General features: G+C 71.5%; 51 protein-coding genes and 1 pseudogene (2 of these 52 cut by a window edge). 24 read left to right on the top strand and 28 right to left on the bottom strand.

Translation table 11 applies throughout. The features are described 5' to 3' along the window. On the bottom strand, positions 1–783 hold the 5' portion of the coding sequence (locus tag OG623_RS17790) for a VWA domain-containing protein (protein ID WP_406147623.1). The gene continues 594 nt to the left of window position 1, outside the view; the window shows 783 of its 1377 coding nt (coding positions 1–783); it begins with the start codon at positions 781–783; its stop codon lies beyond the left edge, outside the window. A 301-nt stretch (positions 784–1084) separates the two neighbouring features. Here OG623_RS17790 and OG623_RS17795 point away from each other — a divergent pair, with 301 nt between their 5' ends. Beyond that, the gene (locus OG623_RS17795) at positions 1085–3145 is read left to right on the top strand and encodes a PhoX family protein (RefSeq protein WP_406147624.1); all 2061 of its coding nucleotides are present in this window, start codon (positions 1085–1087) and stop codon (positions 3143–3145) included. A 115-nt stretch (positions 3146–3260) separates the two neighbouring features. Further along, entirely contained in the window at positions 3261–3659 is a 399-nt protein-coding gene (locus OG623_RS17800) for an RNA-binding S4 domain-containing protein (protein WP_406147625.1), read from the top strand. A gap of 18 nt (positions 3660–3677) precedes the next feature. On the opposite strand, the gene OG623_RS17805 is transcribed toward OG623_RS17800, so the two are convergent. Together OG623_RS17805 and OG623_RS17810 are read right to left on the bottom strand one after the other, a co-directional pair. After that, positions 3678–4616 carry an endonuclease/exonuclease/phosphatase family protein gene (locus OG623_RS17805; RefSeq protein ID WP_406147626.1) on the bottom strand — a complete coding sequence of 313 codons (939 nt, stop codon included), beginning with the start codon at positions 4614–4616 and terminating at the stop codon, positions 3678–3680. A gap of 75 nt (positions 4617–4691) precedes the next feature. After that, complete coding sequence (locus OG623_RS17810; protein ID WP_406147627.1) at positions 4692–5564, bottom strand: hypothetical protein; 873 nt, start codon at positions 5562–5564, stop codon at positions 4692–4694. A 126-nt stretch (positions 5565–5690) separates the two neighbouring features. Here OG623_RS17810 and OG623_RS17815 point away from each other — a divergent pair, with 126 nt between their 5' ends. Further along, complete coding sequence (locus OG623_RS17815; RefSeq protein ID WP_406147629.1) at positions 5691–6110, top strand: hypothetical protein; 420 nt, start codon at positions 5691–5693, stop codon at positions 6108–6110. A 143-nt stretch (positions 6111–6253) separates the two neighbouring features. Here OG623_RS17815 and OG623_RS17820 read toward each other — a convergent pair whose 3' ends face one another. The 3 genes from OG623_RS17820 to OG623_RS17830 all read right to left on the bottom strand — a co-directional run bounded on the left by OG623_RS17820 (position 6254) and on the right by OG623_RS17830 (position 8541). Further along, a complete protein-coding gene (locus OG623_RS17820; protein ID WP_406147631.1) occupies positions 6254–6676 on the bottom strand; it encodes a universal stress protein in 423 nt (140 codons plus the stop codon). A 114-nt stretch (positions 6677–6790) separates the two neighbouring features. After that, entirely contained in the window at positions 6791–7450 is a 660-nt protein-coding gene (locus OG623_RS17825) for an FMN reductase (protein ID WP_406151880.1), read from the bottom strand. Positions 7451–7452: 2 nt separating this feature from the next. Continuing rightward, positions 7453–8541 (bottom strand): LLM class flavin-dependent oxidoreductase, encoded by a 1089-nt coding sequence (locus OG623_RS17830; protein WP_406147633.1) that lies wholly within the window; start codon positions 8539–8541, stop codon positions 7453–7455. A gap of 210 nt (positions 8542–8751) precedes the next feature. Between OG623_RS17830 and OG623_RS17835 the strand changes: the two genes are divergently transcribed. The 3 genes from OG623_RS17835 (at position 8752) to OG623_RS17845 (ending at position 10567) form a co-directional block, all read left to right on the top strand. Next, positions 8752–8874 (top strand): DUF6126 family protein, encoded by a 123-nt coding sequence (locus OG623_RS17835; protein WP_362893846.1) that lies wholly within the window; start codon positions 8752–8754, stop codon positions 8872–8874. Between the two features lie 229 nt (positions 8875–9103). Continuing rightward, positions 9104–10162, top strand: coding sequence for a tryptophan--tRNA ligase (gene trpS / locus OG623_RS17840; protein WP_406147635.1), 1059 nt, complete (start codon positions 9104–9106; stop codon positions 10160–10162). Between the two features lie 33 nt (positions 10163–10195). Next, on the top strand, positions 10196–10567 hold the full coding sequence (locus tag OG623_RS17845; protein ID WP_362893844.1) for a VOC family protein: 372 nt from the start codon (positions 10196–10198) through the stop codon (positions 10565–10567). A 107-nt stretch (positions 10568–10674) separates the two neighbouring features. Here OG623_RS17845 and OG623_RS17850 read toward each other — a convergent pair whose 3' ends face one another. From OG623_RS17850 to OG623_RS17865, 4 genes are all read right to left on the bottom strand, one after another. Further along, positions 10675–12684, bottom strand: a complete 2010-nt coding sequence (locus tag OG623_RS17850) for an NAD-binding protein (RefSeq protein ID WP_406147637.1) — start codon at positions 12682–12684, stop codon at positions 10675–10677. Positions 12685–12701: 17 nt separating this feature from the next. After that, positions 12702–17588, bottom strand: coding sequence for a DNA repair ATPase (locus tag OG623_RS17855; RefSeq protein ID WP_406147639.1), 4887 nt, complete (start codon positions 17586–17588; stop codon positions 12702–12704). Between the two features lie 179 nt (positions 17589–17767). Continuing rightward, a complete protein-coding gene (locus tag OG623_RS17860; RefSeq protein ID WP_406147640.1) occupies positions 17768–19903 on the bottom strand; it encodes a flotillin family protein in 2136 nt (711 codons plus the stop codon). Positions 19904–20014: 111 nt separating this feature from the next. After that, a complete protein-coding gene (locus OG623_RS17865; RefSeq protein ID WP_406147642.1) occupies positions 20015–20644 on the bottom strand; it encodes a hypothetical protein in 630 nt (209 codons plus the stop codon). A 294-nt stretch (positions 20645–20938) separates the two neighbouring features. Here OG623_RS17865 and OG623_RS17870 point away from each other — a divergent pair, with 294 nt between their 5' ends. Beyond that, the gene (locus OG623_RS17870; protein ID WP_406147643.1) at positions 20939–22006 is read left to right on the top strand and encodes a PucR family transcriptional regulator; all 1068 of its coding nucleotides are present in this window, start codon (positions 20939–20941) and stop codon (positions 22004–22006) included. Positions 22007–22063: 57 nt separating this feature from the next. Here the strand turns inward: OG623_RS17870 and OG623_RS17875 are convergent, their stop codons facing one another. Further along, complete coding sequence (locus OG623_RS17875) at positions 22064–22519, bottom strand: tellurite resistance TerB family protein (protein WP_406147644.1); 456 nt, start codon at positions 22517–22519, stop codon at positions 22064–22066. Between the two features lie 140 nt (positions 22520–22659). On the opposite strand from OG623_RS17875, the gene OG623_RS17880 reads away from it, so the two are divergent. Further along, positions 22660–23169 (top strand): BlaI/MecI/CopY family transcriptional regulator, encoded by a 510-nt coding sequence (locus OG623_RS17880; RefSeq protein ID WP_406147645.1) that lies wholly within the window; start codon positions 22660–22662, stop codon positions 23167–23169. A 12-nt stretch (positions 23170–23181) separates the two neighbouring features. After that, positions 23182–24201 carry a M56 family metallopeptidase gene (locus OG623_RS17885; RefSeq protein WP_406147647.1) on the top strand — a complete coding sequence of 340 codons (1020 nt, stop codon included), beginning with the start codon at positions 23182–23184 and terminating at the stop codon, positions 24199–24201. Positions 24202–24229: 28 nt separating this feature from the next. Here the strand turns inward: OG623_RS17885 and OG623_RS17890 are convergent, their stop codons facing one another. The 3 genes from OG623_RS17890 to OG623_RS17900 form a co-directional block, all read right to left on the bottom strand. Next, entirely contained in the window at positions 24230–25483 is a 1254-nt protein-coding gene (locus OG623_RS17890) for a cation:proton antiporter (protein WP_406147649.1), read from the bottom strand. Between the two features lie 2 nt (positions 25484–25485). Then, a complete protein-coding gene (locus tag OG623_RS17895; protein ID WP_406147650.1) occupies positions 25486–25956 on the bottom strand; it encodes a cation:proton antiporter regulatory subunit in 471 nt (156 codons plus the stop codon). A 92-nt stretch (positions 25957–26048) separates the two neighbouring features. Further along, on the bottom strand, positions 26049–27572 hold the full coding sequence (locus OG623_RS17900) for an FAD-dependent monooxygenase (RefSeq protein ID WP_406147652.1): 1524 nt from the start codon (positions 27570–27572) through the stop codon (positions 26049–26051). 99 nt (positions 27573–27671) lie between these two features. Here OG623_RS17900 and OG623_RS17905 point away from each other — a divergent pair, with 99 nt between their 5' ends. Continuing rightward, entirely contained in the window at positions 27672–28322 is a 651-nt protein-coding gene (locus OG623_RS17905) for a TetR/AcrR family transcriptional regulator (RefSeq protein ID WP_406147653.1), read from the top strand. 89 nt (positions 28323–28411) lie between these two features. On the opposite strand, the gene OG623_RS17910 is transcribed toward OG623_RS17905, so the two are convergent. The 3 genes from OG623_RS17910 to OG623_RS17920 all read right to left on the bottom strand — a co-directional run bounded on the left by OG623_RS17910 (position 28412) and on the right by OG623_RS17920 (position 31132). Next, positions 28412–29866, bottom strand: coding sequence for a flotillin family protein (locus OG623_RS17910; RefSeq protein WP_406147654.1), 1455 nt, complete (start codon positions 29864–29866; stop codon positions 28412–28414). Positions 29867–29959: 93 nt separating this feature from the next. Beyond that, complete coding sequence (locus OG623_RS17915; protein WP_406147655.1) at positions 29960–30481, bottom strand: NfeD family protein; 522 nt, start codon at positions 30479–30481, stop codon at positions 29960–29962. 105 nt (positions 30482–30586) lie between these two features. Further along, on the bottom strand, positions 30587–31132 hold the full coding sequence (locus tag OG623_RS17920; protein ID WP_406147656.1) for a peroxiredoxin: 546 nt from the start codon (positions 31130–31132) through the stop codon (positions 30587–30589). A gap of 161 nt (positions 31133–31293) precedes the next feature. Between OG623_RS17920 and OG623_RS17925 the strand changes: the two genes are divergently transcribed. Together OG623_RS17925 and OG623_RS17930 are read left to right on the top strand one after the other, a co-directional pair. Then, on the top strand, positions 31294–32037 hold the full coding sequence (locus OG623_RS17925; protein WP_406147658.1) for an alpha/beta fold hydrolase: 744 nt from the start codon (positions 31294–31296) through the stop codon (positions 32035–32037). 100 nt (positions 32038–32137) lie between these two features. Continuing rightward, a complete protein-coding gene (locus OG623_RS17930) occupies positions 32138–33832 on the top strand; it encodes a SpoIIE family protein phosphatase (protein ID WP_406147659.1) in 1695 nt (564 codons plus the stop codon). A gap of 74 nt (positions 33833–33906) precedes the next feature. On the opposite strand, the gene OG623_RS17935 is transcribed toward OG623_RS17930, so the two are convergent. After that, positions 33907–34491 carry a hypothetical protein gene (locus OG623_RS17935; protein ID WP_406147661.1) on the bottom strand — a complete coding sequence of 195 codons (585 nt, stop codon included), beginning with the start codon at positions 34489–34491 and terminating at the stop codon, positions 33907–33909. Between the two features lie 375 nt (positions 34492–34866). On the opposite strand from OG623_RS17935, the gene OG623_RS17940 reads away from it, so the two are divergent. The 4 genes from OG623_RS17940 to OG623_RS17955 all read left to right on the top strand — a co-directional run bounded on the left by OG623_RS17940 (position 34867) and on the right by OG623_RS17955 (position 37973). After that, positions 34867–35211 (top strand): MerR family transcriptional regulator, encoded by a 345-nt coding sequence (locus OG623_RS17940; RefSeq protein WP_406147663.1) that lies wholly within the window; start codon positions 34867–34869, stop codon positions 35209–35211. A 305-nt stretch (positions 35212–35516) separates the two neighbouring features. Next, the gene (locus tag OG623_RS17945; protein ID WP_014155340.1) at positions 35517–35720 is read left to right on the top strand and encodes a cold-shock protein; all 204 of its coding nucleotides are present in this window, start codon (positions 35517–35519) and stop codon (positions 35718–35720) included. Positions 35721–36025: 305 nt separating this feature from the next. After that, positions 36026–37597 (top strand): DEAD/DEAH box helicase, encoded by a 1572-nt coding sequence (locus OG623_RS17950; RefSeq protein ID WP_406147664.1) that lies wholly within the window; start codon positions 36026–36028, stop codon positions 37595–37597. Between the two features lie 64 nt (positions 37598–37661). Next, positions 37662–37973 carry an SCO5918 family protein gene (locus OG623_RS17955; protein WP_406147666.1) on the top strand — a complete coding sequence of 104 codons (312 nt, stop codon included), beginning with the start codon at positions 37662–37664 and terminating at the stop codon, positions 37971–37973. Between the two features lie 40 nt (positions 37974–38013). Here the strand turns inward: OG623_RS17955 and OG623_RS17960 are convergent, their stop codons facing one another. Together OG623_RS17960 and OG623_RS17965 are read right to left on the bottom strand one after the other, a co-directional pair. After that, a complete protein-coding gene (locus OG623_RS17960) occupies positions 38014–39123 on the bottom strand; it encodes an acyltransferase family protein (protein ID WP_406147668.1) in 1110 nt (369 codons plus the stop codon). Between the two features lie 9 nt (positions 39124–39132). Next, positions 39133–40041, bottom strand: a complete 909-nt coding sequence (locus OG623_RS17965) for a zinc-binding alcohol dehydrogenase family protein (RefSeq protein ID WP_406147669.1) — start codon at positions 40039–40041, stop codon at positions 39133–39135. 152 nt (positions 40042–40193) lie between these two features. On the opposite strand from OG623_RS17965, the gene OG623_RS17970 reads away from it, so the two are divergent. Continuing rightward, complete coding sequence (locus OG623_RS17970) at positions 40194–40958, top strand: SDR family NAD(P)-dependent oxidoreductase (protein ID WP_406147671.1); 765 nt, start codon at positions 40194–40196, stop codon at positions 40956–40958. On the opposite strand, the gene OG623_RS17975 is transcribed toward OG623_RS17970, so the two are convergent. Continuing rightward, the gene (locus tag OG623_RS17975) at positions 40948–41898 is read right to left on the bottom strand and encodes a ScbA/BarX family gamma-butyrolactone biosynthesis protein (RefSeq protein ID WP_406147673.1); all 951 of its coding nucleotides are present in this window, start codon (positions 41896–41898) and stop codon (positions 40948–40950) included. The genes OG623_RS17970 and OG623_RS17975 overlap by 11 nt on opposite strands. Before the next feature lie 91 nt (positions 41899–41989). Here OG623_RS17975 and OG623_RS17980 point away from each other — a divergent pair, with 91 nt between their 5' ends. From OG623_RS17980 to OG623_RS18000, 5 genes are all read left to right on the top strand, one after another. Continuing rightward, a complete protein-coding gene (locus tag OG623_RS17980) occupies positions 41990–42634 on the top strand; it encodes a ScbR family autoregulator-binding transcription factor (RefSeq protein WP_406147675.1) in 645 nt (214 codons plus the stop codon). A gap of 94 nt (positions 42635–42728) precedes the next feature. Then, positions 42729–43463 (top strand): peptidoglycan recognition protein, encoded by a 735-nt coding sequence (locus OG623_RS17985; RefSeq protein WP_406147677.1) that lies wholly within the window; start codon positions 42729–42731, stop codon positions 43461–43463. Positions 43464–43681: 218 nt separating this feature from the next. Beyond that, positions 43682–44512, top strand: a complete 831-nt coding sequence (locus OG623_RS17990; protein ID WP_406147678.1) for a transglycosylase family protein — start codon at positions 43682–43684, stop codon at positions 44510–44512. Positions 44513–44630: 118 nt separating this feature from the next. Further along, positions 44631–45392: an HAD-IA family hydrolase gene (locus tag OG623_RS17995; RefSeq protein ID WP_406147680.1), complete on the top strand. Its 762-nt coding sequence runs from the start codon at positions 44631–44633 to the stop codon at positions 45390–45392. Continuing rightward, complete coding sequence (locus OG623_RS18000) at positions 45392–47848, top strand: glycoside hydrolase family 65 protein (protein ID WP_406147681.1); 2457 nt, start codon at positions 45392–45394, stop codon at positions 47846–47848. The genes OG623_RS17995 and OG623_RS18000 overlap by 1 nt, the downstream gene beginning before the upstream one ends. Before the next feature lie 43 nt (positions 47849–47891). On the opposite strand, the pseudogene OG623_RS18005 reads toward OG623_RS18000, so the two are convergent. The 4 genes and pseudogenes from OG623_RS18005 to OG623_RS18020 all read right to left on the bottom strand — a co-directional run bounded on the left by OG623_RS18005 (position 47892) and on the right by OG623_RS18020 (position 52834). After that, a pseudogene (locus tag OG623_RS18005) lies at positions 47892–48591 on the bottom strand (class E sortase). Positions 48592–48674: 83 nt separating this feature from the next. Continuing rightward, on the bottom strand, positions 48675–50339 hold the full coding sequence (locus tag OG623_RS18010) for an ABC-F family ATP-binding cassette domain-containing protein (protein WP_406147683.1): 1665 nt from the start codon (positions 50337–50339) through the stop codon (positions 48675–48677). Between the two features lie 311 nt (positions 50340–50650). Continuing rightward, positions 50651–51373 (bottom strand): hypothetical protein, encoded by a 723-nt coding sequence (locus OG623_RS18015; RefSeq protein WP_406147684.1) that lies wholly within the window; start codon positions 51371–51373, stop codon positions 50651–50653. Between the two features lie 21 nt (positions 51374–51394). Beyond that, positions 51395–52834, bottom strand: a complete 1440-nt coding sequence (locus OG623_RS18020; protein WP_406147686.1) for an MDR family MFS transporter — start codon at positions 52832–52834, stop codon at positions 51395–51397. A gap of 69 nt (positions 52835–52903) precedes the next feature. Between OG623_RS18020 and OG623_RS18025 the strand changes: the two genes are divergently transcribed. After that, the gene (locus OG623_RS18025; protein ID WP_406147688.1) at positions 52904–53614 is read left to right on the top strand and encodes a TetR/AcrR family transcriptional regulator; all 711 of its coding nucleotides are present in this window, start codon (positions 52904–52906) and stop codon (positions 53612–53614) included. 168 nt (positions 53615–53782) lie between these two features. Here OG623_RS18025 and OG623_RS18030 read toward each other — a convergent pair whose 3' ends face one another. From OG623_RS18030 to OG623_RS18040, 3 genes are all read right to left on the bottom strand, one after another. Further along, positions 53783–54544, bottom strand: a complete 762-nt coding sequence (locus OG623_RS18030; RefSeq protein ID WP_406147690.1) for an SDR family NAD(P)-dependent oxidoreductase — start codon at positions 54542–54544, stop codon at positions 53783–53785. A gap of 87 nt (positions 54545–54631) precedes the next feature. Beyond that, positions 54632–55216 (bottom strand): TetR/AcrR family transcriptional regulator, encoded by a 585-nt coding sequence (locus tag OG623_RS18035; RefSeq protein ID WP_406147692.1) that lies wholly within the window; start codon positions 55214–55216, stop codon positions 54632–54634. 50 nt (positions 55217–55266) lie between these two features. Further along, entirely contained in the window at positions 55267–56019 is a 753-nt protein-coding gene (locus OG623_RS18040) for a DUF1838 family protein (RefSeq protein ID WP_406147693.1), read from the bottom strand. Between the two features lie 236 nt (positions 56020–56255). On the opposite strand from OG623_RS18040, the gene OG623_RS18045 reads away from it, so the two are divergent. Then, positions 56256–57671, top strand: partial view of an ATP-binding protein gene (locus OG623_RS18045; protein WP_406147695.1) — the 5' portion only. 711 nt of this gene lie beyond the right edge of the window; only the first 1416 of its 2127 coding nucleotides appear in the window; its start codon is at positions 56256–56258; the stop codon falls past the right edge of the window.

Raw genomic sequence — 57671 nt, forward strand, 5'->3', positions numbered from 1 at the left:
CAGCCCGTGCGCCTTGAGACCGGCCTGCGCCGCCTTGTACGGGGCGACGAGCGCGGGCGCCGCCGCCTTGACCCGGGCGAGGGTGACGGCAGGCTTCCCGGCGGGAGCGGAAGCCTTGGGCTCGACGGCCGGCTCGACGGCCGGCTCGACGGCTGCCTCCGCGACCGGCTCCGCGTCCGGCTCGGCGGCTGCCGCTTCGGCCTTCGGCGCCTCGGGCGCGGCCTCCGGCTCGGGGGCCGCCTCGGGAGCCGGCTCGGTCTTCGCTTCGGCCTTCGTCTCGGCCTCTGCTCCGGCGGCAGGGGCTTCGGTGGCGGGGGCCTCGGCGGCAGGCTCCTCGACCGCGGCCGCGCGCTCGCTCTCGCCCTCCGGATCCAGGTCGATGTCGATCGTGATCGGCTCGGCGTCGGCGTCGGCGGCGGTGTCCTTCCCGGCATCGGCCGAGTCCTCCGCCGGCTTCACCTCCGGGTCCGACCCCTGGGCCGGAATCCTCGGCGAGGACACCGGAGCCGAGGTGGCGGCCGATGTGGCGGCCGAGGATTCGCTCGTCTTGTCGAAGGCCGCCGAAACCAGGTCCGACGCCTGTCCGCTTCCGCTTCCGCTTCCGCTGTCGTGCTCGGCACCGGTGGACCGGTCCGAGGATGAAGCCGGGGCCGGTACCGAGGCCTTCTCCGGCTCCGGCTCCGTGGCCTGGGTGCGCTCGGCCTGGGGCGGGACGGTGGCCGTGGTCGGCTCGTCCTGCTCCGTCCGGCCGAACACCTTGCGCAGCAAGCTCCGAATGCCCATGGGCGAGGCCTTTCGCATGAGTTGGGTGCGATAAATGTCCGTACTGCGGGAATTGATCCCTGGCCAGGGCGGATACGTAAGGTTAGCGGCCGGATCCGGCCGTCCGGCTGCGCGGCCCGCCCCTGCGTCAACCGAGCCCCAACCGAGTCGTCACCGAGTCCTGAACGGAAGCCCGTACGGGGGCCGGACTGCCGGAAGTGCAGCGGTGTCCCGGACTTCACCCTCCGTTCATCGGCAGTCCCACGAACGGGATGGACGCGCCCCTACCGTCACGCGTGACACACGACGGAGGGACGAAAACGTGCGTAATCTGCTACCGCTCATCGGCTCGCACCCGGGCGGGCGTTCTGCGTTGACCTGCCGCTACCGCTGCGGTGACGCCTGCTTCCAAGAGGTCCCGAACACCAGCGACAACGAGTACGCCGGTGACATCATCGCCGGTGCCCTGTCACGCCGGTCGATGATGCGGGCCGCCGCCGTGGTGACCGTGGCGACCGCCGCCGGAACCATGGCCCTCGTCGGCCCGGCGGTGCGGACCGCCGAGGCCGCGCCCTCCACGGGCCGCCCCGGCAGCAAGCCGAAGCCCACCGCTCCGGGCGCCCGTGGTCTGCGCTTCGAGGCCGTCGCGCCCAACACGGACGACCAGGTCACGATCCCCCACGGCTACAGCCAGAACGTCGTGATCCGCTGGGGCGAGCCGATCCTGCGCGGGGCTCCCCGCTTCGACCCGGACAAGCAGTCCGCCAAGGCGCAGGCGGGCCAGTTCGGTTACAACAACGACTTCCTCTCCCTGATCCCGCTGCCCGGTGAGCGCGGGCGTCAGGTGCTGGTCGCCAACCACGAGTACACGGACGAGATCCTGATGTTCCGTGGATACGATCCGGCCAGTCCGACCCGTGAGCAGGTCGAGATCGCCTGGGCGGCGCACGGACTCTCCGTGGTCGTCGTCCAGGAGGAGCACCGCACGGGCAAGCTCGCCCCGGTCACCCGCCACCAGCTGAACCGCCGCCTCACCGCGACCAGCGAATTCCGGGTCACCGGCCCGGCCGCCGGCAGCCCGCTGCTGCGTACCTCCGCCGACCGCACCGGCCGCAAGGTGCTCGGCACCCTCAACAACTGCGCCGGCGGCACCACCCCGTGGGGCACCACACTCCACGGCGAGGAGAACTTCAACCAGTACTTCGCCAACGGTTCCAGCGACACCGACCTTCGGTACGGCATCGGCACGGGCGAGACGGAGCGCAAGTGGGAGCGGTTCGACCAGCGCTTCGACCTGGCGCAGGAGCCCAACGAGGCACACCGCTTCGGCTGGGTCGTCGAGCTCGACCCGTACGACCCCGACTCGACGCCCCGCAAGCGGACCGCGCTCGGCCGGTTCAAGCACGAGGCGGCGCAGCCCCGGCTCACCGCCGACGGCCGTCCCGTGGTCTACATGGGTGACGACGAGAAGTTCGACTACTTCTACAAGTTCGTCTCCAGCAAGCGGATGAAGAAGGGGAACTCGCGGGCCGCCCACGAGCACAACCTCACCCTGCTGGACGAAGGCACCCTGTACGTCGCCAAGTTGACGGGCGACTCCCCGGCAGCCGAGTTCGACGGCACGGGCAAGCTCCCGTCCGACGGTGAGTTCGACGGCAGCGGCGTCTGGATCCCGCTCGCCACGGGCGACACCTCGCACGTTCCGGGCATGACGGCCGAGGAGGTGTACGTCTTCACCCGCCTGGCCGGTGACAAGGTCGGCGCGACGAAGATGGACCGCCCCGAGGACATCGAGCCCTCGCCGCGCACCGGCCGGGTCTACGTCGCCCTCACCAACAACACCGACCGCGGCGAGGCGGGCATGGCCGGCGTGGACGAGGCCAACCCGCGCAACGCCAACAAGCACGGTCAGATCCTGGAGTTCGCGGAGAACTGGGACGACCCGGCGGGTGACGGCTTCGCCTGGCGGCTGTTCCTCGTCGCGGGCGACCCGGAGGACCCGGCGACGTACTTCTCGGGCTTCCCCAAGGAGAACGTCAGCCCCATCTCCTGCCCGGACAACGTGGCCTTCGACGATCACGGCAATCTGTGGATCTCCACGGACGGCAACCAGCTCGGTTCGCACGACGGCCTGTTCGGCGTGGCGACCCAGGGTGAACGGCGCGGTGAGCTCAAGCAGTTCCTGACCATGCCGACCGGTGCGGAGACCTGCGGCCCGGTCATCCAGGACCGTCGCGTCCTCGTCGCCGTGCAGCACCCCGGTGAGGTCGACGGCGCGTCCGTCGAGAAGCCGGCGAGCACCTGGCCGGACGGCCCCGACAGGATCGTCCGCCCCTCGGTCGTCGCCGTCTGGCGCAAGGACGGCAGCGACGTCGGCGTCTGACGGCAGGGGAGGTTACGGACGAGGGATTCGGACATATCGACCGGATTCCCGTCCGTAACCTCTCACCACCACGCAGAGGGCCCGGCCGGGGGGCTGCCGGGCTAGAGTCGTGGGTATGGGGTCCGGTGAGGTGCCGTTGGCGGAGGGAAGCGTCCGGGTCGACGCCTGGGTCTGGGCGGTCCGGCTGACGAAGACGCGCTCGCAGGCGGCTGCCGCCTGCCGCGCGGGGCATGTGCGAGTCAACGGCGAGCGTGCGAAGCCCGCCCAGGCCCTGCGTACGGGCGACGAGGTGCGGCTGCGGCACGCGGGCCGGGACCGGATCGTGGTCGTCTCCAAGATCGTGAAGAAGCGGGTCGGCCCGCCGGTCGCGGCCGAGTGCTTCATCGACAACAGCCCGCCCCCGCCGCCGCGCGAGGCGGCCGTCCAGGTCCCGGTCCGTGACCGGGGCGCGGGCCGCCCGACCAAGCGCGACCGCCGCGAGATGGAACGCCTCCAGGGTCACCAGGGCGGGTAGACCCACCGCGCGGGCGGATCAGCGGTCGTGGAGGGACAGCTCGACGAGCAGAGCACGGTGGTCGGTGCCGCTCAGATCCAGGAAGCGGGCGGACCGTACGGAGAAGTCGTCGCTGACCAGGACATGATCGATCTGGGTGCGCAGGGGCGTGGGCCGGTCGGCGGGCCAGCTGTACGTACGGGACTTGCCCGCGACCCTCGAGCTGTCGTGGAGCGCGCCCGCTTCGAGGACCGCGCGGAAGGCGGCATGGTCCTGGGAGGCGTTGAAGTCGCCCGCGAGCAGGACAGGACCGCCCTTCGCGCCGGCCGCGAAGTCCCTGATCCTGCCGAGTTCGTCCCGCCACCCTCCGACTCCGCCCGGCACCGGCGGCAGCGGGTGCGCGAGCTGGAGCCGGATGTCCTTCCCGGCGACTGAGGCCACCGAGCCCGGCATGGCCATGGTCGCGTCGACCGGTTCGGCGGTCCGCAGCGGATACCGGCTGAGCAGGGCTGATCCGCGTGAACCTTCGAGGCGGACGACATTGCGGTGCGGGTATGCGGCCTCCGGGATCCGTGCGGCGACGGCGTCGGCGCAGCGCGGATCGCACTCCTGGACGAAGACGAGGTCGGGGCTTTCGCGCCGTACCGCGCCGATCAGCGCGTCGGTGGCGCCGCCGAACTCCACGTTGGCGGTCAGCACGCGCAGCTCGGCCAGGACGGGCCCGTGCGCGCCGGTGTCCCCGGGACCGTAGGGCCTGGCGTACCAGCAGGTGGCCGCGAGGATCACGGCCGCCCAGACCATGCCCGTACGCCACCGGGCGGCGCCCGCCAGCGCGAGGGCGACGGCGCCGGGGACGAGCAGCCAGGGGAGGAAGGCGAGGGTCTGGGGCAGCGGCGTGGGGCCGTCGGCGTCCGCGGCGCGGAAGCCGAGCACGACCGTGGTGCAGCACAGTGCGAGCGCCGCACACCCGCCGGCCACGGTGCGCCACCGCCCGCGCGGCCGGGGGCGGGCCTCCACGGATGGCCTTGCGACGCTGCCGCTCACAGCGGAGGCCTACCCGCCGCGGACCGCCGCGACCCGTCCCACCAGGACCCGGCCCACCAGGCCCCCGACGACCATGACCGCTCCGGCGATCAGTACGGCCCACACCGTCGTCCGCAGGGACGCGGTCAGCGCGTCGTACACCGCGGCGGCCCCGTCGCGGTCGGTCGCCGGCACCTGACCGAGCACCCGGTCACGGCCGGCGGCGACCGCCATCCACAGCAGGGCCGCGCCGAGGGCGAGACCGGCGCCTGCCACGGCCGTGGCCGTCAGGGCGGCCCGGGGGCCGGCGCGTACGAGGGTGAGACCCAGGACCAGGACGAGCAGTACCGCCGTGCCCACGGTCGGCCAGACGCTCCAGTACCTGAGCCACTGGAACGAGTTCCGCAGGTCGTCGGCGCGGTCCGCGGACAGCACGGTGATGGTGGTCTTCCGGACGGGGATCCGGTCGGCGAACGGTACCCGGCTGTCGACGAGTTGCTTCTTGACCTCCTCGATCACCGGGGCCAGGTCGATGGTCACCGCCTGCCCGTCGTCCCCGTGCAGGGAGGCGGTGACGGCCTGCTGCGCCTTCCGGTTCGCGCCGTCCCAGGCCCGCTGGAAGGCCTCGGTCGTGGTGAACGACAGGGCGGTCTCGTGCAGGAACTGCTCGACGGTGTCCTGGAGCGGGCCGACGTCGATGTTCTTCATCGCCTCGTCCGTGACCCGTGCGGCCACGGTGTTCCGCACATCGTCGTCGGAGGCCAGCGGGGAGACGGCGGCGAGATACCGGTCGGTGTCGTCGAGCTCCAGATCGACCCAGGCGGACAGTGCGCTCAGCGGGACCAGGACAGCGAGCAGGACGAGGAGTACCGCCGACAGTGCCGCTGAGAGAGAGGTCCGCACAGCACCAGCCAATCCCCTGCGGTGGTGGGGCGCTCCGGGCCGTACGCCATTCGAGTTGCCGGGCGGCCCGGCCGGGTGTGCGCTGGAGGGACACAGGGACGGGGGCGACGGAAGGGGCTGTGCACCATGGCCACACACGCGACGATGCCGACGCACCGGCGAACACCTGCGCGTACCCCCGCCCGAAGGGGACGGCAGGGGCACAGCGCGCTCTCCTGGGCGGTGCCCCTGGTGCTGGGCGTGATCCTCGGCTTCTGGGCCTTCTTCATCAACCGGGACGGCGGCAGGACCACCAACGGCCAGATCTGGCTCGGTGTCATCTCAGGCGTGGGCTTCGCCGTGCTCTGCTACGCGTTCGTACGGATCCGGAAGGCCCTGCCGCGCGAACTGCGCGCCGCGACGATCGGGGCGCTGACCGGCGGCGCGGTCGGCTATCTGTCCAGCCTGAACGGCAAGAGCGTGCTGATGTCGGGGTTCATCGGCCTGGTGGTCGGCGCGGGGATGCTCTGCACGATGTTCTACATGTACTACACCCGCGAGGAATGACCCCGCCGTCACAGGCGCGCCTGCCGTCACAGGCAGATCCGCCGTCACAGGCGCGCCCGCCGTCACGGGTACAGCGACGCGGACGGACCGATGGGCGGGCCCCGCGTCGGGGCCCGCCCATCGGTCCGGCGTGTGTGGGGGCGTCAGTCGCGGACGACGGTGACCGGGCAGCTCGCGTGCTGGGCGACATGGAGGCTCACCGAGCCGAGTAGCGTCGCCTTGAAGCCGCTGTAGCCACGGGCGCCGACGACCAGCAGATTCGCGCCCTTGGAGCGTTCCAGCAGGGACTGGGCGGGGTTGCCGATCACGACGATCTTCTCGACCGCCGCAGCCCCGTCGACGCCGAGTGCCTCCTCCAGTGCCTCGGTGAGCGCGACGGTCGCCACCGCCTGGGGGTCGAAGTCCTCCGGCACGCCCGGCATCATGGACCCCCAGCTGGTCGCGGGGTACTCCCAGCTGTTGACGGCCTCGACGGTGTCGCCGGTCAGTTCGGCCTGGCGCACCGCCCAGCGCAGCGCCTTGATCGACGGGTCCGATCCGTCGACACCCACGACGATCCTGCCCATGTCTGCCTCCAGTGTGTTCGACGCGTGTTCAACAGGTACGGCATACGGCTGTAACTGTAGTCAAGGCGGACATCGGGGGCCCCGCGGGCAGCCCGCAGGGCCCCGATGCCGTGGTCAGCCGACCCGCAGACCGGCGAGCTGCTGTGCGAAGGGCACGACCGCGTCCTCGCCGTCGTCCAGTGTCAGCGCCCTGGTGGCGCCGGAGACGGTGCGTCCCGTGACGGCGGCGGCGAGCTCGCCGCCCGCGCGCCGGATCCGGGAGGGCAGCCCCTCGGTGTACTCGTCCCCTGCCGAGCCCCAGTCCTCCGAGGCCGCGTACACGGAGGTCGGCAGGGTGGCGGCCCGCAGATAGGCGAAGAGCGGGCGCATGGCGTGCTCCAGGACCAGCGAGTGCCGGGGGGTTCCACCGGTCGCCGCGATGACGACCGGCTTGCCGGTCAGCGCGGTGTTGTCGACCAGGTCGAAGAAGGACTTGAACAGTCCGCTGTACGAGGCGGTGAAGACGGGCGTCACGGCGATCAGCCCGTCGGCCCCGGTCACCGCGTCGATCGCCTGCTTCAGACCGGCCGACGGGAAGCCGCTGACCAGGTGGCCGGCGATGTCGACGGCCAGATCACGCAGCTCGACGACCTGGACCTCGACCGGGCGGTCCTGCTCGGCTGCCAGCTTCTCGCGGGCGGCCTCGGCGAGCCGGTCGGCCAGCAGCCGGGTCGACGAGGGGCTGCTGAGTCCTGCCGCGACGGCGACGATCCTCAGCGGGGCGGTGGCGGTCACGGTCATCGGAGCTCCTCGGGGGCCCTGGCGGCGGCGACCGCGGGGTGGACGGGGGCGTCCGGCGCTCCGGCCGGGCGCAGGCGGGCGAACTCCTTGCGCAGCACGGGCACGACCTCATCGCCCAGGATGTCGAGCTGCTCCAGGACCGTCTTCAGCGGCAGCCCCGCGTGGTCCATCAGGAACAGCTGGCGCTGGTAGTCACCGACGTCCTCGCGGAAAGACAGGGTCCGGTCGATGACCTCCTGCGGGGAGCCGACGGTCAGCGGGGTCTGCCGGGTGAAGTCCTCCAGCGACGGCCCGTGCCCGTAGACCGGCGCGTTGTCGAAGTACGGGCGGAACTCCCGCACGGCGTCCTGCGAATTCTTCCGCATGAACACCTGGCCGCCGAGGCCCACGATCGCCTGCTCCGCGGTGCCGTGCCCGTAGTGGGCGTAGCGGCGCCGGTAGAGGTCGATCATCTTCTTCGTGTGCTCCATGGGCCAGAAGATGTTGTTGTGGAAGAAGCCGTCGCCGTAGTACGCGGCCTGCTCGGCGATCTCCGGCGAGCGGATCGAGCCGTGCCAGACGAACGGCGGGACACCGTCCAGCGGGCGCGGGGTCGCGGTGAAGGACTGCAGCGGGGTGCGGAACTTCCCCTCCCAGTCGACGACGTCCTCGCGCCACAGCTTGTGCAGCAGCGCGTAGTTCTCGATCGCCAGCGGGATGCCCTGACGGATGTCCTTGCCGAACCAGGGGTAGACCGGGCCGGTGTTGCCGCGGCCCATCATCAGGTCGACACGGCCGTCGGCCAGGTGCTGGAGCGTGGCGTAGTCCTCGGCGATCTTCACCGGGTCGTTGGTGGTGATCAGCGTGGTGGACGTGGAGAGGATCAGCTTCTCGGTGCGGGCGGCGATGTAGCCGAGGGTGGTCGTCGGGGAGGACGGGACGAACGGCGGGTTGTGGTGCTCGCCGGTCGCGAAGACGTCCAGGCCCACTTCCTCGGCCTTGAGTGCGATCGCGAGGGTCGCCTTGATCCGCTCGTTCTCGCTCGGTGTCGTACCGGTCGTGGGGTCGGTGGTGACATCCCCGACGGTGAAGATCCCGAACTGCATGGGGTCCGCCTCCTACTGATCGAGCACGTTGATCGAGCAAGCCGATCGGGCAAGTCGATCGCGTCGTTGGTTGAACGTTGAACTATGTGAACACACCCTACAACGGAGCACCCCCTCTCTCTATTCCACCCGCTCCGGGACAGCTGTCCACCGGGCTCTGCGTACTCTGGAAGGCGGTGCCACGGCGGCAGCCGGACGGAGGAGGACCTGATGAGCGAGAGCGAGAGCTGGAAGGAACGCAGCGTCGCCCTGCGCGTCTTCGTCTACATCTTCGCGACGCACATGTTCGCCGGGTTCGTCATGCTGCTGTTCTACGTGGGTGGCGACAAGTAGGCGGCAGCCGCGACGAGCAGCGGAAACGCTCAGCCCCGCGCGGGCCGGTGGACGCTACACTCGTCCCATGACCTCCGTTACGTGCCGAAACTGGTGGCGCTCCTCCTAGGAGCGGCCACTCCCTCTGCGCGGAACCAGGGCCGTTCGATCTTCGGACGGCCCTTTTCGCTGCCTCGCCGCCCCGTGACGGGCCGTCCTCCACGCGTACACCACCAGCGAGGAGACCCCCGTGACCATCACCGACGACCTGTCCGTCAGCCCCGCCGTGCGCCGCAGCGCCGAACTCGAACAGCAGCTCGCCCTGGACCCCGGACGCTTCCGGGTCCTCACCGGGGACCGGCCCACCGGCGCCCTGCACCTCGGGCACTATTTCGGCACCCTCCACAACCGGGTGCGCCTCCAGGACCTCGGTGTGGACGTCTTCGTGCTGATCGCCGACTACCAGGTCCTCACCGACCGTGATGTCGCCGAGCGGCTCACCGAGTATGTGGAGGGGCTGCTCCTGGACTATCTCGCCATCGGGATCGACCCGTCCCGCACCACGGTCTTCAACCACAGCGCGGTCCCCGCCCTCAACCAGCTGCTGCTGCCCTTCCTGTCCCTCGTCTCCGTCGCGGAGCTCGGCCGCAACCCCACCGTGAAGGACGAGATCGCGCACTCCCGGCAGTCCGCGGTCAGCGGCCTCATGTACACCTACCCGGTGCACCAGGCCGCCGACATCCTGTTCTGCAAGGGCAACCTCGTGCCCGTCGGCCAGGACCAGCTGCCGCACGTGGAGCTCACCCGCACCGTCGCCCGGCGCTTCAACGAGCGGTACGGCGACGTCTTCCCCGAGCCCGACGCACTGCTCTCCGTCGCGCCGCTGCTGCTCGGCACCGACGCCACCAAGATGAGCAAGAGCCGCGGCAACTCCATCGCTCTGGGCGCCGACGCCGACGAGACCGCCCGGCTGATCAAGGGCGCCACGACCGACGCCGAGCGCCACATCACCTACGACCCCGAGCTGCGGCCCGGGGTGTCGAGCCTGGTGCTGCTGGCCGCGCTCTGTCTCGACCGCGACCCGCACGAGGTCGCGGAGGAGATCGGGAGCAGCGGTGCGGCCGGCCTCAAGCGGACCGTGACCGAGGCCGTCAACGCGACAATGGCCCCGATCCGCGCCCGGCGGGCCGAGTACGCCGAGGACCTCGGGTACGTACGGGACGTGCTGCGGGCCGGCAACGAACGGGCGAACGCGGTGGCCGAGGCGACGCTCCAGGAGGTGCGGGACGCGATGGGGACAATTCAGTAGTGGGTTCGTGCGGCCCCGGGCACACTGGGCGCCATGCCCGTCTCACTGCATCACATCGTCATCGACGCCCACGACCTCCCCGCCCTGTCCCGGTTCTGGGCCGAAGCACTGCGCTGGCGCATCCTGTCCGAGCGGGAGCGGGAGGTGGTGATCGGGCCGGACGAGACCTCACCGGTGGGCATCTGCTTCATGCCGGTGACGGATCGCAAGGTCGTCAAGAACCGCCTGCACCTCGACCTGACGTCTGCCGCGGAGGACCGGGACGCCGAGATCGAGCGCCTCTTCGCGCTCGGCGCCCGTGAGGCGGACGTCGGTCAGACCGGCGACGAGTCGTGGACCGTGCTGGCCGATCCGGAGGGCAACGAGTTCTGCGTGGTCCGCCCGAAGGAGACCCTCATCGGCTGAGGGCCTCCGGGGCATCGGCTGAGGGCCCTCCCGGGCGGGCCCCTCCCTCGGCGGCGGGCCGCCCAGGCGGGCTGCCCCGGGAGGGGGCTGCCCCAGGCTGCCCCGGCTCAGCGGTGGGCCGCGTAGCGCTGGCCGCGCAGGAGTTCGGCCAGGCCGCGCCGGGTCGCGGCGATCACCACCCGGTCCTGGGGCTGCAGCACATAGCCCGGGTGCAGATCCCAGACCAGCCCCGACGGCCGGTCGGGGGTGCTCTGGCCGGCCGGGTCGAGGGGGTCGAACGGCGGTACGGCCGCCAGGTCCGGGAGACGGTCCGCGGGCGGGGTGGCGTCCAGGGCCAGCACCCGCCAGGCGCCCGCGCGGAACGCCTGGTCGACGGTCCTGCCCTCCAGATGAGGGTGTCCCGCCACCTCGAGGGCGGCGAAGAGCATCACCTTGCGCTCCACCGGGACCGCGCCCAGGATCTGCCGGCCCATCATGGCGACCGCGAACGAGGGCGCGGCCAGATGGGACACCGAGCGGGAGCGGGTCAGCGCCTGCGGGTGGGCCGTGCGCAGGGTGCGGTAGACGGCCGTGGCGAACTCGTCGTCGTACAGGCGCAGCGCCACCCGCAGGCCGGGCTTGAGCGAGCGTGCGTACAGCACGGCTTCGAGGTTCGTGGTGTCGATGCTGGTCAGAGCCAGCAGCGCGCGGGCCCGGCGGATCTTGGCCGCCTCCAGGACGCCCTCCTGGGTCACGTCGCCGAGCACCGTCGGGACGTGCAGGCTGCGGGCCAGCGGGATGCCGCGCGCGTCCGGGTCCTCCTCGACGACCACCACCGGGATGTTCAGCTCACGCAGGCGCACCAGCACCCTCGTACCGATCTTGCCGAGCCCCAGCAGGACCACATGGCCGGACAGACCGCGCGGCGGGCGGCGCAGGGCGGACGCGGTACGCAGCGAGCCGAACGCCTCCAGGACGGCGGCGACCAGCAGGGGCAGCAGCAGAAGCCCCGCCACACCGGAGAGCAGCTGGATGACCTGCCGGAACGTCGTATCGGTGTCCTCGACCGCCGGGTCACCCATCGCCAGCAGGTCGAGCAGGGTCAGATAGACGGCGTGCAGAGGGCTGTCACCCGTGGTGACCACCGAGGTGACGGCCAGCGCGAGCACGGACGCCGCGACGCCCAGCGCCGACCAGCGCAGCCGCCGTGAGAAGACCTTGCCGAGCGGTGCGCCCCTGCCTCCCATGCGGGTGGGCCCCTGGTCGGGTCCGACCTGGCTGATGGCCTCCAGGACGACGGTGCCCCGGCCCGTGGCGGCGTTCACCGTGGCCCGGTCGGGCAGAAGCTGGGGGCCCTCGTCGCCGCTGCTGTCGGAGCCCTCGCTGCCGGCCGGGTCCTGGCTGGTGGAGGAGAGCAGGGCCAGGGTGCACAGACCGGGGTCGGCGAGCTCGCCCGGGCGCGGTGGGTTGCGTTCGACGGCGCGCAGAAGCAGGCCCTCGGCCTGGATGACCTTGTTGCTGCCGGGCAGCGCGGTGGCCGCCAGGGCGGGTGCGGCGGTGTCGGCGTCGGACAGGACGGTGGTGGAGGCGTCCAGCGCTGCCGGGTCGAGTCCGGGCATGGAGACGGCAGCCGCCTGGTCGAGCAGCGTCTCCAGGTGCTGGCCCAGCTTGCGGTTGTAGAGCCGGATGACCAGGCGGAGCCGCGGATTGAGCCGACGGGCCGTCAGGGCGGCCCGGATGTTGAGCTCGTCGTCGTCGTAGACGAGGGCGAGCGCGGCGGCCCGGTCGACGCCCGCCTCCTCCAGCACCTCGTCGGACGGCTCGTGCGCCTCCATGATGCGGACCGCCTCGACCCCGGCGTTCGTGTCACCGGAGCCGTTCCCCGTCGCCCCGTGACGGTTCATCGCCGCCGACATCCGCCCGAACAGGGCACCGGCACGGGCCCGTTGGGTCAGTGGCTGGTCCGGCCTGCTGGGCTCCCGGCCCGGCGGGACCAGGAGCGTGACCCGCTCCCCGTACACGTAGCGCAGTTCCACGGCGAGCCGACGGGCGAGGGTGTCGTCACCGCAGACCACCATGTGGCCGCCGCTCGCGGGGCGTTGGGGCTGTTGAGGAAGTGAGGTCACAGAACCCAGCATGCCTTGCTCCCACCGGTTCAGTCGGGCGTGTCGGTGATCATCGCGTGACGGGGGCGTGGGCGTGCGTCCGCCCGGCTCGGGCCCGCGGCCCGCTCGATGGCCGCCTCGACCGCCGCGAGCCGGTCCGCGAGCAGCCCGAGCGCACCGACCGCGCGGGCGGCGGGGTCGCCGTCCGCGCCGCCGATGGCCTGCGTACGGACGTGGGCGGCGGTGACCGCCGACCAGCGCTCCGCCTGTGCCGGGGTGAGCGTGCCGCGCAGGGCGGCCAGCTTCAGCAGGTTCGACTCGGCGCCCGTGGTGAGGGTCTGCGCCTCGCCCGCGTAGTGGTCGTCGACGACGGCGGACAGCTCGGACTCGTTCATGACGGGCACGATCCGCTCAGCGATCTTGTTCATGTTGCGGTACGAGCCCTGGAGTCGGAACGGCGGCTCGATGCGCGCCGCGTCGGACTGCGCCGCGGAGGCGATGTACGCCGCGTTCACCGCGAGGACCGTCTCGCGTGCGGTGAGCAGATGGCGCAGCACCGACACGATCCTCTCCAGCTCCGCCGGGGCGTAGGCGTGCTCCAGTTGATCGGCCCGCACCGCGAGACCCGACCCGGACGCCATGCGCACCAGCAGCGCCAAGTCGGCGCGTGAGCGGCCGGCGAGCGGGGCGAGTACCGGATTGGCGGTCAGGGCGTTCTCGACGAAGCTCAGCGCGAAGACGTCCTCCCGGCCGCTCAGCACCTCACCGAGATTCCATACGTCGGCCCGGTTGGCGAGCATGTCCGGAATCCTGAACAGGTCACCCGATTCGGTGTACGGATTGCCCGCCATGACCACCGCGAACCGCTTGCCCCGCAGGTCGTAGCTGCGCGGCTCGCCGTCCCTCACCCCCTCGACACGACGGGTCGCGTCGCAGAGCGGAATGAACTTCTGGAGCAGTTCCGGCGAGGTGTGCTGGATGTCGTCCAGATAGAGCAGAGTGTTGTTGCCCGACTCCAGGGCGAAGTTGATCTTCTCGATCTCGCGGCGGGCGGTCGCCCCGCGCGCCTGTGCCGGGTCCAGCGAGGTCACGTCGTGGCCGAGGTTCGGCCCGCTGACCTTCACCAGGACCATCCCGAGCCGGTCGGCGACGTACTCCATGAGCGTCGTCTTGCCGTAGCCCGGCGGGGAGACGAGCAGCAGCAGGCCCTGCGAGTCGGTGCGCCGGTCCGCGTCGGCGGTGCCGAGCTGCTTGGCGAGGCTGTCACCGATCAGCGGCAGATACACCTCGTCCAGAAGCTGGTTGCGGACGAACGCCGACATCACGCGCGGCCGGTGGTCGTCCAGCCGCAGCCGGGCGCGCTCGGAGTCGACCAGCGTGGTGCGCAGCCGCTGGTAGGCGCGGAAGCCGGGCACGGCCTCGGCGCGGAACCGGGCCGTACGGGCGAGGAGTTCGTCCAGCCGCACCGCCAGCGTCCCCCTCTCGATGCGGGGGTGGTCGCCGAGCAGCCCCTCCACCGTCGCGCCGAGCGAGGCGTCACGGTCGTACCGGTCGAGGCCCGGGCAGAGCTCCACGGCAACGGCCTCCGCCAGGTCCCCCGCGTCGGTCTCCGTGCCGGACGCGTCGGCGTACGAGCCGAGCCAGCCCTCGACCAGCTGGCGCCGGGCAGGCAGGTCGTCGTGGAGCGCGGCCAGGTCGTCGTCGTACGCCGAAGTGCCGGTCGCCCGGCGGAACTTCTCCAGGAACGTACGGGTCGCCGCGCTGGTGACGAAGCCGGCCGGGCCGCCCGTCAGCTCCTCGAAGAGATACCCGGCGACCGCCGCCTCCGCCCCCATGACCGCCGCCCACTCCTCCTGGAGGACGGCGATCGCCGGGGCGAGCCCGAAGGTGTCACGGGCCCGCGCCAGCGACACGGCGCGGCGCTCCCAGGACGTACGCAGGGCGTCGTCGGCCTCGTGCGCCCAGAACAGCTGCGCTGTGGCGCGTACGGCGGGTCCGTACCGCAGGAGCCCGGCCCCGGCGTGCAGCCGCAGCAGGACGGTCAGGATCGCGGTGGCGTCCTCGTCGTGCACACCCCGCTGATGGCCCTCGTCGTACGCCGCCGCTGCCGCCTCCCGGACGAGCGCGGCCAGGTCGGGGACGCCGGCCAGGGCGTCGGCGCCGTGCTCGTCGAGCAGCCGGGCGGCCAGGTGCTCGGCGCGGTAGACGTCCCCCGACTCGGAGGGCAGCAGCCGGTCCCAGTAGGGGCGGGTCGCGACGAACTCCGGGTCGGTGACCGGGGCGCGGTAGTCGGTGCCGGTCAGCGCGAAGGCGAGCCGGTCGCCGTGCGGAACCAGGGTCAGATCGAAGGGCTGGGTGTTCACCGCGAACCTGTGGCGGCCCAGCTTGAGGACGGTGCCGCCGTCCGCGTACAGCTCACCGCGGTCCCTGAGCGCACGGCCGGCCTCCTGGCGGGCCGCCTTCAGCCGCCCGTCCAGCTCGTCGGCGCGCACCGGGTCGCCCAGCTCACGCAGCTCGTCGGCGGTGCGCCTGACCTTGGCGACCATCGGGTCGGAGGCGAAGTACGTGTGGACGGCGTCCAGGTCCTCCAGCGTGGCCAGCCGCCGGTCGACCGTCTCCAGCACCCGGGCGGCCGAGTCCGCGAGCCGCTCGGCCCGCCGGGCGCGGGCGTCCTGGAGGGTCTGCCGCCTGGCCGAGAACGCCTCGTGGACCTCGGTCCTGCGCTCGGCCAGCCGGCCGAGGAAGTCGCCGGACTCCGAGAATCTGGACTCCAGGTTCTCCAGCTGGAGCAGCAGCCGCGCCAGCTGCTCGTCGCAGGACTCAGGGGATTCGGCGGCGGCCAGCGCTCCCGTCACGGCCTGTCCGAGCAGCGTGAACTCGGCGGCGAACTCGGCCCGGCCCTCCTGGGACAGCAGCTCCCTGCGGCGGGCGTCGAGGGTGGCACGGGCCCGGTTGGCGTCGCCCAGCACCCCGGCGATCCGCTCCAGGATCGACGTACGGACCGTGGCGTCCCCGATGTCGAGACCGGTCACCACGTCCGTGACGGTCGCCAGGCCCTCGGTGATCTCCGTCAGCCGGTCGCCGACCTCCGAGGCGTCGGCGACGGCCGTCAGTGCGTCGGCGGTGGTGGTGAGGGCGGCGAGCTCCTCGTGGTAGCCGGCGAAGGAGTCCTCGCGGGCCAGGAAGGAGACGGCCCGCCGCGCGGCCGACGCCAGGTCGTCCTCGGCCTCGGCGGACAGCGCGGCGATCCGCTCGGTGTCGGCGTACCGCATCTCGGCGAGCGTCGCCAGATGGCCGTGGGTGCGCCGGAGTTCGGTGAGCTGGTCGACCCACGCGGCGGCCGAGCGCGGTGCCTCGCCCCGGATACGGCGGACCAGCGCGGTGAGCCGACCGGCCGTCTCGTCGAGGGCGTCGGCGGCCTGCCGGGTCAGCTCCTGCACCGTCTCGAACTCGGCCAGGACCTGGCCCGCGGTGGCCCCGATCTCCGTCAGGGGCTCGGCGAGTCCGCCCAGGTCCGGGTCGGCGAGCCAGTGGTAGCGGTCGCCCGCCCTGGCGCAGTCGGCGACGAGACGGGTGTACACGGCGGCGGTCGGCGTCATGTCGCGTACGCCGTGCGCCAGGGCGAGGCAGTCGGAGATCCCGCGCACCAGGTCGGCGTTGCCGGTCCGGGCGAGCGGTCCCGTGCCCGCGGGGTGTGAGGCGGCGTAGGTGTCCGAGACGTACGGGGTCTGCCAGCGCTGCAAGAGGTGCACACGGGCGGGCCCGTCGTCGCCGCCCTTCAGCAGCACGAGGGTGCCGTCGTCGAGCAGCGCGTGCCCCCGGCCGAGCAGCGGGGTGGCGACCTCCTGACGGATCAGGTTGTACGGCAGGAGCAGGGTGCGGCTCTCGTCGCGGGACCGGAAGACGTACAGCACGTCCTCGCCGTTGGGCGAGCGGACCGCGCCCTCGAAGACCGGATCGGTCAGCTCGTCGGCGGTGTCGAAGGTCTTGGCCGCGCCGGTGGTCAGGTAGTAGCCGCCGGGGAAGATGATCCCCTGGTCCTCGGGCAGCCGGTGGCAGGAAGGACCGATCGCGTCGAGGCGCTGGACCCGGCCGAGCAGCGTGTTGAAGACCAGGTGGCGCCAGGCCTCCTCCTTGTACGGGCGCACCCGCAGCAGGACCAGGGGGCCCGCCGTCGCGTACTCGACGTCGGCGTCCGCCAGGGACTGCAGCGGCTCGTCGACGGGCTCCTCGTAGATCCCGTCGGGCGTCTCGGTGTCGTCCTCGGTCTTGACGGTGAGTGTCCCGCCGAGGGTGTCGACGAAGAGCGCACCGTCGGCCACCGCGATGTGCGGGTGCCGCCCGGTCCTGTGGGTGTCCCGGCCCGCCGGGGTCCAGTCGAAGTCGTGCGACGGCGGGAAGACATGGTCCTTCTCGCCCCGCGCGTCCAGGAACTCCCCGGGCGTCCCGTCGGCGCCGAGGGCCCACCGCAGGACACGGACGTCCTCGGCGTTCTCCCCGGTACGGAACACCGCGATGAGGCGGCCGTTGACCTTCCGCAGACGCAGCAGCCGGGCATCGCGGAAGTAGCGGTGCAGGCCGGCGAACTCCCGTACGAACGCCTCGTCGGCCAGGGGCCCTTCGCCGGCCACCTCGTCAAGTCCCGCCTCCCGCAGGACGAGGACGTCCCCGACCCCGGGCTCCCCGCCGACCCCGGGCCCGCGCTCGAAGCCGAACAGCAGCCGGCCGCCGACGGCCACGAGGTCCCGGGCCAGCGAGGCGCGCTCGGTGTGCACCTGCTCGGTGGCCAGCAGTCGCAGTCCGGTCGACCCGAACTCCTCGGTCCGCCGCACATTGAGCGCCTCGGCCCGCCGGACGAGCTCATCGGCCTGCGCCGAGAGCCGCCGCCGGAGCACCTCGTAGGCACCGCCATCGGCGAGTGTGGTGTCACGGTCCATGCGTACGGCTCCCTACGGAATAACACTCACTGACAACCCGGCGGCACATTCAAGCCCGTCCGGCCCCGGACATGACCCTCCCGGCGCGGCGCATTCAAGCCCGTCCGGCGATTGAGGACGAAACCCTCACGCCACCCCTGGGGACAGGGCTACCCGCCCCCAGGGGCAGACCAGGCGGGCTACGCCACCCCCGCAGGCGCGGCCCCGTTCGAGGACGGCGCCGCAGCACCCGCACCGCCGTCACCCCCGCCCGTGAGCGAGGACACCGTCATCCCCGCGAGCCCCAGCTCCTCCGCCGCGGCCAGCAACTGACGTACCTGCCCCGTGGCAGGTCCCGACGTCCCCCGCATCAGCCCCATCAGCAGCGCGGACACCGTCAGGTTCTGCACATCCCCCGACGAGACGGACCCCAGCACCCGGGTCAGGTCGTCCGTGAAGGACGAGGACCCGTCCAGCCACGGCCCGGCCAGGGCCTGCGCGGTCTTCGAGTTCTCCACGAACCCGTCCACGCTCCGCCCCAGCGAGACCGACGAGACGAGCCGGTCGAAGAAGACCGAGTCCCCGCCGACGATGTCGATGTCCGCGTTCTCCAGACCCGTCGCCAGGACCGTCGCCTGCGCCTCGGCCACCTGCCGCTGCACATCGAACTCCGCCAGCCGGATCTCCTTCTCCGCGGCCAGCCGCAGCCGGTACTCCTCGTGCCCGCGCGAGGCCTCGTCCAGCGCGGCCATCGCCGCGGCCTTCTCCGTGAGCCCCTCGGCCTCGGCCTTCAGCTTCTCGCCGATCACCGCCGCGTCCGCCGTCGCCTGGGCCTGCGTACCCTCCGCGGCTGCCAGCGCCTTGAGGCGCGCGCCCTCCGCCTCGGCCTTGAGCCTCGCCTCGGTCGCCTCGGCCTCCGCGCGGCCGGCCTTCTCGATGACCTCGGCCTCCGCGTCCCGGACCTGGACCTCGGCGAGGCCCGGCGCCGCGGACTCGGCCTGGACGCCCTCCGCGAGCCGCAGCTTCGCCTGCGCGTCCAGGTCGGCCGTCTTCAGCCGGGCGTCCGCGAGCGTCAGCTGCTCGGCCGCCAGGTGGACCGCCGCCGCCTCCGCGGCCTCGGCCGCCTTGATGTCCTTGACCAGCTTCTCCTGTGCCTCCGCCTCGGCCGCGATGATCACGGACCTGCGGGTGCGCTCCGACTCCTCGACGGACCGCAGGGTCAGGATCGACTCCTCCTGCTCGGCGACCGTACGGTCCACCGCGATCCGCTCCCGGATGACGTCCGCGACCTCACGGCGCTCGGCCTCGACCTCCTTCGTCGCGGCGATCCGGTTCAGCTCGGTCTCCCGCTCGCGCCCGATGACCTCCAGCATCCGGTCCTTCTCGATGCGCTCGTTCTCCACGGCGATGACCCGCTCGCGGTTCTTCTGCGCGACGGCGACCTCGCGTGCCTGGTTCTCCCGCTGGATGCCGAGCTGCTCCTCGGTACGGATGAACGCGCTCTGCGAACCGAGCCGCTCCTCCTCCTGCACCCGTGAGGTGGCCGACTCCTCCCTGGCCCGCAGGGTCTCGACCTCGCGGCGCTGCTTGATCTCGGCCTCGGACTGCCGGCGCTCCAGCTCCAGGATGGTCTCGCGGGCGTCGACGTCCTGCCGGGTGATCTCCTTCTGCTCGGTGCGCTGGAACTCGTTGGTCCGTACGTGCTCGATCGCCGTCAGTTCGGTGATCTTCCGGATGCCCTGCGCGTCCAGGATGTTGGCGCCGTCGAGCTGCGCCATCGGCGTCTGCTCCAGGAAGTCGATCGCGGCGTCGTCGAGGTGGTAGCCGTTCAGATCGGTCCCGATGACCCGGATGATCCGGTCCCGGAACTCCTCACGCTTGGTGTACAGGTCGACGAAGTCGAGCTGCTTGCCGACGGTCTTGAGCGCCTCGGAGAACTTCGCGGCGAAGAACTCCTGGATGGCGATCTTGTCGCTGGCCCGCTCCGTGCCGATGGCCTGCGCGACCTTGATGACGTCCTCGACGGTCTTGTTGACCCGGACGAAGAACGTGATGTGGATGTCGGCGCGGATGTTGTCCTGACAGATCAGGCCCTCGCGCCCGGTGCGGCGGATCTCGATGGTCTTCACCGAGATGTCCATGGTCTCTGCCTTGTGCAGCACCGGGAGGACCACGGCCCCGGTGAAGGTGACATCGACCTTCTTGGTCTTGGAGATGATCAGTGCCTTCCCCTGCTCGACCTTGCGGAAGAGACGGGTGATGACGAAGACCAGAGCGATGGTGATGAGCAGGACAACGGCGACGATCACGCCGATGCCCCAGGAGATGGCATCCATGTCAGTCCTTGCGGCTGGTGGGACGTGCGGAGAAGAAGTCGGGCCCCGGCCGCCCGTAGGACGGCGCGCGGAACCACGGGCCGGGGCCCGGAGAAGGAAGCGGAAGGCGGGTCAGCCGGCCTCGCGCGGCAGGTGCCGCGGTGCGAGCGACGCGTCGTACGGCGAGACCCAGAAGAACTCGCCGTCGGCGTCGTAGGCGTAGAGGAGCCCCGTACTGCCGGATGTGAACACATCGCCGGGTGCGGAGGGCTGCCGTACCTGCACGATCGCGGTCGACCCGTCGGCGGCCGCGACCTCGGCCTGCCCGAAGTCGGCGCTGACGGATCCCGTACGGATCGTGCAGACCTGACCCACGAAGTCCTGCCGGGATGGAGGAGGTTCCGCGGGGAAGTGCCGGCGGAAGCGGCGTACCAGCATGCGGACCACCCCCCAGGCGATCAGGAGCGCACCCGCCAGGACGGCGAGGTGCAGTACGGCCCGCTGGGTGCCGGTGGCTCCGCTGCGGAGCACCAGGACCGAGCCGGCCAGCCCGGTGAACCAGGCGACGGCGATGAACAGCGACACGGACACGGAGACCGGCACCCCGCCGAAGCCGACCGCCCCGGTGTCGAGGTCGGTGTCGAAGGAGTCGGGCCCGGCCGCTCCCACGAGCACCAGCAGCCAGAAACAGATGACGACCACCAGTGCGCCGCTGAAGATGACAGCCGGGAACGCGACTGCCGCGGTAAAGAACTCGGTCATCCGGTCCACCCCCCTGCGATGCCGTATCGTCCGGGAGGCCGCGCGCGTCGGGAGGGGCGGAGGGGGCCGGAGCTGCGACGCCGTTGAACGGCCCCGCAGCAACCGGTTCCTTCCCCCGTGTTCCCCCGTAACCCCCGTGATTCCCCCGTGTGTTGCTGGACCGATCATGTCAGCCGGGGCGGTCAGGACGCATTGCCGGAATCCGGCAGCCTTTACGGGGCCTGCCTGCCGGGCACCGGCACCGGCTTCCGTGCGTTGACGGGATGAGAGTGCTGATGTGTGGAGGAGTGTGCCGTGGCGGAGCCCGAGATCCCCGAACGGTTGCTGGAGGGCTACGCCCGGATTCTGGCCGAGGTCGCGGAAACCGGCCGCCGGCTCACCCGCGACGAGCTGGAGACCCGGCGCACGCTCGGCCGTGAGGCCGCGGAGGCCGGATACCAGCTGCGCGCCCTGGTGCGGCGCCATCTCGCGGAGACCCGCGCGGACTGGCCGCTCACCTCGTCGGGTGCGGGCGCCACCGACGCCGTGCTGAGCGCGGTGGAGCAGACCATCGACGCGTTCGCGGAGGGCTTCGAGCGGGCGCAGCGCATCACGGTGCGACGTGAGGAGGCCGCGCGTCGGGAGTTCATCGACGACCTGCTGTACGGGCGCAGCGACCTGGGCCGTCTCGCGGAGCGCGCCACCCGCTTCGGGCTGCGGCTCTCACGGGCCCACGCCGTCGCGGTGGCGGCGGGCCCGGAGGCCTATGCCGAGTCCGACGCGGTGCCCCGCCAGGTGGAGTCGGCCCTGCTCGCGCGGTTCGGTGGCCGGAAGATCCTGATCACCACGAAGGACGGGCGGCTCGTCTGCATAGCCCCCGGCAGCCAGCCGGACGTCCTGCGGTATTTCGCGAAGCAGTCCCACGCCGCGACGGACGGCGGCCAGGTCGCGGTGGGCCGCCCGCACCGCGGCCCGGGCGGGGTGGTCCACTCCTACGACGAGGCGCTGGACGCGCTCGACATGGCTCAGCGGATGGCCCTCGACGACCCCGTGCTGTACGCCGCCGACCTGCTGGTCTATCCGGTGCTGACCAGGGACCGGCAGGCGATGGCCGACCTGGTGCGCAGTGAGCTGGGCCCGCTCAAGGAGGCACGGGGTGGCGCGGAACCGCTGCTGCGGACCCTGTCGGTGTATTTCGACGCGGGCTGTGTCGCCGCCGAGACGGCCCGCCGGCTCTCGCTCAGCGTGCGGGCGCTGACATACCGGCTGGAGCGGATACACCAGCTGACCGGCTCCGACCCGTCCGACCCGATGCACCGCTACACGCTGCAGACCGCGGTGATCGGCGCCCGGCTGCTGGACTGGCCCGCGAAGGAGCTCTGAGGGGGCGCGGCGTGTACGGCCCGAGGGGCCGGGCCGTACACGCCGCGGGCATGTGTCCTACAGGTCGAACTCGTGCGGCGGCAGGTCCAGCGCGAAGCACGCCTCGCGCACGACACCCTGCTCCGACTGGTCGAAGTCGCCGTCGGCGCCGCCGATCACGATGCCGATCTGGATGACGGCACGCGCCTCGGCGGGCTTCTTCTTCGCCTTGGCGACCTCCTGGAGCACGCTGACCTTGCCGAGGGCGAAGTCCGCGGTCAGCTTGTTCACATAGTCGTTGAACCGGCGCTGGAGGTCGTCCGCCGGGAAGTTCTTCAGCACGTCGTTGGTGCTGATGAGCGTGGCGACGCGCTGCCGCTCGGACGGGTCGATGGAACCGTCAGCCGCGGAGACCAGGGCGCACATGGCCATGCTCGCGTCCCGGAACGACCCGCTCTTCAGGTCGTTCTTCTTCGACTCCAGCTGCGTCTGCATCGACGACGCGGATTCCTTGATCCGATCCCAAAGGGCCATGACACGTCTCCATAAGGTTGCGTTGCCTGTGATGCGGGAACCAGGCAAACTCTACAACTGTGTAGAAGAACCATGGATGGCCCTTCGGACAACCGGCGACCGACAGGCCGGCCACCCGGCCACTCAGTAGGATGCGGCGGATGAACAGGCCCACAGGTGCGGACGACGGCGGGACCCGGGACGGCTCACGGCTGCCCAGGCGCCGCCAGGGGCAGCTGGAGTCCCAGGTCCTGACCGTGCTGCGGTCCGCGGGCGGGGCCGCGACGGCCGGCTGGGTGCAGGAGCACCTCGACGGTGACCTCGCCTACACCACGGTCATCACGATCCTCTCCCGCCTCCATGAGAAGAAGGCCGTGACCCGCGCCAGACAGGGCCGTTCCTACGCCTGGACCCCGGCATCCGACGAGGCGGGCCTCGCCGCCCTGCGAATGCGCCGCGTCCTGGACGGTGAGCGTGACAGGGAGGCCGTCCTGGCCCGGTTCGTCTCCGCCCTTTCGGCCGGCGACGAGGCGAGGCTCCGCGCCCTACTCTCCCGCGCGGCCGATGACAGCGACGGCGCCGACGTCAGTGACGACCCCGACGACAGTGACGACCCCGACGGCCGCGGCGGTGCGCACGACCCCGACGGCCCCTTAGCTCCGGAAGGCTGAGAACCACCGACGATGGGCGTCTTCGTCTACCTGCCACTCGTTCTGCCGCTGACCGCCCTCCCCATGGCGCGCCTCGCCGAACAGCACCTGCATCCCAGGAGCGCCACCCGGCTGCTGTCCGTCGCGAGTTCGACGCTGGCGCTGTGCAGCACCCTGTGCCTGGTCCTGCTCATGGTGGCGGGCACCGCCCAGCTGCCCGGCAATCCGCTGCCCGACAGCTGGTCAGGACCCGAGGTGAGCGCCGCGGTGCCGTACGAGGAGAAGGCCGGCCTGATCGCGATCGGCGTCCTGGCGGCGGTGCTGACGGCCTGCTGCGGCACTCTGCTCCGGCACGCCCGGACCCGCATCCGCGCCACCCGCGCCCTGCCGGAGGCCGCCGCCCTGCCGGAGGCCGCCACCTTGTTGGATCGCACCGGCCACGGCGGCGCGGGCCACGGCGGCGCGGGCCACGGCGGCACCGGCGACCTCGTGGTGGTCGCGTCCACCGGCCCGTACGCCTACGCCCTCCCTGGCAGGCGCGGGCGCGGCGGCCGGGTCGTGGTCTCCACCGCGATGATGGACTGCCTGGACGCCCGTGAGCGCCGGGCGCTCGTCGCGCATGAACGCGCGCACCTGACCGGCCGCCACCACCGCCATCTGCTGGTGACACAACTGGCGGCCCGCGCCAACCCGTTACTCCTGCCGCTGCGTACGGCAGTGGCGTACAGCACCGAGCGCTGGGCGGACGAGGAAGCGGCGTACGCCATCGGCAGCCGCCGGGCCGTCGCCACGGCGGTCGGCAAGGCGGCCCTCTTCTCGCACCGTCCGCCGGGGTCCAGGGTGCTCCCCGCCTTCGCGGCGGCGGGCCCCGTGCCGCGCCGGGTGGCGGCGCTGCTCGACCCCGAACCATCGGCCGGACTCTGGCCCCCGGCCTCCGCGCATCTGGCCGTGGCGGCGGTGACCGCGACGGTGGGGACGGCGGCCTCGGCGCTGTCGTCGCTCAACGCGACGGTGACGCTCGTCGGCATCCTCCACGCGGCCACCCCGCTCTGACCTACGACGGCGGGAACCCGCCGCGCCCTCAGTCGGAGTCGCGGCCCGCGGGCTCCGGCGTGAGGTCGTCGTGCGACGGCATCGGCTCGGGCTCGGCGGTGGCCACGGCCGGCTTGGTCTGCTTACCGGCCAGCACGCCCTGGAGCTTCGACGCGATCGGCTCCGTCCACCGGGCGGTGAGCGGTCCGACGATCACCAGGATCAGTACGTACGCGGTCGCGATGGGCCCGATGCGCGGCTCGGTCGCCACGGCCAGACCGGCGATGACGATCGAGAACTCGCCGCGCGCGACCAGCGTTCCTCCGGCGCGCCAACGGCCGCGCGGCCCGACCCCGGCCCGCCTGGACGCGTACCAGCCGGTGCCGATCTTCGTGAAGACCGTGACGATCGCCAGCAGCGCCGCCGGGAGCAGCACGGGCGGGATCTCAGCCGGGTTGGTGGACAACCCGAAGAACACGAAGAAGACGGCGGCGAACAGGTCCCGCAGCGGTGTCAGCAGCTTGCGCGCGCCCTCGGCGACCTCACCGGACAGGGCGATACCCACGAGGAAGGCGCCGACGGCGGCGGAGACCTGGAGCTGCTGGGCCACTCCGGCCACCAGGACGGTGAGCCCGAGGACGACGAGCAGCAGCATCTCGGGGTTGTCGGACGACACCGCGCGGCTGATGACCCTGCCGTGGCGCAGGGCGAGATAGAGCACGAACCCGACGGTGCCGAGCGCGACCAGCAGGGCGATGCTGCCGCCGGCCAGGCCGACGCCGGCCAGCATGGCGGTGAGCAGCGGCAGATAGACGGCCATGGCGAGGTCCTCGATCACGAGGACACCGAGGATGACGGGCGTCTCGCGGTTACCGAGTCTGCCCATGTCGGTCATCACCTTGGCGATCACGCCCGATGACGAGATCCAGGTGACGCCGGCCAGTGCGACGGCCCCCACGGGGCCCCATCCGAGCAACAGGCCGGCGATGGCACCGGGCGTCGCGTTGAGTGCGAAGTCGACGGCCCCGGACGGATATTGCGTCTTGAGACTGGTGACAAGCTCCGAGGCGCTGTATTCCAGGCCGAGAAGGAGCAGAAGCAGGATGACGCCGATCTCGGCGCCGATGGCGGTGAACTCCTCACTTGCGCCGAGCGGCAGCAGCCCGCCTTCCCCGAAGGCCAGTCCGGCCAGCAGATACAGGGGAATGGGCGAGAGCCCTATCCGCCCGGCAAAACGTCCGATGATGCCGAGCCCCAGAATGACGGAGCCGAGCTCCACCAGCAGTGCGGTCGTGTCGTGCACGGTCAGCCCTCCGCGATGATCTCGGAGAGCGTGTCCACGCCCTCACGCGTTCCTACAACAACGAGCGTGTCTCCGATGGCCAGCCGGAAGTCCGGCCCCGGGGACGGATGCGCACTGTGGGTGCGCAGAACGGCCACGATCGACGCGCCGGTACGGGTCCGCGCCTTCGTGTCCCCGAGCAGCCGGCCGCCGTACGGCGAGCGGGTCCCGAGCGGAATGTGCTCGGTGACGAGGTCGATCCCCTCGGTCCGTACGGCGTCGATCGGCGCGGCATCGATGAGGTGCGCGAGGCCGGTGGCCTCGGTGGTCGTCAGGGGTACGGAGAGGCGGCACGAATCTGGGTCGTCCTTCTCGTAGAACCCGAGGAACCGTCGCCCGTCGTGATGCACGACCACGGAGATGTGCTGCCCCGACTCGGTGGTGTAGTCGTACTGGACGCCGACTCCTGGCAGTGACGTGCGGTGGGTTCCCATGGCTTCCTCCCGAGGAGCGCGGCGATAAGGTGGTGCTTTTGATCATTTCTTTAGTCGCCCATTACCTTAACGGGCCCCGTCAATGGCCCCGGTCACGCACCGGCCGCCCTCCGGCTCAGCGGGGCGTCCGTCGCCAGGCCTCCGTCGACGGCGGCGAGCAGGGCGTCGCTCCGGCCCGTGAAACTGTCCGCGGCCCAGAGGACATGGCCGTCCGGACGGATGAGCAGGACAGCGGCGTCCGGACCGTCGGTGCAGGTGGCGCGGACGAGATCGACCCGGGGCGGCAGCGGGAGCTCGGCCGGGACGCTTCCGGTCAGGTCGAGCAGGACGGCATGCCCCGAGGCGAAGAGCGCCGACAGCCGGGTGGGACCGGCTTCGGTGACCAGATCGGTGTCCGGCACGCGCTGCCCGGTGAGCGGGTGGTCGCCCGGCAGTTCGTACCGCAGGGAGAGGCCGGACATGAGCCCCGCGAGGTGGCGGTTGGTGTCGGGCAGCCGCAGCAGATCGGTGACGATGTCACGCAGGGCGGCCACGTCCTGGTCCGGATTCGGATAGGCCAGCACGCGCTGGGCCGACGTGTGGTGCAGGACCTGCGCTCCGACCGGATGCCGCTCCGCGTGGTAGCTGTCCAGGAGGCCGCTCGGGGCCCGGCCCCGGACGGCCGCGGCCAGCTTCCAGCCGAGGTTGAACGCGTCCTGTATGCCGATGTTGAGGCCCTGGCCGCCCAGCGGTGGGTGGATGTGGGCGGCGTCGCCCGCGAACAGGACGCGGCCCACGCGGTACTGCTCGAGCTGCCGGGTGGCGTCGCTGAACCGGGAGGAATTGTCCACGGAGCCGAGCGTGGTCTCCTCGCCGTACACCGCGCGCACCGCTTTCGAGATCTCCTCGGGGGTGACGGGGGCGTCCCGGTCGGTGTCCTTCAGGCCCATCTCCCCGAAGGTGATGCGGTAACGGTCGCCGCCGAGCGGCACCAGCATGGACCAGTAGCCCCCGGCCTGACGCGTCAGCGTGCTCATGTGCCCGATCTGCTCAGGTACCAGCGACGACACGGTGGACAGCCTGATGTCGGCCAGCACCGCCTGCTGGGTCCCGGACCTGCCGGGGAACGGCAGGCCGAGCAGCTTCCGCACCGTGCTGTGGCCGCCGTCGCACGCCACCAGATAGCGGGCCCGCACCCGCAGGGCGCCCGCCGTGACCACCACACCGTCGTCCTGCGGCTCGACTGCGGTGACGGCGGAGCCGCGCAGCACCCGCGCACCGGCGGCGATCGCCCGCTCCTCGATGACCTCCTCGATCTCCCACTGGGGGATCGAGATCGGGAAGGGATGCCCGGTCCGCCACGGGGTGCAGTCCAGGGGCACGGGCAGGGCCCCGAAGTGCCCGCCCACCCGGTCACGCGCGATGGCACGGCGCGACAGCGGCTCGAGGAGCCCGCGCGACTCCAGCAGCTCGGCGGTGCGGGGCTGGATCGTGCCGCCCTTCACCTGCTGGATGCGCTGGTCCAGCTTCTCCAGGACCAGGGTCTCGGCCCCGGCCAGGGACAGCTCGTACGCCAGCATCAGCCCGGCCGGGCCGGCGCCCACGATGACGATCTCGGTCGACTTCTCCGTCAGCACAGTCGTTCTCCCTCGCTCGATCTCTCCCGGGGTTAAATGTATACCAGGTGCAAAAAGTTCCCGAGGGGAAAAAGTTCCTGAGGTGAGTCAAGTGCTACGATGTACTCCGTGGACGTCAAGCCAGGACTGCGTGAGCGCAAGAAGCAGCGGACCCGCGCGGCGATCTCCGACGCGGCGATCGAGCTGTTCCTCGAACACGGCTTCAACCAGGTCTCGGTGGCGCAGGTGGCCGAGGCCGCCGAGGTTTCGAAGCGCACGCTCTTCGCCTACTTCCCGACCAAGGAAGACCTCGTGGTGCACCGCCTCGCGGACCACGAGACGGAATCCGGGCGCGTGGTGCGGGACCGCCCGCCCGGCACCGATCCGCTGGCCGCGCTCCGTGAGCACTTCGTCGAGGGGCTGCGGGAAAGGGACCCGATCACCGGGCTCAACGACCGGCCCGATGTGCTGCGGCTCACCCGGATGATCATGGACGCGCCGGCGCTCAGGTCCCGTATGGAGAAGTTCATCACCAGCGCGGAAGGCGCACTGGCCATGGCGCTGCGGGAGACGGCGGACGCCCCCGAGCTGATGGCGCGGCTGGCCTCCGTCCAGATCGTCGCCGTCCAGTGGGTGCTCGCCCAGGACAACGCCACCCGCCTGGCACACGGAGAGTCGGCCGACGTGCGCTACGAGGCCGCGCTGGCCGACGCGGAAAGCGCGTTCGCGCTCCTGGAGAACGGCTTGCGGCAGCTGCCCCCGCAGCGGTGACCGTCACCGCCCCCCGGGGCTGGACGCACAAGGGCCCGGCGTTGACGCGCTGAGGCGTCGCGGCCGGGCCCGGGTGGGGACGGGGCTTGTCAGTCCTTGATCTCGATCTGCTCGCCGTTCGGCGAGGGCGATGCGGACTCCGGGGCGCCGGCGGGCGCCGGTACGTCGGCCGTGGCCGTCCTGCCCTTGAGGTTCTGGAGCAGCGCGCCCAGGTCGACACCCGTGGTCGAGCTGAGGAGTTCCATGCCCTGGGCCACGTTGTCCGTGACCGTGCGGGACAGCTGGCTGGCGCCGTCCGTGGAGATGACCGTCATCTTGTCGATGGCGCTCATCGGCTCGGCGGCCTTGGCGACGACGCTCGGGAGCACCTCGACCAGCATCTGCAGCACGGCCGCGTCGCCGTACTGGGCGAAGGCGTCGGCCTTCTTCTGCATGGCCTCGGCCTCGGCGGAGCCCTTCGCGGCGATGGCCGCGGCCTCGGACTCACCCTCGATGCGTACGGCGTCGGCGAGGGCCGAGCGGTGGAGCTTCTCACCCTGACCGGTGAGGCGGGAGCGCTCCGCGTCGGCCTCGGCCTCCTTGACCTGGGCGATGCGGCGGGCCTCGGCCTCCTGCTCCGCCTGGTAGCGGGCGGCGTCTGCGGGCTTACGGACCTTGGTGTCGAGCTCACGGTCCGTCAGGGCCGCCTGTCGCTGGGCCACCTTCTCCTGCTCGCTGAGCACTTCCTGCTGGCGCGCCGCCTCGGCGAGCGGTCCCGCGGCGTTGGCCTTGGCCGCCGCCGCCTCGGTCTCGGCCTTGATCTCGGCCTGCTTGAGGTAGTACGTCCGCTCGGCGATGGCGATCTCCTCGGCCGCCTTCAGCCGTGCCTGCTCCGATGCGCGCCGGGCGATGGCCTCGGCGATGTCGGCCTCCTGCTTGGCGCGGGCGGCCTCGGGGCGACCGAGGTCCTCCAGGTAGGAACCCTCGGTGGTGATGTCCTGGATCTGGAAGGCGTCCAGGATGAGGCCCTGGCCGGAGAGGCTGGCCTCGGCCTCCTCGGCGACCTGCCCGGCGAACGCGGCGCGGTCGCGGATGACGTCCTCGACGGACATACGGCCGACGATGGCGCGGAGGGCTCCGGAGAGCACTTCCTGGGTGAAGCCGACGATGCCGTCCTGCTGCTGGAGGAAACGCTGGGCCGCCGCGCGGATCGCGTCCTCGCTGCCGCCGACCTTGACGATCGCGACGCCTTCGAGATTCGACTTCACACCGCGCAGGGTGACTGCGCCGCGCACGGCGACCGGGATGTGCCGGCTGGAGAGGTCGAGCGTGAACTTCTGCTGGACGAAGGGCACGACGAAGACGCCGCCGCCGACGACGACCTTCTGACCGCTGTTGTCGATGCTGGTGCGTCCGGTCACCGGATCGGTAGACTTCTTGCCGCGGCGCCCCGTGATGATGAAGGCCTGGCTGGGCCCTGCCACCTTGTACCGGGTGATCACGGCCAGGGCCAGAAGTACAAGAAGTACGACAATTCCGATGATGGCGATCGCTACTGGACTCATGAGAGGTGTCCCCCTTGCCCTCCCGACGGGACGGCAGTGTGTTCGGCTGTGCGGGTTTCGGACAGACAGGCTTGAGGCTGGGCGGGACTGTGGTCAGCGCTCGACGGGGCGGACCGTGACCGATGTGGTCGAGAGCGTGGCTTCCACCCAGACCTCGGCGCCGCGTTCGACGGGTGCCGCGCTCTTCGCGGAGAACTTCACGGTCTGGCCTGCGAGTCGCAGCAGGACCTCGCCGTAACCGTCGGCCGGGATCGGTGTGACCACCGAGCCCGAGGTGCCGACGAGATCGTCACCGCGCGGTGTGGCCGCGGTCTGATCCCGCATCAGCGCCTTGCTGAACTTCCACGTCAGCCAGGCCGCGACGATACCCGCCACCGCGCCGGCCGCCAGGGCCAGGGGGGTGCCGGCGCCGGTGGCGCCGAGGACGATCGCTCCGCCGAAGCCGAGCATGGACAGGAAGCCCGCGATGACCGGCAGGGAGAGCAGGCCGTCGAAGAAGCCGTTCAACAGCCCGCCCAGCGCGTCGCCGAGGAGCCCTTCGAGGATTCCGTCGAAGATCAGGGAAATGGCGAGAAGCACTATTCCCGCAATGCCGAGACCTAGAAAAACGGTCACGTGACCACTCCCCGTTGTTCGCTGTTCCCCCGAAAAGCTTCCGTCGAACTGGCTGAATGGTCCCATACAGGACGTCGTTGTGGTACTGCCGGAGTCCGGCAGTTTTTACGAGGTTTTGATGCCGGAAAGCTGCTCGGCGAGTGTGTCGAGCGACTGGAAGGTGGCTCCGAGCAGGGCGACGTGCTTCCACCGCAGCACGCCGTCGGGCCCGATCAGGAAGACGGAGCGGCGTACGCCGATACCGGGTGCGGTGACTCCGTAGGCCCGCGCGGTCGCGCGCTCCGTGTCGGCCAGCAGAGGCATGCGCAGACCGTGGTCACGGGCGAAGGACTCATGGCTGTCCACACCCTGTGGACTGATTCCCCAGACCTCGGCGTCGAGGCCGTCGAAGGTTTCGAGGCCCGAGGAGTAGGAGCAGAGCTGCTTGGTGCAGACGGCCGTGTTGTCGCCCGGGTAGAAGGCGAGGACGACGGCCCGGCCGCGCGCGGCGGAGAGCGTCCAGTCGCGCCGGGCGAAGGCGCTGTCGGAACCGGTGCCGGAACCGGCGTCGGAGCCGGTGTCGGACGCGCTGCCGGGCGCGGTGCCGGAAAGTACGCCGCCGGGAAGGGTGAAGTCCGGTGCGGGCAGGCCGATTCGGGGTCCTGACGCCATGTCGGGGGCTCCTTGGATCGCGTAGGGAAACGGTGTGCAGGGACCCCAGTGAACGGCACTTTCCACTCATCGACACATTCGGCCCATCCGAATGCTGCCCGGCACCGAATATGGGGTGAGTCGCGGGCACCGGCCCGCACCCCCCGGATCCGGAGGTACGTGTGGCCCGAAGACCGCCGTCGGCAGCGGTGCTCGTCCTCCACGGCGGCTACGAGACGGGCATGGAGGCACCCGCACCCGGTGTCCTGAATCTGCCGGGCCTCCGGATGCTGCCGGTCGCCCGCGTGGTGGCCCGCGCGGTGCGCGGTGACTCCGGTGTGCGCGTGCAGCGCGTCCGCTACACGCACCGTGGCTGGAACGGCCCCCGTGAGGACCCGCTGCACGACGCCCTGCGGATGCTGGACGCCCTGCGGCGCGAGGCGGGCGACATCCCCGTGGTCCTTCTCGGCCACTCCATGGGAGCCCGTGCCGCCCTGCACGCCGCCGGACACCCGCTGGTCCGCTCCGTGGTGGGCCTCGCCCCGTGGTGCCCGCCCGGCGACCCGGTGACGCAGCTCGCGGGCCGCGACGTCGTCCTGCTGCACAGCACGCGGGACCGGGTGACGAGCCCCCTGGCCTCCCAGTCGCTCACGGCCAGGGCACGCCGCGCGGGCGCCAGGACCTGCCTGGTGACGATCCCGGGCAGCGACCACGCGATGATCCGCCGGGCCCCTGCCTGGCACCACCTGGCCGGCCTGCTGGTCACCGGACTGCTGGGGCTGACCCCTGTGCCCCAGCGGGTCGAGGCGGCGTTCGGGCTACCTCGGGGTGCAGCGGCCTCCGAAGGGACCCTGTCGCTCGACGGGATCGACGCCGGCGGGCCGGGCCCGTTGAGATGCGGGGCGAGGCGCGTCGGCGGACGATGAAAAGCCGTGCACCGGTGCGTGGTCCGGAAGAAGCGCCCCGGGCGGCCGGTGAGGCCCGGCTGCGGCGCACCCGCAGGCACGACCCTCCCAGGAGGCTCCGTTGCAGGCCGAAGAGCCCGCCGATCCGGCGCCCGTCGATGTGATCGGCCCGGCTGCGTTGATCGGCAGCAGCCCGGCCGGGGTGGCGGTGTTCGACACGGATCTGCGCTACGTGTATGTGAACCCGGCACTCGAACGGCTCAACGGGCTGCCGGCCTCCGCGCATCTGGGCAAGCACATCGGCGAGGTGCTGCCCGACATGGACGTCCCGGCGGACCTCATGCGCCAGGTGCTGGACGACGGCAGCCCCCGCGAGATGACCGTCAGCGGGCAGACCTGGGTGGACTCCGCCCTCACCCGGCGCTACTGGCGGGTGGCCCTCCACAGGTTCGAGGAGAACGGGCGGGTGCGCGGGCTGATCGGGATCGCCCAGGAGGTCACCGCCACCCGGAACCAGCGTGCGGAGCTGCGACGGGCCAGGAGCTATCTGACCCTCCTGGACAAGGCGACCGAAAGTATCGGTACGACGCTGGACGTGGAGGCCACCTGCCAGGAGCTCGCGGAGTTCGTGGTGCCCGACATGGCCGATGTCGCCATCGTCGAGCTGTTTCCCGAGGACACCGGACGTGTCAGGCGCGAACTGCCGACCGGCGAGCTGCGGCTGCGCAGGGCCGGCGTGGCGACGATCCCGGAACTCGCCGAGCCGCTCTCCCGGTTCGGTGGCAGGGGCACGGACATCGACTACCAGGAGGACGCGGCCGTGCCCCGCTGCCTGGTCACAGGACAAGCCGTGATCGAGAACCTCTACGGCGACGAGCAGCTCGACCGCGCGGCGCCGGTACGCGGCCGGGTCGCCGCCTACCGTGCCTTCGGTCTGCACTCGGCCGTCATCGTGCCGCTCACCGCACACGGGCGGCCCCTGGGCGCGCTCAGCCTGGTGCGGACCGGCGAATCGCCGCCCTTCTCGGAAGGGCTTGACGTGGTCGTCGCCCGTACGCTCGCCGGCATCACCGCCGTCGACGTCGACCACGCCTACCGCTACACACGCGAGCACCGTGTCGCCAGGGAGCTCCAGCGCTCCCTGCTCTCCGAGCCCCGGGGGCCGGACCCGGGCATCGAGATCGCGTCCCTCTACCTGCCCGCCGGCGCGGGGGCGCTGGTGGGCGGGGACTGGTTCGATGCCATCCCGCTGACGGGGGGACGGCACCTCAAGGTGATGGGCGATGTGATGGGTCACGGGGTGGAGGCCGCCGTCGCCATGAGCAACTACCGCTCGATGCTGCGCATCATCGCCGAGGACGACCAGCCGCCGCACCGCATGCTCGAACGGCTGGACAAGGCCGTGGAACAGTCCGGCCTCGACCGGGCGGCGACCTGCCTGATCGCGGTCGTCGACCGGCGGGAGGGGGTCTGCGAGGCGGCCTCCGCAGGACATCCGCCGCCGGTGTTCCTCGACCCGGGGGCACCCGGGGGCCAGGTGGCGCGCATTCCCGTGGGACCGCCCCTGGGCACGGGCCTCGGCGGATACCGGACGGCGGTGCTGCCGTGCGGGCCCGGAACGGTGCTGTTCATGTACACCGACGGTCTGGTGGAGCGCAGGGGTGAGGACATCGACCTGTCGATCGAGCGCCTCACCCAGCTCAAGCTCCCGGTGAGCGGACGGCTGGAGGACCTGCTGGCCGAGGTCGTGGACCGCTACGCGGACACCGCCGAGGACGACATCGCGGTGCTCGTCTCACGGAGCCGGGGTTTCTGACCCGGTTCAGGGCCCCGGCCCAGGGCCCCGGTTCCGGTTTCGGCCCCGGCCCCGGCCCCGACCCCGGCCCTGGCTCAGGCGAAGAGGAAGGCAGCCGCAGTCGCCGCACCCAAGGCCGCGCCCGCCGCCGTCTGGGCCACCGAGTGGTAGCGCAGTGCCACCCGGGACCAGCACACCGCGAGGGCCGCCGCGCCCGCGCACAGCCACCACAGGGAGTGCGTGACGCTGAGAAGGGCCACCACGGCCGAAGCGACCGCCGAGTCGACGGAGATCTTCCAGAGCGTGTTGACCGCCAGGAGCACCGTCGTCATCACCCACAGCGAGATCATCGCGATCAGGATGCCGACGGGTGCGTGCCCCAGGACCATGATCAGCACGCCGGCGCCGATCGAGCCCAGGATCACCAGGAAGATGGGGCCCCGCTGGGTACGGTCCACGACATGGCGGTCGCCCCAGGTACCGCGTCCGCGCTCCCACTCGATGTAGCCGGCGGGGACGATCCCGGCGCACAGGGCGCCGAGAAGACCCCAGGGAAGCCCGGTCCAGTCACCGGCGGAGGCCAGCCCGACGGCGAGCATGCCGGCGAGCAGCACATTGCGGGGCTGGAGGACGTCCGTGACCGTGCGGGCCACCGTGGTGGTCGTGTCCGTGCCGCTCATGCTCGGTGTGCTCCGGGTCGCGCGGGGCGCTGACCGGGCGGCCGCGCGTCAATGTAGCCCTTCACGACGGGGGATGCGTGAAGGGCTACGCGAGCAGTATGACCGCTCGCAGGTCAGCCGACAACTGACCTGCCGGTCAGTGAGTTTGGGGTGGCCAAGCCACTACGGAGCGCTCCGGCCGGCCGTCTCGACGCCCTCCGCGGATCCGCTCCGGGCCGCCCGGCGGCCGCCTCCCGCTCGGTGGCCGCGCGCGGGCGACGCCGGGGACGGAGGAAACCTGTTCCGGCCACAATAGACATGACCTACCCGTACACCTAGGGTTTCTTGTGCGGCCAGGCCATATGAGTGGCCCGGAGCACAGCATAAGAGGTGCAGATGCCCCCGGAATCCCCGTCGCACGCCACGGACCGTCTCGACGACGACGACTACCCCGCGTACACCATGGGGCGGGCCGCCGAGATGATCGGTGCGACGCCAGGCTTCCTCCGGGCCATCGGCGAGGCCCGCCTGATCACGCCCCTGCGCTCGGAGGGCGGCCACCGCCGCTACTCCCGTTATCAGCTCCGTATCGCGGCCCGCGCCCGTGAGCTGGTGGACGGCGGCACACCGATCGAGGCCGCCTGCCGGATCGTCATCCTGGAGGATCAGCTCGAGGACGCCCTGCGTCTCAACGAGGAACTGCGGCGGTCCACGGCCGGCCGGAGCGGTGCCGATTCCTGACCGGCACGCGTGTGCATATCTGTTTCGGTCGGCACAGAAATACGAGAATGAGCAGTGCGGGTATATGCCGTGCGTGAGCGAGTGGCGGCGGAGTGATATGGCGTACAGCTCACTTGTGCTCGAATCGTGCTACTGTTGATCTCAGTTGCAGTTGTGGTTCCCAAAACTTCAAGTGCACTCATCGGGTTTCACTCCGGTGGGCGCGCTTTTGTATTTCCGGTTCCTTCCGGACGGGGCAATCATTTGCGGCGACGTAGGGCTCGCACAGTGTGGGCCCACGGGCAACGCCCCGAAGGAGATATGACATGGCTACTGGCACCGTGAAGTGGTTCAACTCGGAAAAGGGTTTCGGCTTCATCGAGCAGGAGGGTGGCGGCGCTGACGTCTTCGCCCACTACTCGAACATCGCCGCCCAGGGCTTCCGTGAGCTGCAGGAGGGCCAGAAGGTGAACTTCGACGTCACGCAGGGCCAGAAGGGCCCGCAGGCGGAGAACATCACCCCCGCCTGATTCGCTCAGGCGTACGGCGTAGCTGGGGCCCGCACCTTGGGGTGCGGGCCCCAGCTCGTTGCGTTTTCCCGGCTGCCGCCGAGGCCGTCGCGTCCGCGAAGTAATTCGCCGGCGTGTACGAGCATGATGGTGCGCCGCTCATATGCAGTCATATGGAGTGCCGAATCACGCTGGTTCATCCGGCGGACGGACTTCGTTCTTTTTTATTTCACCGGCTCGTTCTTGCGATTCTTGGCGCCGTACATGGCTGCAGCCGCCCGGAAAGAATCCCTCGATACGTGCCAATTCGAGGGAAGGGTTCTCCGTTGAACCGCGATCGCACAGCTCGCACGAACGACCGATTTTCCAGGACGCGCTCAGGCGGGTCGGCAGGCAGTCGTACCGCCAACGGTTTCCGCTCGGCGGGGTCCGGCCGGCAGGGCGCTCCTGGTTCGCAGGGCCGCTCCGGCGGCGGACCGAAGCGCTCCGGTGGCTACGGCCGCCGGTCCTCCTCCGTCACGGGTGAGTTCGCCCTGCCGGTGACCATCACCCCCGCGCTCCCCGCAGCCGAGTCCTTCGCCGAGCTGGACATGCCGGCGCCCCTGCTGACGGCGCTGGCCTCCGAAGGCATGTCGGTGCCGTTCCCGATCCAGGGCGCGACGCTGCCGAACTCGCTGGCCGGACGGGACGTCCTGGGCCGTGGCCGCACCGGATCGGGCAAGACGCTCGCCTTCGGCCTGGCGCTGCTGGCCCGCACCGCGGGCAACCGCGCCGACGCGCGCCGCCCCCTGGCCCTGGTCCTCGTCCCCACCCGGGAACTGGCCCAGCAGGTCACCGACGCGCTCACCCCCTACGCCAGGTCCCTCAGGCTCCGGCTGGCCACGGTCGTCGGCGGCATGTCGATCGGCCGCCAGGCCAGCGCGCTGCGCGGCGGCGCCGAAGTCGTGGTCGCCACCCCGGGCCGGCTCAAGGACCTCATCGAGCGCGGCGACTGCAAGCTCGACCGTGTCGCCGTCACCGTCCTCGACGAGGCCGACCAGATGGCGGACATGGGCTTCATGCCCCAGGTCACGGAGCTGCTGGACCAGGTGAACGCCGACGGTCAGCGGATGCTGTTCTCGGCCACCCTGGACCGCAACGTGGACCTGCTGGTCCGCCGCTATCTGCACGACCCGGTCGTCCACTCGGTGGACCCCGCGGCCGGTGCGGTGACGACGATGGAACACCACGTGCTCTACGTCCAGGGCGCCGACAAGTACGCGACGACCACGGAGATCGCCGCCCGTGAGGGCCGGGTGATCATGTTCCTCGACACCAAGCACGCGGTGGACAAGCTCACCGATCACCTGCTGCACAGCGGTGTACGGGCGGCCGCGCTGCACGGCGGCAAGTCGCAGCCGCAGCGCACCCGCACCCTGGACCGGTTCAAGACCGGTCATGTCACGGTGCTGGTCGCCACGAACGTCGCGGCCCGTGGCATCCACGTCGACAACCTCGACCTGGTCGTCAACGTGGACCCGCCCAGCGACCACAAGGACTACCTGCACCGTGGCGGGCGTACCGCGCGCGCCGGGGAGTCCGGCAGCGTCGTCACGCTCGTGCTGCCCAACCAGCGCCGCGACATGACCCGGCTGATGGCCGACGCCGGCATCACCCCGCAGGTCGCCCAGGTCCGCTCCGGCGAGGCCGAGCTCAGCCGCATCACCGGTGCCCAGGCGCCGTCGGGCGTGCCGGTCACGATCAGCTCACCGGTGTCGGAGCGCGGCAAGGGCAGCGGTTCCGGTCCCCGTGGCCGCCGCGGCGCGCGTCCCGGCCAGGGGCGCCGCTCCAACGCCAACACGCCGACCCCGCAGGCGCGTGCGGCGTCGGCGCAGCGCCGGGCCAACAAGGCCGCGTAGTCATCCGGCCGGGAGCCCGGCCGACCCCGTCCGGCTTTCTCCATGACCATCCTGTTGAGGAACCATGCGCTGTGTCATCGCCCGCTTCCCCTTCGACCTCTTCAAGAACGAGGTGGAGGACCTGATGAAGGGCGTCAAGCCCGAGCCCGTCACGGGTGACGCCGTGGTCATCGGCCGCCGTGTCTATCCCGTCAAGCAGGTCGGCGAGATCATCACCCGCCAGGACCGCCGGGACTTCACCGCCGGCGAGGTGACCAGGGCGCTGGCACGTCTCGGCTTCACCTGCCGTCCCGCGGAGGTGCCCGCCCCCGCCGCGGCACCCCTCACCCCGCTGGAGAACGCGTCCGCGATGCTCGGAACGCCCGGCGAGGTCTGAGCCGCAGCACCGTCCCGCGTCACCGCACCCCCGAGGCCCATCAGGCCCGGGGGTGCGGTGCGTCCGGACCTCGGGGCGTGGGCGGCTGCGGCTTCCTGGCCCGGTCGAGCCGTGGCTCCACGACGTGACGGAACACCCGGCGCACGGGCGGGCCGCAGAGAGCTGTGACCACGGCCGCGGCGACGACGGACACCAGGATCCGGCCCAGGGGCGTGGAGACGATGTCCAGGTCGAAGAGACCGAGCTTGACCGCGCCCTTGATGACGAAGCCGTGCAGCAGATAGCCGTACAGCGTGCCCGCGCCGAGCGCGGTCATCCACAGCCTGCGGTTCGGCACCCAGGCGAGGAAGCAGGCGCTGAGCATGAGCGCGCAGCCGAACAGCAACGGCGTCACCACGGCGCCCGTCCAGGCGGGCGAGCCGAGCTGCTCGGCGCCGTACCGGCGGAAGAACCATGAGGTCGTCGTGCGCGGCACCGCCCAGTAGGCGACGGCCAGGGCCAGCAGGCAGACGGGGACGGAGGCGACGCGTACGGCCCGGCGGCGTACGAGGTCGAAGTGCTCGGGCCGCAGCTGGAGGCCCAGGACGTAGTACGGGAGGAACTGCAGCACGCGCTGGAGTTGCAGGTCCCCGCCGATGTCGCTGGTCACCGCCGCCATGGCGGCGATCACCAGGGCGAGCGCCACGGGCCACCTGACCCGCTGCCAGAAGGGGGTGGTGAGGCGCCAGAGGAACAGGGCCGGCAGGAACCACAGCAGCCAGTACGGCGTGAGCGGGCTCAGGGGGAAGTCGGGGGAGCCTGTCAGGCGCTCGAGGACGGTGTAGGCGATCTCGAAGACCACGTAGGGCACGGCGAGGCCGGTGACGAGCCTCCACACTCGGTCGGAAGTCAGCTCCAGACCGCGCGAGAGGTACCCGGCGATGATGACGAAGACCGGCATGTGGAAGGTGTAGACGAAGGTGTAGAGCGTCTCCACCAGCCGCCCGCTGCCGGGCAGGGGCTCCCAGGAGTGACCCATCGCGACGAGGACGATGGCCAGGTACTTGGCGTTGTCGAGGAACGGGTCGCGGCCGGACCGGTACCGCGCGGCGTCGGGTGTTCCGGCGTCGGAGCCCGCAGGTGCCGGAGCCTGTGAGGTCTGGGGGCGCATCGAGCCACCCTAGGGCGTGAGGATCAGCTTTCCCGTGGTCCGGCGTGCGAGCAGGTCCTCGTGGGCGCGCCGGGCGTCGGCGAGCGGGTAGCTGCCGCCGGCCACGGGCCTGAGGCGGCCGTCGGCGACCAGGGCGAAGAGCTCCTTCAGCGGGCCGCTGACCCCGCCCGGGGCCGCGAGGGCGGGGCGCAGCCAGAATCCGACGACAGAGGCGTTGAGACGGCCCAGCCGGGCCGGGTCGACGGGGGTGAAGCCGCCGCGGGCCGCGTTGCCGTAGGTCACGAGCCGGCCGAAGGACGCCAGACTGTCCAGGGCCTGGTCGAAGAGGTCACCGCCCACGGCGTCCAGGACGACGTCCGCCTTCTCCGCGAGGGGATAGGTGATCACGTCGTCCGCACCGAGGTCCAGGACGAGCCGCTCCTTCTCCCGGGTGGAGACCTGGGCGAGCACCCGGCCCGCCCCGAACTCCCGGGCCAGCTGGACCGCGAGGCTGCCGACGCCGCCCGCGGCCGCATGTACGACGACGCTCTCGCCGGAGCGCAGCCGTGCCGCGGACCGCAGCAGATGCCAGGCCGTCAGGCCCTGCATCATGAGGGCGAGTGCCTGGGCTGCGCCGAGCTCCTCGGGAATCTCCCGGATGCCGGACTCCTTGGCGGTGACCTGCTCCGCGTATCCGTGCGAGACCCGTGCCAGCACCCGCCGGCCGTCCGGGGTGCGGCCCACGACCTCGCTGCCGGGGACGTACGGCAGGGCGTCGGCGCTCAGATAGGAGCCGTCCACCTGGTGGGTGTCCGCGAAATTCACCCCTGCGGCCTCGACGGTGAGGAGCACCTCCCCGGGGCCGGGCACCGGAGGGGGCAGCTCCACGGGCCGGAGCACATCAGGGCCACCGAAGCGGTCGAACTGGATCGCGAGCATGCCGCACAGTATCGCGGGGTCCACCGGGTGGTCAGGAGGCCCCGCACCCCCCATCGCGACGACGGACGGAACGGCGCGAGAGGCAAAGGAGAAACAGGACATTCAGTCGGTTATGGTCACGACCCTTGGGGGGAGCCTGCCAGAATGCGGGCATGAGCGATCTTCTGCACGACAGAGTCGTCCTGATCACCGGGGCGAGCAGCGGTATCGGCGCGGCGGCGGCGCGGGTGTTCTCCGAGGAAGGCGCGACGGTCGTCCTGGCCGCGCGCCGGGAGGACAGGCTGGCCGCGCTGACGGCCGAGTTGAAGGGCAAGGGGGCCCAGGCCTCGTACGTCGTCTGTGATGTCACGGTGCCGGAGGACGCCGCCCGTGCCGTCGGCTTCACCGTCGACACCTACGGCCGGCTGGACTCGGCGTTCAACAACGCGGGGCTCGGCGGCGACCGAACTCCCCTGCACCTCATGGGAGATGACGTCTACGACGCGGTCATGGACGCCAATGTGCGCGGCGTCTGGAACTGCCTGCGCCCCGAGATCGCGGCCATGTTGGAGAATCCCGGAACCTGCTCCATCGTGAACAACAGCAGTGTGGGCGGGCTCGTCGCCATACCGGCGGCCGCGCCCTACCTGGCGGCCAAGCACGCCGTCGTCGGACTCACCAGGGCCGCAGCCGACGAGTACGCCCAACAGGGCATCAGAGTCAACGCGGTGGCGCCCGGCACCACGCGCAGCGAGATCACGGCCGACTGGTTCGGGCGTAACCCCGGCCTCGAGGAGATGGTCAACAGCATGACGCCGCAAGGGCGTACGGCCGAGCCCGAGGAGATAGCCAACGCGGCAGCCTGGCTGCTCAGCGACCGCTGCCCCTTCCTCACCGGCACGGTCATGCCGGTGGACGGCGGCTTCGTCAACCAGTGAGACCCGGGAGGTCCTGGCCGCAGGGCCCGCTCAACCGGCTCCGGAAGGCGGTGTTCCCGTCCTGCGTCGCGGTGACCAGGACGGAGGCCTCTCCGGGGCCGGCCGGCAGGATCTCCGCCTCGACCCAGCAGGGGCGGTCGAGTTCGGTGTACCGCTCGAACGTGCTGGTGACGGTGGTCGCTTCGAAGGGCGCGGGGTACACGGCGGCGCGCGCGGCCTGGTCCGCGGCTTCCATCAGCGCGAGCCCCGGGACATGGTCGACGGGGTGGTCGTACAGCACGACGTTGTCCACGTCGTTGCGCAACTGCCAGTGAAGGGCGTGCTTTCCGGCGGCCAGCACCACGTCGGCCGGGGTGTGCCGGCCGACGGTGCGGGGGTCGACCGGGGCGGGCAGCGGCCACGAGTTCCACTCGAAGGCGAGGTGTTCGCCGCGAAGGCGCTGGTAGACGCGCGTGGAGAGCCAGCCGAACTCGGAGTCCGCGCGGGCCGTCAGGTCGCCGTCCCGGAGGATGCGGAACTCCATGTCGAGCGAACTGACCTTCTTGCCACGCTTCTTGGCGTTCTTGACCGTGACCTCGACGGTGAAGTCGCAGGGCAGCCCGGGGGGTACCTCGAATCCAGGTGTGACGGTGAGGTCGAAGTAGTTCAGCAGGGTGTGATCGTCGAGTGGTGCCCCGTACGCCGCGTGCGCGATGACCAACCCGCTCTGCCGGACGGTCTGTGTGAGCATCCGCGGGTCGTAGGAGAGGCCGGAGCCGGGGGCGGGCCACTTCGCGGACAGCGAGAACTCGCCATCTTCCGTGCGCCGCCAGGAGGTGAGGAGGACCATGTCGGAACGTCCCAGGTGGACGTACTCCTTGCGGATGCTGTCCGGCTCCTCGAACGCGGAGGGCTGCGAGCACGGAACAGCGGGTATGTCGGGCACAGCCCTCCTGGACATGGCGCAAAATGGTCATTACGGCGCTGATATGATACCGGTTCACCGGTACTTTTTGAAGTAGCGTCATGCAACGTTCAAAGGGAGGCGCGAGTTGGCACGACAGCAACGGGCGATCCGCACGCGCCGAATCTTCCTCCAGGCTGCCGCGGAGGTCTTCGACGAGCATGGCTACGACGCCGCCACCATCGCCGCGATCCTCGACCGGGCCGGCCTCACACGGGGCGCCCTCTACTTCCACTTCACGTCGAAGGAGGAGCTGGCCCGTGGTGTCCTCCAGGAGGCGGTGACCTCGGACGGGGTCACCCCGCAGACCTTCAAGCTGCAGGAGTGGGTGGACATGGCGCTCCTGCTCGCCTACCGGCTGCCACGGGAACCCCTGCTCAGCGCCTCGATCCGGCTGTCCGTCGACCCGCGTGCGCGGGGGCTCTTCGGCACCCGCTGGCCGGACTGGATCGCCATAGGCACGGAGATGCTGACCGAGGCGAAGGAGCGCGGCGAGCTCCTTCCGCATGTCGACCCGGAGTCCACGTCCCGGCTGGTCGTCGGAGCCTGGACAGGGGTCCAGCTGGTGACGGAGTCCATGGCCGAGCCGCCCGACCTGGTCGCCGAGATATCCGCTCTCTTCGAGCTCATCCTCCCGAACAACGCGGTCCCGGGCGTGCTGGCCAGGCTCGACACCTCCCCGCACCGCGCGGCCCGCATCGTCGAGCAGCGGCAGGCGGTCCCCGTCCCCTGACGGCGCGGCCCGCACCCTGGGCCGCGCGGTCGCGGGTCACCCGATCGGGTGCGGGTCGCCTGCGACGCCGCTGGTCAGCGCGCATGGTGGCCCTATGTGGCTTCGCCGAACCGCAGTGTGCGCCATGGTCGTGCCGCTGGCGTTCCTGGTACTCCGGGACGCTCCGGTACGGCTTGCCGCGCCCGACCCGGCGACCGCGAAGCCGGCGGCGCAGTCCGGGGTCCCGCGGCCCGCGATCGTCAGCCGGGCGCAATGGCACGCGGACGAGAGCCTGGTCAAGGAGCACGCGGTGTACACGGGGACGGTGAAGGCCGTCTTCGTCCATCACACCGGTCACACCAACGGCTACGACTGCGCCGACGCCCCCAAGATGCTGCGGGCGATGGAGGAGGCGCACGTCGAGGGCGAGGGCTGGGACGACATCGGCTACAACTTCGTCGTCGACCGCTGCGGGACCATCTACGAGGGCAGGGCCGGCGGCGTCGGACGCTCCGTGCGCGGCGCCCACGCCACCGGGTTCAACGCGCACAGCGTGGGCATCGCGGCCCTCGGCACCTACGACGACGGTGTGCCGGTGCCCAAGGCGCTCATCGAGGGGATCGCGAAGGTCGGCGCGTGGAAGCTGGACCGCAGCGTCGACCCCGAAGGCATCGTGCGGATGGTCTCGACGAACGGCGACAGCCGCTACCGCCGTGGTGAGGTCGTCTACCTCCACGCGGTGGCCGGGCACCGCGACACCTATCAGACGTACTGCCCCGGCGAGGCGCTGTACGCACAACTCCCCACGATCCGGGCCGAGATGACGCGGCTGCGGAACCGGAAGCGGTAGGCCGGGACGCCCGGAGCGCGGGGTGGGGGTGGATGGTGCTCCACGGGCGGCGGTGGCGCCGGCGAGCGCCCGGAAGGCCGGATCGGCGGAGCGCGAGGCCGACCACCCGAGTGAATGTGGGGGCGTCGGACGCGTCAAAGCCCCTTGAAAAGATTATCGGCGGCTTATCTGTTCGTGCCCTTGCACACCTTCTGGAGCACAGCGGAGGAAATACCGTCATGCCGGCATCACCCCTCGCAAAGCGGCCCGTCGAATCGGTGCTCGCCCTTCTGCTCGTCCTCCTGAGCGTGCTCGGTCTCGCGGGCCGCAGTGTCGCGGACGCCCCCGCGAAGTCCCCGGCCCAGGCCCCGGTCCAGGCCGCACCGGCCCAGGTCGCCCCCGCCCGGGCCGTCATCGCGCCGACCGTCACCGCGCCGACGGTCACGGCCGGTACGGACTGGGACCGCATCGCCCAGTGCGAGAGCAGCGGCCGCTGGGACACCAACACCGGCAACGGCTACCACGGTGGCCTCCAGTTCTCCCCCTCCACCTGGCAGGCGTACGGAGGCGGGAAGTACGCACCGCGCGCCGACCTCGCCACGAAGTCCGAGCAGATCGCCGTCGGTGAACGCGTCGCCCGGTCGCAGGGCATGGGCGCCTGGCCCACCTGTGGACGCCTCGGTGCGAGCGGAACGTCGAGCTCCTCGTCCAGCGGTGGCAGCAGTGCCGCCGGAGTCGACGGAAGTGACTCGGCACAGGCGGCCCCCGAGCGCCAGTCGACCGGCAGTTCGAACAGTGGATCGTCCGGCAGCGCGTCCTCCGGAAGCACGGCGGGCAGCACGGAGGACAGCGACCACAGCACCGCCGGTGACAGCGGCGTGAAGCACTACTCCGAGGACCTTGTCGAGGAGGAGTCGTACGTCGTCGAGCCGGGCGACTGCCTGTCGACGATCGCCGAGCGCGCGGACGTGTCCGGTGGCTGGACCGCCCTGTACGAGCTGAACCGCGAGGTCCTCGACCACGGACCGCACCTGATCTTCCCCGGTCAGCGCCTCCAGCTGGACGCCTGAGCATGAGGACCACGGTGGTTCGACGGCCCGTCGCCACCGGGACGTCCTCAGGGAGCAGCCGGCGCACGGCGTCGAGCCCAGGGACCACGGAGGCTCATCGACGAAGGGACCACCGGCCATGGCACGTGGACCGTCACCGGCCGCAGTCCTGCTGTCCGTGCACGCCGTCGTCTTCGACACGGACGGTGTGATCACCGACTCCGCTCCGGCGCACGCCGCCGCGTGGAAGGAGGCGTTCGATGCCTGCCTGGCCGAGCACGAGGGGCAGCGGCCCTTCGACGAGGCGGACGACTACCGGCGCTACGTCGACGGCAAGGCACGCAGGGACGGTGCCGCCGCGTTCCTCTCGTCCAGAGGCCTCGACCTCCCCGACGGCAGTCCCGATGACCCACCGGGCACCGACACGGTGTGGGCCGTGGCCGCCGTCAAGGACGAGGCGTTCACCCGGAGTCTGCGCACCCACCCGGTCACGGTCTGGCCGGGGACGGTCCGTCTCCTGCACGTGCTGCACGACGCACGTGTCCCGATCGCCGCGGCGTCGGCGTCCCGGCACGCGAGCGAACTGCTGGCAGGGGCAGGTCTCCTGGACCTGTTCACGGCCGTGGTCGACGGCAACGAGGCGCGCCGCCTCGAGCTGCCGGGCAAGCCGGACCCCGCCCTGTTCACCGAGGCGGTGGGGCGGATGGGAGTCCCGGCCGGGGACGCCGCCGTCGTGGAGGACGCGCTCGCCGGGGTGGAAGCGGGCCGGCGGGGCGGCTTCGGACTCGTCGTCGGGGTGGACCGGACGGACACCTCCCGGGGCGCCTCCGACCTGCGGCGCCACGGCGCGGACCTCGTGGTGGCCGATCCGGGGGACCTGCTGATCAACGGGGAGGACTGATGGCACGCGGCTGGGTATGGGGGTACGAGGGGTACGAACCGAAGGAGGAGCGGCTGCGCGAGGCGCTGTGCACCCTGGGCAACGGCTACTTCGCCACCCGGGGGGCCGCACCCGAGACACCCGCGGGCGAGACGCACTACCCGGGTACGTATGTGGCGGGCTGCTACAACCGGCTGATCTCCTCCGTCCAGGGACGCCAGGTCGAGAACGAGGACATGGTCAACCTCCCGAACTGGCTGCCGCTGCGCTACCGCATCCGCCCCGCCGGCGCCCGCCCAGGACCCTGGCTGACCCCTGACCACACGCACCTCGTGGAGCACCGGCAGTCGCTCGATCTGCGCGGCGGGACCCTGACCCGGCGTTCGGTGTACGAGGACGGGTCGGGCCGCAGGCTGACGGTGGAGCAGGAGCGCCTGGTGCACATGGGCGACCCGCATCTCGCGGCGCTGCACACGGTGTTCGGTGCGGAGGGCTGGTCGGGCGAGCTGGAGGTGGAGGCCGGGATCGACGGCGACATCCGTAACAACGGTGTCGCGCGCTACAGCGAACTGGCCGACCGCCACCTCGCCGGCTGGGAGACCGGCACGGAGCCCGCTTCCATGGTGTGGCTGCGCTGCCGCACGGTGGAGTCGGACATCGGCATCGCCCTGGCCGCGCGGACCGTCGCCTCCTGCGGCCCGGAGCGCAACGGCGACCACAGGGCGGAACCCGAGCAGCGGCCCCGCTCGGTCCACCAGACGCTGCTGCTCCCGATCGCCCCGGAGGCGGGTGCCGTCGTCGACAAGACGGTCGGCCTCTACACCTCCCGCGACCCGGCGATCGGCAGTCCGCTGCGGGCCGCGGTCTCGGCGGTCGGTGACGCCCCGGTGTACGCCAGGCTGCGGGCCTCGCACCGCAAGGCCTGGGCGGATCTGTGGCAGCAGGTGAAGCTGGAGGTGCCGGGGGAGCCGGGCCACATCCTGCGGCTGCACCTCTTCCATGTGCTCCAGACGCTGTCCCCGCACACCGCGGAACTCGACGTCGGCGTACCGGCCAGAGGGCTGCACGGTGAGGCGTACCGGGGGCATGTCTTCTGGGACGAGCTGTTCGTGCTGCCCTTCCTGAATCTGCATCTGCCCGAGGTGTCCAGGGGGTTGCTCGACTACCGCCATCGGCGGCTCCCCGCGGCCTGCGCCGCCGCGCGTGCGGTGGGCAGGGAAGGGGCGATGTACCCGTGGCAGAGCGCCGACGAGGGGCGCGAGGAGACCCAGGAGGTCCATCTCAACCCCCGCTCGGGGCGCTGGCTGCCGGACCGTTCACGGCTGCAGCACCATGTCGGCTCGGCGGTGGCGTACAACGTGTGGCAGTACTGCCAGGCCACCGGCGACACGGAGTACCTCTACTCCAAGGGCGCCGAGATGATCATGCAGATCGCCCGTTTCTGGGCGGAGAGCGCCGAGTGGGACGACTCCGTCGGGCGGTACCGGATCCGGGGAGTCGTCGGGCCGGACGAATACCACGACGCCTATCCGGATTCGGACGTCGCGGGACTCGACGACAACACGTACACGAACGTCACGGCGGCCTGGGTGCTGGCCAGGGCCGGTGAGCTCTGCCGCGCGCTGCCGCCCAGCCGGTGCCGTCAGCTCCTCGAACTGATCCGGCTCGACCCGGCGGAGCTCGACCGCTGGGACGACATCTCCCGGCGGCTGTACGTGCCCCACCACCGGGGCGTCATCAGCCAGTTCGCCGGTTACGGGGACCTGGAGGAGCTGGACTGGGCCGGCTACCGGCAGCGGTACGGGGACATCCGGCGTCTGGACCGGATCCTGGAGGCGGAGGGCGACACCGCGAACCGCTACCAGGCGTCCAAGCAGGCCGATGTGCTGATGCTCGGCTACCTGTTCTCCCCCAAGGAACTCGCCGCGCTGTTCCGGCGGCTCGGCCACCCGCTCGACGACGAGGCCTGGCGGACCACCGTCGACTACTACGTGGGCCGCACGAGCCACGGCTCCACTCTCAGCTCCCTCGTGCACGCCTGGGTGCTGGCGCGCGTCCACCGCGACGACGCCTGGGCGTACTGCGAGGAGGCGCTGATCGGCGATGTGGCCGACATCCAGGGCGGTACGACGGAGGAGGGCATCCACCTGGGTGCGATGGCCGGCACCCTGGACTTCGTCCAGCGCGGCATGACCGGCCTCGAGACGCGCGACGACGCCCTGTGGCTCGCGCCTGCCACGCTGCCGCAGCTCTCCAAATTCCGGATGCGGCTCCGCTTCCGCCGGCACTGGGACGTGGACCTGCGCCTGCGCGCCGAGGAGTTGCGGATCGCGGTGCCGGACTCGGAGCGGCCCGGGGTGCGGGTCAGGCTGGACGGCAGCGCCTATGTCATCGAGCCCGGTACGGCGCGTTGGCTGGAGCTGCCCGAGGACGAGCTGTCCGGTGACCAGATGCCCGGTGGCCACGGCCCTCGGTGACCGCGCGCCCGGCGACGGCCCCGGTGACCGTGAGCCCGGGGGCTCATGACGGCTCGGAGGACACCAGCACGCCGATCTTGTCGATGCGGTGCTCCGGATTGTCGTGGGCGTCGCGCCAGGTGTTCCCGGCCGCGTCGTCCTCGGGGGTCGCGCAGGTGGAGAGGGTGATCATCGCCCGGGTCGGTTTCCTGCCGGGTTCGCCCGGCACATCGGCCCGCTGCTCGGCGAGGGAGCGCTCGGACCTGAAGGACGTCCGGCGGGTTTCGGTGATCCTGTACTCGTACACCGTGCTGCCCTCCTCGACCAGGACCTTGTCGCCCTTGTCCAGGTCCGGCAGCTCGCGGAGCGGGCCCCCGGCGACGATCCGGTGGGCCGTCACGAGGTAGTTCCCGACCTTGCCGGGCCCGACCCCGCCGTCCTCGCCGTACGGGCTCGCGGCCTCACCGCGGTCCTGGATCCGGGTCCCGGGCCCGTCGTCCGTCGTCCGTCGTGCCCTTGTACGGGACCACGCGCAGGTCCTTCACGTCGATCGCCGGGAGGGTGAGCTCAGCGGTCGCGGTGCGTGGGTCGGTGCGGCCCGCCGGTGGTCCGGCGGTCGCCACCGCCGCCGGACCACCGGCGGCCAGCAGGACGACCGCCGCGACCGTCAGGGCCCGGGGGACGCGGCTCCGGTGGACGCCTCGCCGGGCATTGTCCCGGCAATCGCTTCGGGAACCGCTTCGGAATCCATGGGAAAGGTGCATGGCGGGGTCCGGATCAGTAGCCGGTGGTGGTGCCTGGGGCGGGCCCCTGAGCGGCGGCCCGCACCCTTCCAGTACACCACCGGTCACTCGATCGCGTCGGGCGCGCCGAGCAGCTCGTGCACCTCGTCGGCGCTCAGCTCCGTGAGCTCGTCGCCCACGAGCAGCCAGCGGGTGATGCCGACCGATTCCAGGAAGGCCAGATCGTGTCCGGCGATCAGCAGCGCGCCCTCGTAGGACTCCAGGGCGCTCGTCAGCTGCCGCACGCTCGCCAGGTCCAGATTGTTGGTCGGCTCGTCCAGCATCAGCAGCTGCGGGGCCGGTGTGGCGAGCATCGTGGCCGCGAGAGCGGCGCGGAAGCGCTCGCCGCCCGAGAGCGTGCCGGCGGGCTGCTCGGCGCGAGCCCCCTTGAACAGGAAGCGGGCGAGCTGGGAGCGGATCTCGTTGTCGGTGGTCCCGGGGGCCGCGCGGGCCACGTTCGCGGCGACACTCAGCCCGTCGTCCAGGACATCGAGCCGCTGCGGCAGGAAGCGCAGCGGGACATGGGTCCTGGCCTCGCCGGACAGGGGAGCCAGCTCCCCCGTGAGGGTGCGCAGGAGCGTCGTCTTGCCCGCCCCGTTACGCCCGATGAGCGCGATGCGCTCGGGCCCCTGGACGTGGAGTTCGCCCTCGCGCAGGGTGCCGAAGCGGGGGCGGAGCCCGTGCGCGCTCAGGACCGTGCGGCCCGTCGGCACGGCGGTGTGCGGGAGCCGTACCCGGATCTCGGCATCCTCCCTGACGGCCTCCGACGCCGTGTCCAGCCGCTCCCGTGCCTCCTGGAGCCGGTCCTCGTGCAGGCCGCGGAGCTTGCCCGCCGCCTCCTGGGACGACCGCTTGTGGGCACCCGCGACGATCTTCGACGCACGCCGCTGGACGTCCATCTTCTTGTTGTGCCGCTGGCGGCGGGCGACCTTGATCTGGGCCTCCTCCAGTTCGCGCTTCTGCCGGCGTACGTCGGACTCGGCGGCCCTCACCATGCGGCCGGCCGCCTCCTGCTGGGTGGCCAGCGCCTCCTCGTAGTCCGACCAGCCGCCGCCGTACCAGCTCACCGAACCGGCGCGCAGGTCGGCGATGCGGTCCACCCGTTCCAGCAGGTCACGGTCGTGGCTGACCACGACGAGCACCCCGGAGCGCCAGGACTCGACGGCGTCGTAGAGACGGCGGCGCGCGAACACGTCGAGGTTGTTGGTCGGCTCGTCGAGCAGCAGGACGTCGGGGCGCTCCAGCAGCAGTGCGGCCAGCCGCAGCAGCACGGTCTCGCCGCCGGACAGCTGCCCCACGGTGCGGTCGAGATCCACCGCGCCGAGACCGAGGGACCCCAGGGTCGCCAGGGCGCGCTCCTCGACGTCCCAGTCGTCGCCGACGGTCTCGAAGTGCGCGTCGGCGACGTCGCCCGCCTCGATCGCGCGCAGCGCCGTACGCCGCTCGGTGATGCCGAGGGCGTCCTCGACGCGGAGATCCGTGTCGAGGGTGAGGTTCTGCGGGAGGTGGGCGAGATGTCCGCCGGCGGTCACCGAGCCGGCGGAGGGCTTCAGCCGGCCGGCCAGCAGCCGCAGCAGGGTGGACTTGCCCGAGCCGTTGGTCCCGACGAGTCCGGTACGGCCCCGGCCGAAGCTGAGGGACAGCGCGTCGAAGACCTCCGTGCCGTCCGGCCACCGGAAGGACAGGGCGGAGCAGCTCAGGGAGGCGGCGGGAGTGAGGGGATGGGACATGTGGTCCTCGCAGTCGCAAGCGTGTGAACAGGGGCTTCGTGTGCGAGCACCACGCGGCGACCGGCCGGGAGAAGACGGGGTGCGGTCCGCCGGACATCCGGGGGACGGCTCAGGCACCGAGGTCGCATGCACGCGGTGGGTCACGGGGCGGCAGGAAAGCCGACGGAGCGTGACGGGGCCCGGCAGGGGCCGTACCGCGCGATGATCGCGGACCTCAGATGCGCAACGTCCACCTCTATCGGAGACAACAGGACACGAAAACTGTACACCGATGCCTTCCACGGGCCGGTGCTGTGCTGCGGACAACACACCTAGAGCCCCTCCTTGCCGGTGGCCCAGTACGGCCTGGTGGTGATGGCGCGGCGCGACAGGATCCGGCTGTCGATCAGCGCGCTCCGCTGACGCTGGACGGACCGGGCGTGCCCCAGGAGCAGGGCACCGTCGAGGTCGGTGAACGCACCGTCGGCGATGGCGCGTTCGAGCCAGGACTGGAGCGCGTCCCCCGGCGCTCCGTCTGCGGGCAGGAAGCGGTAGCGCGGCCAGCGGCCGGCGAGGGCCGCGACGGCGTCCGCCGGGACCTCGACGGCGACGAGCGGTGCGCCGGCGCCCCACGTGTGTGCGTGTGCGTGTGCGTGGGCGTCGAGGGTGCCGAGCGCGCAGCCGTCGCCGAGATGGAGGCGACGGGTCCCGGTCTCGCGCAGCGGCCGGTGCCGACCGGCCAGCAGCGTGGTCCTGCCTCCCTTACGCAGGGCGCGGAGCCACGCGGTGCCAGGACCCGCGGCGGCGGTGGCTGCGAGGATGCCGATGTGTTCGGAATCCGGTCCGCCGACCGTCCGCACGGTGTAGCGGCGCCCCAGGGTGGGGGTGGCACGGACCTGGATCTCATGGCCCGGGTGCCAGCCGCCGGGTGGCGCGGCGGCGTGCAGCTCCAGCTCGATGAAGCCGGGGGCGGGTTCGCGTATGCCGAGGACATGAGCCGGGCGTCCCAGGGCGGATTCGACGAGCTTGCCGATGACGGCGGGTGCTTGGGGCACGGCGGTCTCCCACTCTCCAACTCAGGACGAGCCGACGGGCTCGGCCCGCTTCTGTGACGGGACGAGGAAGGCGAGAAGGAGGGAGACGGAGCTCAGTCCGAAGATCCACCAGAACGTTCCGGTGAACGCCGAGAGTCCGTCCGCCGCCGTGGTGCCACCGGCGAGGAGGTTCTGGAGGATGACCGCGACGACCGCGACGCCGAAGGGCGCGCCGACCCGCTGCACGACGCTGAACGCGGCGCTGCCCCGGGGAGTTTCGTCGTGGCTCAGACCGGCCAGGGCGAGTGTCATCACCGGGAAGGTGGTGGCGGCGAAGCCGATTCCCTGGGCGAACTGCGCGGCCAGCAACAGGGGCGTGCCGCCCTGTGCGTCCGCGAGGGCGAAGGGCACGGTCCCGATCATGGTCAGCACCACGCCGGCGGCTATGACGAAGCGGCCGTCGAACCGGGCCGCGAAGGTGCGCAGGGCCACGACGAAGAACATCGTGCCCAGTCCCTGCGGGATGAGGAGCAGGCCCGTGTGCAACACCGTCTCGCCCCGCACCTGTTGGTAGAAGAGGGGCAGCAGGAACGACAGGGCGTACGTCGAGAACCCGCCCGCGAACGTGATGACGCTTCCCAGGCCGAAGCTGCGCCGCGCGAACATGCGCACATCGATGAGGGCGGAACCACGGGCGCGCAGGGAGTGGGCCGTGAACGCGGCGAGGAGCGCGGCACCCAGGGCGAGCGGAACCCAGGCGCCGGCGGCCGCGAAGCCGTCCTTGCCGGAGACCTCACTGACGCCGAAGGCGACGGAGACGATGCCGGGCGTGAGCAGGAGGAAGCCGAGGACGTCGAGCCGGTGGCGGCGCTCCGCGGGGCTCGCGGGCAGCAGCGTCCGGCCGAGGACGAGCGCGGCGAGGCAGACCGGCACGTTCAGCAGGAACAGCCAGTGCCAGCTCAGCGACTGCACGATCGCGCCGCCGAGCACCGAGCCGAGTATCGGGCCCAGCAGGCCGGGCAGCGCGACCGCGGCTGTGGCCTTGTGGATGCGCTCAGGGCCGGCCGCCCGCGTGACGATGGAGAGCGTGATCGGCATCACCATGCCGCCGCCGATTCCCTGGATGACCCGGAAGACGATGAGGGTGGGGAGGGAGCCGGCGAGCCCGCACAGGACCGAGCCGACGAGGAAGGCGCCGACGGCGAACATCCAGGCGTTGCGCGCGCCGAAGCGCTCGGACAGCCACCCGCTCACCGGTATCACCGAGACGAACGCCAGCAGATAGCCCGTGGCGACCCATTGGGTCCGCGCGACCGAGGCGTGGAACACCGCCTGGAGGTGGTCCAGGGCGATGTTGACGATCGTCGTGTCCAGGAGCGTCGTGAACACCCCGAGCGCCATGACGAGGCTGATGAGGGTGAGCCGGCGATCGGTCAACGATGCCGGGGCCGGTGCCTGCGCGGCCGGCGGAGTCGTAGTCATGCGGGAGACACTACACCGTGCAGTGCAGTTCGTACACTGCACGGTGTAGGCTTGCCCCGGAGGTGCGGGATGAGTGCTGTCGGTGCGAAGAAGGCCGGTGAACGCGAGACCGGCGAGGGGAAGGCCGGTGAAGGGAAGGCCGGTTCGGAGAAGGCGGTGCGTGAGGGGTCCGCGGAGAAGCGGACGGCGATCCTCGCCGCCGCACGCGAGCTGTTCGTGCGCCAGGGAGTGGACCGCGTCAGCATGGACGCCATCGCGGCCAAGGCCGAGGTGTCCAAGCGCACGGTGTACGACTACTTCGGCGACAAGCGGCGCCTCTTTCTGGCCATCCTCACGGATGTGTCCCAGTCACTGCAGACCACGGTGCGCCGCTCGCTCGACGAGCACCTCCCGAAGGACGCACAGATCGCGACGGTGTCCCAACTCGAAGCGATGCTTGGCGCGTTGGCGATCGACCTCGGCTCGACGATCGTCGGCTCCGCGGATTACGCGGCCGGGTTCGCCCTCGTCGCCCAGGAGCGTCTGCGCACGCCCACGACCGAGGACGACATCGTGACGACGGGGGTGGAGGAGGCGTTCGCGGAGCGCCTCGCCCACTTCGCGGACGCCGGACTCCTGGACACGGACAACCCGCGCCTGGCCGCCGACCACTTCTTCGCCCTGACCGTCCTGCTCGCCTACGACCGCCAGCCGGTCCCGGCCAACCCCCACCCCGGCCAGGTCCGCCAGACCATGATCGACGGAGCCCACGCCTTCATCCGCGCGTACGGCGCGCGTTGACTCCCGTGTACGCAGGAGGCCGGCTCTACGGACCCGCGGCTGCTTCGATGTCGATGTGACCGGTGTCCTGGTCGAGGAAGACGGCCAGGGCCTCGGCCCACCCGAACTCACCGCCGCGTTCGCCGAACTCGCCGCGCGCTACGCCGATGCGGCGAAAGGCGCGGGCCGTCAGGCCGATGCCCCGCTGTCCACGACCAGGTCGGTACCCACCACCGCACCGGCCGCCGGCGAGGCCAGGTAGAGCACGGCGGCAGCCACCTCCTCGGCCTCCGCGACCCGGCCGAGCGGGTTCTCCGACTTCATCCGCTCCGTACGCCCGGCCTCGGTCTCCCCCGGGCGGAGCGACATGGGAGCCGCGGAGGCGCCGGGGCTGACCGCGTTGATGCGGATGCCCTGGTGGATGTGGTCGAGGGCGGCGGCGCGGGTCAGTGCGGACACCGCGGCCTTCGAGGTGATGTACGTGGCGGAGTTCGGGACGCGCAGATGTGCGCCCAGGTTGGAGGAGATGTTGACGACGGCCCCGCCGCCGTTCTCCTTCATGTGCGCGATCTCGTGTTTCATCGCCAGCCACACGCCCGTGAGATTGGTCCGCAGGACGGTGTCCCAGTCCTCCTCGCTCACCTCCCCGACCGGAAGGCCGCCGCCCCGGAATATCCCGGCGTTGTTGACCGCGATGTCGAGTGCGCCGAAGCGGGCGACCGTCGCGTCCACGAGCGCCCCGAGCTGCCCGGAGTCGGTGACATCGGCGGTGACGGCCACTGCGGTGCCGCCGGCCGCCTCGATGCGGGCGACCGTCTCGTGCAGGGTCGCCGCTGTACGTCCCGCGACGACCACGGATGCGCCCTCGGCGGCGAAGGCGAGCGCGATCGCGCGCCCGAGTCCGGAGCCTGCGCCGGTGACGAGCACGGCCTTGCCGGTGAAGCGGTCCATTTCGACGGGTCTCCTTTGAGCGGTGAGATAATTGAACGATCGTTCCACTATCGGGATGTGCGGAAGGAGGCCCCCGGCTCCGGTGGCTCAGTCCAGCAGGGTCAGCGCCTGCTCCGCGGCGTCCCGCACCCTGGCGGTGTCGCTCGACGCCTTCCCGACGACCCTCACGCCCTGCAGCAGGACGAGCAGCATGCGCGCCAGCGCGCGCGGATCGCGGGACTCGGGCAACTCGCCCTGGGCCTGCGCCCGTACGAGTGCGGAGTGCAGCAGGGTCTCGATGTGCTCCCAGCTGACCTCGACCCGACGGGCCGCGTCGGGGTCGTGCGGAGCCAGCTCGGACGCGGTGTTGGTGATCAGGCAACCGATCGGTCCCCCGCCCGGGGAGGTGGCCTCCGAGGCGAAGCGGCGTACGACCGCGCGCACCGCCGGGAGTGCGGGGCCCGGCTGGGACAGCTCGGCCAGGAGGAGCGGATCGCGGCCCTCCGAATAGCGGTCCACGGCCTTCAGATACAGCTCGTGCTTGTTCCCGAAGGTGGCGTAGATGCTGGCGCGGCCGATGCCGAGGTGCTCCACGAGGTCGGCCATCGACGTCGCTTCGTAGCCGCGACGCCAGAACAGCTCAAGGGCTGCCTGCAACGCCGCTTCCGGATCGAATTCCTTGGTCCTGGCCACGAGACGGACCCTACGTTCATCCAGAACGATCGGTCAATAATGGCCGGTCCTCAGGGCTGCTGCGGCGGATGGAGCTTGCGGAAGTACGTCCAGCTGGTCTCGTTCGGTTCGCTCCACTTTTCCGGGGCGTGGGCGAACTCCGGGTGGTGGTCGGCGATGTAGGCGCGGGTGCGCTCGGGGACCTCGGCGTACGAGCCGAGTTTGCGGCCCCTGCAGTGGAAGGTGAGGCCGCCGGGCCGTCGGCCGCGGGCCATCCAGGGGAGCCACGGGGACATCCGGGTCCACGACATGGTGGCGGGGACGCTGGGGGCGGGGCCGGCCAGGTCGGTGCGGTCCGCGAAGAACTGGAAGAGCTCCAGAGCCTTGTAGGTGTCCCCCGCGGAGTGGACGGGGTACTCGGCGACCGGCAGCGGCGAGGGGTAGGCGAGCGGGATCTCCAGGCTGAAACAGACCTGCCCGCCGAGTTCGGTCGTCGGGACGGGGAAGGGGCGCCACTTCTGGTTCGCCGGGTCGTTCCAGATGTGCACCACCGGCAGGTCCTGCCAGCTCTCCAGGATCTCCCGGGTGGTGGGGTCCAGGTAGAACGCGGCCTCACGGGTGAGCAGTTGGTACGCGTCGGGGCCGGCCTCGGCGTCCTGGACGAGACGGGCGACATTGAGCCCTTCGAAGCCGAAGATCCGCTGGTAGGGCTCGTCAGGGGCCCAGGAGTACACATCGCCCGACCACCAGTACGTGACCTCGTCGCCGTCGAGCGAGGCGCGGGTGCGGGCGAGGGAGCGGAGCAGCTCTACGGGTGTCGTCATACGGACCACTCTGCGCGGCCGACGCCCCGGCCGGGCGGAAAACGCCGCGGACCGGGCCGAAATCGGCCGGAATGAGGCGACCTCCGAGTATGGCCGGAATCATGCCCCGCGCCTGACCCGACCCCCATCTGGCGAGCCACGTAGCCGAGTTGACGCGCGCGGAATGTTCCCTCGGGCCGTGGCCACGGCGATACAGTCCGGCCAGTGGCGGATCGGGGACCAGGGGAGGGCCGACCATGCTGGAGATCGTGGCGCTGAGCGCGCTGACCGCATTCCTCACGGCGGTGGGCGACGGCGCGGCCGGCGAGATGGGCAAGCGACTGCTGTTGTCGACCGGCGCGCTGGCGAGAAGGACCACAGGGCGGGAGACGCCGCTGCCGGCGACCAGGGAGGACTGGGAGGCGCTCGCCGGCCATGTGCACGCCCGCCTGGGCGACGACAGGCGGCAGGCGGGCGAGTGGGCGACGCTCCTGCGGAGCCTTCCGGAGAGCGCGACGGACCCCGCTCCCGGAGTCGGACTTCCGCCCGCCTCCCGGCACTTCACCGACCGCAAGGATGTCGTCAAGCGGCTGAGGCGGGAGGCGACCCGCCCGGCCGCGGGACGGCCACGCGTCGCGCTGCTCCACGGCGCTCCGGGGATCGGCACCACAGCGGTGGCGCTCCACCTGGGTGCCGCCTGCCACGACCTGTTCCCCGACGGACAGTTCTACGTCGACCTCCGCGAGGACTCCGGCGAACTCGGCCCGGCTCCGGCCGCCGTGCTGCTGCGCCTGCTCCGGCGGATGGGCGTCGCGCCCGACCGGATCCCGCCGACCGAGGCGGGCCGCGAGGAGCTCTACCGGCGGCTCACCCGAGGCCGCCGTGCGTTGGTGGTGATCGACCATGTGTCCTCGGTGGCGCAGGTCCGCCGCCTCGTCCCCGCCACGCCGGAGGTCTTCCTGCTGGTGGTCGTGTCCGGCCCGCCCGTCCTGCTGGAGTCGGAGGCCGTCGCCGTGCCCCCGCTGCCGCGGCGGGACTCGCTGGAGATGATGAGGAAGGTCGCGGGCCGGGAGACCGTCACCCGGGCCAAGGCGCAGATCCCGCAGGCGCTGGCCCACTGCGCGGGCAACGCCTTCGCGCTGAGGGCCACGGCGCTGCGGCTGCTGGCCGACGAGGAGGAGCCGGCCCACCCCGACCCGGGCGCGGAGGCACCGGAGAGCCATCCGGTACGTGCCGTGGCCCGGACCGCGTGTGACCGCGTCCAGGCGGCGACGGCGCGGCTCTGCCGGCTGACGGCGCTCGGCGGCTGGCCGTCCGTATCCGCCCCTCTCGCATCGGCTGCCGCAGGCGTCACCGAGGACGAGGCCGCGCGCATGCTGGCCGAAGCCGCCGATGCCCAGCTGCTGGAGCCCCTTCCCGACGACCGCTACCGGTTCCGGCCCGAGGTCCGCCGGTATCTGGCGGACACGGCGGGCCCCGAGCTGGGGATCCCCGAATGCTCAGCGGCGGTCGCCAGGACGCTCGACGGCCTGCTGAACCGCGCACTGCACGCGGCGCACGCCGCCCTGCCCCAGAGCTGGCGGACCGAACCGGCGCCCGACCAGGGGCAGACGTACCGCGACGAGGCGGAGGGCGTGGCCGCGCTGGTGGCCGATGCGGGCAACCTGGTGCGG

It is taken from the genome of Streptomyces sp. NBC_01012 (genome assembly GCF_045162755.1).
Classification (GTDB): Bacteria; Actinomycetota; Actinomycetes; order Streptomycetales; family Streptomycetaceae; genus Streptomyces.

Coding starts and splice junctions, on each gene's coding strand:
- OG623_RS17800 (WP_406147625.1), top strand. CDS start 3,261: ATGGGGTCCGGTGAGGTGCCGTTGGCGGAGGGAAGCGTCCGGGTCGAC.
- OG623_RS17815 (WP_406147629.1), top strand. CDS start 5,691: ATGGCCACACACGCGACGATGCCGACGCACCGGCGAACACCTGCGCGT.
- OG623_RS17820 (WP_406147631.1), bottom strand. CDS start 6,676: ATGGGCAGGATCGTCGTGGGTGTCGACGGATCGGACCCGTCGATCAAG.
- OG623_RS17830 (WP_406147633.1), bottom strand. CDS start 8,541: ATGCAGTTCGGGATCTTCACCGTCGGGGATGTCACCACCGACCCCACG.
- OG623_RS17835 (WP_362893846.1), top strand. CDS start 8,752: ATGAGCGAGAGCGAGAGCTGGAAGGAACGCAGCGTCGCCCTGCGCGTC.
- OG623_RS17845 (WP_362893844.1), top strand. CDS start 10,196: ATGCCCGTCTCACTGCATCACATCGTCATCGACGCCCACGACCTCCCC.
- OG623_RS17850 (WP_406147637.1), bottom strand. CDS start 12,684: ATGCTGGGTTCTGTGACCTCACTTCCTCAACAGCCCCAACGCCCCGCG.
- OG623_RS17855 (WP_406147639.1), bottom strand. CDS start 17,588: ATGGACCGTGACACCACACTCGCCGATGGCGGTGCCTACGAGGTGCTC.
- OG623_RS17860 (WP_406147640.1), bottom strand. CDS start 19,903: ATGGATGCCATCTCCTGGGGCATCGGCGTGATCGTCGCCGTTGTCCTG.
- OG623_RS17865 (WP_406147642.1), bottom strand. CDS start 20,644: ATGACCGAGTTCTTTACCGCGGCAGTCGCGTTCCCGGCTGTCATCTTC.
- OG623_RS17875 (WP_406147644.1), bottom strand. CDS start 22,519: ATGGCCCTTTGGGATCGGATCAAGGAATCCGCGTCGTCGATGCAGACG.
- OG623_RS17880 (WP_406147645.1), top strand. CDS start 22,660: ATGAACAGGCCCACAGGTGCGGACGACGGCGGGACCCGGGACGGCTCA.
- OG623_RS17885 (WP_406147647.1), top strand. CDS start 23,182: ATGGGCGTCTTCGTCTACCTGCCACTCGTTCTGCCGCTGACCGCCCTC.
- OG623_RS17895 (WP_406147650.1), bottom strand. CDS start 25,956: ATGGGAACCCACCGCACGTCACTGCCAGGAGTCGGCGTCCAGTACGAC.
- OG623_RS17905 (WP_406147653.1), top strand. CDS start 27,672: ATGTACTCCGTGGACGTCAAGCCAGGACTGCGTGAGCGCAAGAAGCAG.
- OG623_RS17910 (WP_406147654.1), bottom strand. CDS start 29,866: ATGAGTCCAGTAGCGATCGCCATCATCGGAATTGTCGTACTTCTTGTA.
- OG623_RS17920 (WP_406147656.1), bottom strand. CDS start 31,132: ATGGCGTCAGGACCCCGAATCGGCCTGCCCGCACCGGACTTCACCCTT.
- OG623_RS17935 (WP_406147661.1), bottom strand. CDS start 34,491: ATGAGCGGCACGGACACGACCACCACGGTGGCCCGCACGGTCACGGAC.
- OG623_RS17940 (WP_406147663.1), top strand. CDS start 34,867: ATGCCCCCGGAATCCCCGTCGCACGCCACGGACCGTCTCGACGACGAC.
- OG623_RS17945 (WP_014155340.1), top strand. CDS start 35,517: ATGGCTACTGGCACCGTGAAGTGGTTCAACTCGGAAAAGGGTTTCGGC.
- OG623_RS17955 (WP_406147666.1), top strand. CDS start 37,662: ATGCGCTGTGTCATCGCCCGCTTCCCCTTCGACCTCTTCAAGAACGAG.
- OG623_RS17960 (WP_406147668.1), bottom strand. CDS start 39,123: ATGCGCCCCCAGACCTCACAGGCTCCGGCACCTGCGGGCTCCGACGCC.
- OG623_RS17965 (WP_406147669.1), bottom strand. CDS start 40,041: ATGCTCGCGATCCAGTTCGACCGCTTCGGTGGCCCTGATGTGCTCCGG.
- OG623_RS17970 (WP_406147671.1), top strand. CDS start 40,194: ATGAGCGATCTTCTGCACGACAGAGTCGTCCTGATCACCGGGGCGAGC.
- OG623_RS17975 (WP_406147673.1), bottom strand. CDS start 41,898: ATGTCCAGGAGGGCTGTGCCCGACATACCCGCTGTTCCGTGCTCGCAG.
- OG623_RS17985 (WP_406147677.1), top strand. CDS start 42,729: ATGTGGCTTCGCCGAACCGCAGTGTGCGCCATGGTCGTGCCGCTGGCG.
- OG623_RS17990 (WP_406147678.1), top strand. CDS start 43,682: ATGCCGGCATCACCCCTCGCAAAGCGGCCCGTCGAATCGGTGCTCGCC.
- OG623_RS17995 (WP_406147680.1), top strand. CDS start 44,631: ATGGCACGTGGACCGTCACCGGCCGCAGTCCTGCTGTCCGTGCACGCC.
- OG623_RS18000 (WP_406147681.1), top strand. CDS start 45,392: ATGGCACGCGGCTGGGTATGGGGGTACGAGGGGTACGAACCGAAGGAG.
- OG623_RS18010 (WP_406147683.1), bottom strand. CDS start 50,339: ATGTCCCATCCCCTCACTCCCGCCGCCTCCCTGAGCTGCTCCGCCCTG.
- OG623_RS18020 (WP_406147686.1), bottom strand. CDS start 52,834: ATGACTACGACTCCGCCGGCCGCGCAGGCACCGGCCCCGGCATCGTTG.
- OG623_RS18025 (WP_406147688.1), top strand. CDS start 52,904: ATGAGTGCTGTCGGTGCGAAGAAGGCCGGTGAACGCGAGACCGGCGAG.
- OG623_RS18030 (WP_406147690.1), bottom strand. CDS start 54,544: ATGGACCGCTTCACCGGCAAGGCCGTGCTCGTCACCGGCGCAGGCTCC.
- OG623_RS18040 (WP_406147693.1), bottom strand. CDS start 56,019: ATGACGACACCCGTAGAGCTGCTCCGCTCCCTCGCCCGCACCCGCGCC.